Raw genomic sequence first — 57,671 nt, forward strand, 5'->3', positions numbered from 1 at the left:
CCCCGATGCCTCATCGGGCCGAGATATGACTGTACAGCACATCCCGGCCCGATCTCAAATCGAGGCATTTCCCCGGATGTTTTCCGCCGATTTCGGCGTATTTCCGGGGATTTTTGTTAGTCGTCGGTCAGGGTGACGCCAACGCCACCAACCAACGTTGCGGAAATGTTATACAGCACGGCCGAAAGCATGGACAGTGCAGTCAACAGGACCACGTTCACCACGGCGATGATGGTGGCAAACGACGCCACCTGGCCAAGCGAAGCAATCTTCTTCAGTTCGAACCCGCTGCCTTCGGAGCCCGCCAAGGTGCCGAGAAGGCTATCCACCTGATTAAAGATGCCTGTGAGATCCAACACAGTCCAGAGAACAATTGCTGCCACGACGGTGACGATGCCCAATGCAACAGACAGCAGGAATGCCATTTTCAGCACTGACCAAGGGTCTACCTTGCTGACAAGGAGGCGCGCGCGGCGAACCTTTGCCTTGGGGGCCGGCTTCACAAGTCCGGGACCACCCTGGGCAGGGCGCTGGGTAGCCGTGCCTGCAGGACGCTGGCCGGGCTGCGCGGGACGCTGGCCTGGGGCACCGGCGGGACGCTGAGCCCCGGTGGCAGGACGCTGGCCGGGAGCGCCGGTAGGCCGCTGGGCGGAGTTGGTGCCACCTGCGGGACGTGCTCCGGCTGCGCCGGCGCCGGAAGAACCGGTTCCGGGACGCTGCTGGGGCCGTGCAGGCGTTCCTGCCTGTGCGCTGCCCGAGGGCTGCCGGAGTCCGCCGGGGACACCTGTGCTCGGCTTGGGATATGAGTCGGAATTACTCACTCGTTACCTCCGGTATTGTCTTCGTTCAGCTCCGCGCCCGTTTCGATATCCGGGTCTGCGTCGTTTTCCGTTTCGTCCGTCACGGTCGCCTCGGAGGCGCCGTCGTTTGCAGCCAACGTTACGTCATCGTCGAGTCCGTCCTCTGACTCTTCTACTTCCAAGCCGCGTTCGCTGTTGCGCGCGACTTCGATAATGCGGTCATTCTTGTCCGGCTTGGCGAAGATGACACCCATGGTGTCGCGGCCCTTGGCGGGGACGCCGGTTACGGCCGAGCGGACAACCTTGCCACCCTCCATGACCACCAGGACTTCGTCCTCTTCCTGCACGATCAGTGCGCCAACAAGGTCACCACGGTCTTCAGCAAGCTTGGCCACCTTGATGCCCAGGCCACCACGGCCCTGGAGCCGATACTCGTCCACGGCGGTCCGCTTGGCGTAGCCGCCCTCGGTCACGATGAAGACGAAGGAGCCGTCCTGGACAACGTCTGCGGCGAGCAGTTCGTCGTCTTCACGGAACTTCATACCGGTCACACCGGACGTGGCGCGGCCCATGGGACGCAAAGCATCATCGGTGGCCGTGAAGCGGATGGATTGGCCCTTGCGTGACACCAGGAGGAGGTCATCGGTTTCGCTGACCAGCTGGGCCGAGACAAGCTCGTCCTCATCGCGCAGGTTTATGGCGATGACACCGGCCGTACGGTTGGTGTCATAGTCCTCCAGCCGTGTCTTCTTGACCAATCCGTTCTTTGTGGCCAGGACCAGGTACGGAGCCTGCTGGTAGTCCCTCAGGTCAAGGACCTGGGCGATGTGCTCATCGGGCTGGAAAGCCAGCAAGTTGGCAACGTGCTGGCCCTTGGCATCGCGGCCGGCTTCTGCCAGTTCGTAAGCCTTTGCCCGGTACACGCGTCCAAGGTTGGTGAAGAACAACAACCAGTGGTGCGTGGTGGTGACGAAGAAGTGTTCCACCACGTCGTCGCCACGCAACTGCGCACCCTTGATGCCCTTACCGCCACGCTGCTGCGAACGGTAGTTGTCGCTGCGGGTGCGCTTTACGTAGCCACCACGGGTGATGGTGACAACCATTTCCTCTTCGGGGATCAGGTCCTCCATGGACATGTCGCCGTCGAAGCCCATCAGGATGTGCGTACGGCGGTCGTCGCCGTGCTTGGCAACGATCTCCGCGAGTTCCTCGCTGATGATCCGGCGCTGGCGTTCCTCGGAAGCCAGGATCGCGTTGTATTCCTGGATCATCGCTTCGAGCTCGGAGTGGCGGTCCTGAATCTTCTGGCGTTCCAGGGCAGCCAAACGGCGCAGCTGCATGTCCAGGATGGCGCGGGCCTGAAGTTCGTCGATCTCCAGGAGTTCCATGAGGCCCTCGCGGGCCGCTTCCGTGGTGTTGGAGGCGCGGATCAGCGCAATGACCTCGTCCAGCATGTCCAGTGCCTTGAGGAGTGCCCGCAGAATGTGCGCTTCTTCCTCAGCCTTGCGCAAGCGGTAGCGGGTCCGTCGGGCAATGACATCCATCTGGTGTGCAACCCAGTGCCGGATGAAGGCATCCAGGCTCAGGGTGCGCGGGACGCCGTCGACGATTGCCAGCATGTTCGCAGAGAAGTTGTCCTGCAGCTGAGTGTGCTTGTACAGGTTGTTGAGGACCACCTTGGCTACGGCATCGCGCTTGAGCACGATCACCAGGCGCTGGCCGGTACGGCCGGAGGTTTCATCCCGGAGGTCCGCGATGCCCTGGATCTTGCCGTCCTTGACCAGTTCGGCAATCTTGATGGCCAGATTGTCCGGGTTGGCCTGGTACGGAAGCTCGGTCACCACCAGGCACGTGCGGCCCTGGAGTTCCTCCACATTGACCACGGCCCGCATGGTGATGGAACCGCGGCCGGTTCGGTAGGCGTCTTCGATGCCCTTGTGGCCAAGAATGGTGGCGCCCGTGGGGAAGTCGGGGCCCTTGATACGCAGCAGCAGTGCTTCGAGGAGCTCTTCGCGCGTGGCGGTGGGGTTATCAAGCGCCCACTGGACGCCTTCGGCAACCTCGCGAAGGTTGTGCGGCGGAATGTTGGTGGCCATACCGACGGCGATACCTGAGGAGCCGTTGACCAGCAGGTTGGGGAAACGCGCCGGCAGGATGGTGGGTTCCTGGTTCTTGCCGTCGTAGTTGTCCTGGAAGTCGACGGTTTCCTCGTCGATGTCGCGGACCATTTCCATGGCCAACTGGGCCATCTTCGTTTCGGTGTAACGCGGTGCAGCAGCGCCGTCGTTACCGGGCGAACCGAAGTTGCCCTGTCCGAGTGCCAGCGGGTAGCGCATGGTCCAGTCCTGGATCAGGCGGACCAGGGCATCGTAAATCGCCATGTCGCCATGCGGGTGGTACGTACCCATGACGTCGCCCACAACGCGGGCGCACTTGTTAAACGAGCGGTCGGGGCGGTATCCGCCGTCGAACATTGCGTACAAAACGCGGCGGTGCACCGGCTTGAGGCCATCGCGGACATCCGGGAGGGCTCGACCGACGATAACGGCCATGGCGTAGTCCAGGTAGGACCGCTGCATTTCCGTCTGCAGGTCCACCTGTTCCACGCGGTCAGTCAGCACATCGCCCTCAAGGATGACGTCATCGGCGTTGGATTCCGCCGGGACTTCGGGAGTTTCGTCACTCATAATCTAAGGTTTCCGTTTCAGGTATATGTCAGTTCTGGAATATTCAGTGGCCCCTGTGGGCCCCTAGATATCGAGGAACCTGACGTCCTTGGCGTTCTGCTGAATGAAGTTACGGCGCGATTCGACGTCCTCGCCCATCAGGACGGAGAAGGTTTGATCGGCGGCCAGTGCATCGTCCATGGTGACCTGCAGCAGCGTGCGACGATCCGGGTCCATGGTGGTATCCCACAGCTCCGTGTAGTCCATCTCGCCAAGGCCCTTGTAGCGCTGGATGCCGTTGTCCTTAGGCAGTCGCTTGTTCATCGCGGCGCCCTTGCGGATGGTTTCATCGCGTTCGCGGTCGCTGTAAACGTAGTCGTGGGCTGCGTTGGACCACTTGATCCTGTACAGCGGCGGCTGCGCCAGGTACACGTAACCGTTCTCGATGAGCGGACGCATGTAGCGGAACAGCAGCGTCATCAACAGGGTGGTGATGTGCTGCCCATCGACGTCAGCATCGGCCATCAGGACGATCTTGTGATAGCGCAGTTTGGCGATATCGAAGTCCTCGCCGATGCCCGTTCCGAAGGCAGTAATCATGGACTGGACTTCGGCGTTACCCAACGCCTTGTCCAGGCGGGCGCGCTCCACGTTCAGGATCTTGCCTCGCAGCGGCAGGATGGCTTGGGTCTCCGGGTTACGGCCACGCTTGGCGGAACCACCGGCCGAGTCACCCTCCACAAGGTAAACCTCGCAACGTGAGGGATCCTTTGAAGAGCAGTCAGAGAGTTTGCCGGGCATGCCGAAGGACTCCAGCGGGCTCTTCCGGCGGGCGTTATCGCGGGCCTTGCGAGCTGCCATGCGGGCTTGGGCAGCGGAAATGGCCTTGCGGATGACATCGCGGGCCGGGCCGGGATTCCGTTCCAGCCAGTCACCCAACTGATCCGTGACAACTCGCTGGACGAAGCCCTTGACCTCGGAATTGCCGAGCTTAGTCTTGGTCTGGCCTTCGAACTGCGGCTCGGAAAGCTTCACCGAGATAACGGCCGTCAAACCTTCGCGGATGTCATCGCCGGTGAGGTTGTCTTCCTTTTCCTTGATGATGCTCTTCTCCCGCGCATAGCGGTTGATGAGCGAGGTCATCGCGGCGCGGAAACCTTCTTCGTGCGTTCCACCCTCATGGGTGTTGATCGTGTTTGCATACGTGTGGACACTTTCTGAGTAAGCGGTGGTCCACTGCATGGCAACCTCGACGGCGATGTGCCGCTCAGTATCTTCGGTTTCGAAAGCGATGACGTCCTCGTGGACGATTTCAACCTTCTTGCTCGAGTTCAGGTGCTTGACGTAGTCCAACAGGCCGTCCGGGTATTCGTAGACGACGGTGCGGTGCTCGGCGGCTACTTCGCCTTCGGTTGCGACGGCGTCGAGATCGAGATCGTCATCCCCATCACGGTTGACCGGACGCTCATCAGTGAGCGTGATCCGCAGGCCCTTATTGAGGAAGGCCATTTGCTGGAAACGTGCACGCAGAGTCTCGAAGTCGAACTCGGTTGACTCGAAGATGGTGCCGTCCGGGTAGAACGTCTGGGACGTCCCCGTCACGTCGGTAGCCTCGCCCTTGACGAGTTCGCCCTGCGGCTTGCCGCCGTCGGCGAAGGTCATGCGCCAAACGTGACCCTGGCGGCGGACTTCAGTGTCAACCCGGCGCGACAGGGCGTTAACCACGGAAATGCCAACACCGTGAAGACCACCGGAAACGGCATAGCCGCCGCCTCCGAACTTGCCGCCGGCGTGCAGGATGGTCATGACCACTTCAACGGTGGGCTTGCCCTCGGTCGGGTGAATGTCCACGGGAATGCCGCGGCCATCGTCCACAACGCGGACTCCACCATCAGCACGGAGCGTGATTTCGATGTGGCTGCAGTAACCAGCCAAGGCCTCGTCAACAGAGTTGTCCACCACTTCATAGACCAAGTGGTGCAGGCCGCGGGGACCGGTTGAGCCGATGTACATGCCGGGGCGTTTGCGCACGGCTTCGAGACCCTCCAGCACGGTAATATCGCTGGCACCGTACTCCCTGGGCGCCTCCGCGGGCGTGTCAGGCTTGGGAACAGTCTCCTCTTCGGGCTCTACTGCCAAGGTCTCTGCATTGTCGTTAGCCACAGGCGCTTTCGACTCCTCTGTACTCGATGTCGGCCGTTCCCGGAGCTGCCCACGGCGAACCGCGGCCGCCAACGGGCACGTGACTGATTGCGCCGTTTACTCCGACGAAGGGGTCCCCGATGCCACAGGAGTGGATTCAAGACCCGACGACGTTTCACCGGCGCTCAGTGATCTACGCCAATTCTATCGTGGAAACGCGTGAATCCTTGCAAATACGGGGGCAGCCGAGAGCTGAATATAGCCGTAGGAGACCGCTGGCCCTATCTTCAATGGCCCTACGGTGGTCCCGACGGGGGCCTATACGACTCGGGGGCGTTGAAACGCCCTGCACGCCGTTTAGCCGTAAGTGTCCCTCGGTCCGCGACCGTTGACGCTGCGTCCGCCCTTTCGCCAACTTGGAGCTGAAGGTCCCAACACCTGAATGCTCGTGACCACTCCTTCGCCCAGTTCATTGCGGAACATCTCCAGGAGGCTGGTGCTCAAAAGCCGCAGCTGTGTGGCCCAAGCCGTGGAGTCGCAACGGACGTGAAGCGTGGTGTCAGTGAAGCTCTCCGGCGTGCAGTGGGCGGAGATGTCCGGCCCCACCAGAGTCTCCCACTCCGCCATGACCGAGCCGACGGCCACAGGAGATGTCCAACCGCGTTCGGCCACCAAACGGCCTACTACTTTGCCAAGTCCCAAGGGATCACGGCCGCTGCCGTGGAATTGGGTGAAGCCTCTGGTATCCCGCAGCCCTTTGCGTTTCGGAACAGATCCGGGCCTCGGCGCGCGTTGCCGTACTTCGCCGCGGGCAGCTGCGGCTTCGCGCATCCGGTTCAGTGCCGCTTGGGCAGCATCAATTTCATCCGGCTCACGGCCGGGTTGAAGTCCGTCGTGGCTATCCTTCGCCATCGATGCCTCCCGGAACAACGGTTACGCGCCGTCCGGCCAGCTCCTCGGGAATATCGGCATCGACGGCGGCAGTCACCAGCACTTGCTCGGCACCAGCGACTATTGCTGCCAGTTTACGCCGCCGATGGACATCCAGTTCGGCGAAAACGTCGTCCAGGATGAGGATTGGCGCAGTGCCACCGGTCCGGGCGTCATCCAGCATCACGTAGTAGGAAGCCAGGCGCATTGACAGGCACATGGACCACGTTTCACCATGCGACGCGTACCCCTTGGCCGGGGCCTGTCCCAGAACGAGTTCCAGTTCGTCGCGGTGCGGACCTACCAAGGAGATGCCGCGTTCCAGTTCCTTTTTTCTGGACGCTGCGAAGGCTTGGATGTAGCGCTCCGTAAGTTCGTCAACGGACAGCAGGCGGAGGTCATCAACCGACGCCGAAGGCTCCGTTCCCTGGTCGGCCGGCCCGCCGTCGTCGTCAAGTACGCCCTGAATGGTTGAGCGGTAGACGGCTCCAGCGTCCTTGGATCCATCAGTGAGCTGGGCGTAAGCGCTGTTCAGGTGGGGACGCAAGCGCTCCACAAGTTCCAGGCGTGCGTGCAGTAACTCCGCGCCGGCACGGGCCATGTGCTGATCCCAGACATCCAGGGTCGCCTCGTGCCCGGCGGTGAACTTGCCGGTGCGGGCCGATTTCAGCAGGGCATTGCGTTGCTTCAACACACGGTCGTAGTCGCTGCGGGTTGCAGCGTGCCGCGGAACCAGGCTCACCAGCAGCTCATCCAGAAAGCGCCTCCGATTCGAAGGATCGCCCTTGACCAGTGCTAAATCCTCGGGTGCGAACAACACCGTTTGGCAGATTCCCAAAATGTCCCGGGCCCGGACCGGGTTGCTGCGGTTGATGCGTCCCCGGTTCGCGCGCCCGGAATTGATTTCAAGTTCGATGACCGTTGACTGCTCACCGCGGACGAGCCTCGCCCGGATCATGGCGCGCTCCGTGCCGAAACGAAGAAGCGGAGCATCCGTGCTAACCCGGTGGGAACTCAACGTAGCCAGATATCCGATGGCTTCCATGAGATTGGTCTTGCCGATTCCGTTGGAACCCACCAAGACCGTCACGCCGGGGCCGAGTTTCAAGTCGACCTGTGCATAGCTTCGGAAATCCGTCAGCGAAAGATGTTCGAGGTACACGCCGTTTGCAGGACTCCTGCGGCCTAGTTGGCCGGACGGGTGGCGTGGCCGCCGAACTGGTGGCGCAAAGCGGAAACCATCTTCATGGCAGGCGAATTGTCTTCGCGGGAGGCAAAGCGAGCAAAGAGTGCGGCCGTAATGGCGGGCGCGGGCACTGCGTTGGCAATTGCTTCTTCTACGGTCCAGCGGCCTTCGCCGGAGTCCTCGACGTAATCATCGATCGAGGCCAGGCCCGGATCTTCGTCCAATGCCTTTACCATGAGGTCCAAGAGCCAGGAGCGGACAACCGTGCCCTTTTGCCACGCACGGAAAGTTCCCGGAAGGTCCTTCACGATGTCCTTCGCAGCCAGCAACTCGTAGCCCTCGGCATATGCCTGCATCAGGCCGTACTCAATGCCGTTGTGGACCATCTTGGCGTAATGGCCCGCACCAACTCCGCCAACGTGGACAAAGCTGTCTGCCCGTTCACCCTCAGGACGGAGTGCATCGAAAACGGGCATGGCAAGTTCAATGTCCTCATCGGCGCCGCCTGCCATAAGGCCGTAACCGTTCTGGAGGCCCCAAACACCGCCGGACACACCACAATCTGCGAAGCGGATGCTCTTTTCGGCGAGTGCAGCAGCGTGCTTCTGGTCTTCCGTGAAACGTGAGTTGCCGCCGTCGATGACCAAGTCGCCCGGACTGAGCTTGTCGCCGAGCTCCGTCACGACGGCATCAGTAATCTCACCCGACGGAACCATCACCCACACCAACCGTGGAGTGGGCAATGCAGCGATGAGTTCATCAACCGACGCGACGTCCGTGACATCAGGATTGCGATCAAAACCTGTGACCTCAATGCCACCGTTCCGCATGCGTTCCCGCATGTTGAAACCCATTTTTCCGAGGCCGATCAGTCCGATGTGCACAGTGTGAACTCTTTTCTGTGGAGGTGGCGGGAGACGGTGCCGGGCTGGGCCCAATTGGCTCGCAGTTAGTTGGGGAGGCGGACCGGCATCACAAGGTAACGGTAGTCGTCCTGATCTTCGCCATCCGCTTCAGCCTGGGCCGTAATCATGGCTGGCTTCGGGGCAGTGGTGAAGGAGAAACGAACGTACTTGGTTTCGATGACGCTTAGGCCTTCAACAAGGTAATGCGGGTTGAAGGCAACGGTGATGTCTTCACCGGAAAGCTGGGCTTCCAGCTCCTCGGAAGCCTGCGCGTCTTCACCAGTACCGGCGTCGAGATTCAGTAGGCCTTGGGTGAAGGCGAGACGGACGGGGGTGTTTCGCTCGGCCACGAGCGAAACACGCCGAACTGCTTCAACGAGTTCCTGGGTCTGGACTGTTGCATGGATCGGCGTGGAGTCCGGGAAGAGTGAGCGGATCTTGGGGTAGTCTCCGTCAACCAGAAGTGAAGTGGTGGTCCGTCCACCACTTTCGAAGCCAATGAGACGGCTGTCGTCGTCAGCAAGCGCGAGGTTGATGTCGCCGCTGCCACCGAGGGTTTTGGCCACTTCATTCAGGGTCTTGGATTTGACCAGGGCGCTGGTGGAAATGCCCGGAGTTACAGGCTTCCACGGGACCTCGCGCATGGCGAGGCGGTAGCGGTCCGTGGCAAGGAGCGTGATGAGGTCATCCTCGATCTCCATGCGAACGCCGGTGAGAATCGGCAGGGTGTCGTCTTTGCTTGCTGCAATGATCACCTGTGACACGGCCTGGGCGAACGCGTCGCCAGGCAAGGTGCCGCTGATCGCGGGAAGTGCCGGGAGTGCCGGGTACTCGGACTCGGGCATGGTGGCCAGGTGAAAGCTGCTTCGGCGGCAGGTAAGAGTGACTTTGCTGCCATCAGTCTCGACTTCGACAGGAGCCGATGGAAGGCTGCGGCAGATGTCCGCAAGCAAGCGCCCGGAAACCAAGATGGTGCCCTCAACAGCAATATCTGCGGGGATTTCCAAACGAGCTGAGGTCTCGTAGTCAAAGCTGGAGAGGCTAACGGTTCCCGCCTCGGCTTTGAGGAGGAGGCCGGAAAGCACGGGTACGGGCGGCCGCGGAGACAACGACCGCGCGGTCCATGTAACGGCTTCTGCCAGGACGTCGCGGTCGACTCTGAACTTCACGGAAGGGTGCCGCCTTTCATTGCTGCTGCCATGTAGTAGCTGCGGCTTCCTGCTTGGAAGCCGCTAAATCTTCGCAGTCCGGGACCGGAACCTGCATGGTCCGCACTTAGCGAACTACAAGCAGACCCGAGGATGGGAGCGCTGCTGACAGCTTAGCCGGAAGATCCGCGATTAACCCATCCCCGTCGGGCAGGAGCCCTCGTATGTGGACAGTGGAGACCGGTCACGGCCTGACTCCTGCTCTGTCGTTTGAGGGACGGGACGGGTGGCAGAACGAGATTGTTATTTGAGGGATTTCAATTTTTTGGGATTCGTAGTGTTAATAACTGCTGTGGAAACTGTGGATAACCCGATCTCACCGCGTCGTTTCGCGGTTAAGCCCTGTTCACGGATTGTGCGTTAACTGGGTTTTAAACAGGGTGTGGATGGGGACAACTCCCAGGCCGTTTTTAACGATCCACAGATGGCTTAAGGGTTTTAAGCCCATTAACCGAGCTTGTCCCCTTAAGTATCCACAGGCTTATCCACATGCACCTGTTAATAAGGTATGTAGTGCCGGGCGCGATGTGGATTTCAGGAGTCTCGTTGTTGCTGTTTGATCCGGTTGGTCAGCTCCGTGACCTGGTTGTAGATCACACGGCGCTCTGCCATCAGCTCGCGGATCTTGCGGTCTGCGTGGATAACCGTGGTGTGGTCACGACCACCGAGCTCCTGTCCGATCTTCGGCAAGGACATGTCCGTCAGCTCGCGGCACAGGTACATGGCGATCTGCCGTGCCGTCACCAGGGTGCGTGTACGGGACTTGCTGCAGAGCTCTTCCATGCTGAGCTTGAAGTAGTCAGCTGTCTGGTCCAAGATCTGTTTTGCCGTGATTTCCTGGGCACCGTCGTCGGTGATGAGGTCCTTCAGAACCATTTCAGCGAGGGCCACGTCCACCGGCTGGCGGTTGAGGCTTGCGAACGCCGTGACGCGGATTAGCGCGCCTTCAAGTTCCCGGATGTTGCTGGAGATCTTGGAAGCGATGTACTCCAAGGCATCGTCCGGCGCCGAGAGACCTTCGCTGAGGCCCTTCTTGCGAAGGATCGCGATACGGGTCTCGAGTTCAGGCGGCTGGATATCCGTCAGCAGGCCCCACTCGAAACGGGACGTCATGCGGTCTTCGAAGCCGGCGAGCATCTTGGGCGGCTGATCGGAGGTGATGACGACCTGCTTGTTGGCGTTGTGCAGGGCATTGAACGTGTGGAAGAACTCTTCCTGGGTCCGGTCCTTGCCCGCCAGGAACTGGATGTCGTCGATCAGGAGCACGTCCACGTTGCGGTAGGTGGTTTTGAAGCTGGTGCCTTCGTCATCGCGGATGGAGTTGATGAAGTCGTTGGTGAATTCTTCCGAGTTCACGTAGCGGACCCGGATGCCGCTGTAGAGCCGGCGGGCATAGTGTCCGATTGCGTGGAGCAGGTGGGTCTTGCCCAAACCTGAATCGCCATAGATGAACAAGGGGTTGTAAGCCTTCGCCGGAGCTTCAGCGACGGCTACTGCAGCCGCATGGGCAAAGCGGTTTGATGAACCGATCACGAAAGTATCGAAGATGTACTTCGGGTTCAGTCGGCCGAACTCGTGCGAGGTACTCGGCGGCGTGGGCTGCGGCTTCGGTTCGGCGAAGTCGGATACTGCGGAAAGCTCGACGGCGGGTTCGGGCTCGGCGTGGATGGGCACCAGATCGGTGTCAACGTCGATTGCACAGCGGATGTCGTCCGAGAAGACATTGCGTAGGGCATCGTCCAAGGCGTCCTTGACCTGCGTCTGAAGGACCTCGCGGGTGAGTTCATTGGGAACGGCCACCAGCAGGGTTGAACCGATGAGGCCCTGTGCCTGGGCGAGGATGACGAAACCGCGCTGACGGGGTGAGACCCGGTCGTCTTGTTCCATGAGGCTCAGCACCCTGCGCCAGGAACTTCCGACAGTGTTGGCGTGGTTGGCTTCGTCTACTGTCATCAATCAGTTCCTAAATACTTGCTTGCCGGCGTTGCTGGCAGCCGAAGTGTCTCCGGCGGCGCTGTTCTGGGCGATAATCCACAGAGTTATACACAGCGGGTGGACATTGGGCTACTGAGCCACTCTAGGGGATGAAATCGCTAGAAGATAGCTGGGAAGTTGCCTGTGGATAATTACACCGTTGTGGTTCTCAAAAGCGAGCTGTGAGCCACTTCATCCACAGGCTGGGAACTGCGGTTGGACACAGCTGTGGATACCTCCCCGGCAGGCTCCCGGTTTGACTGTGGGTGCCTTTTTGCCCTAACGTTGTGAAGTCCTTTGTGTCCGCTTTTGAGATCAGTTGTAACTCCGTACGTTCATCGTGCGGGAGGCAACGGCGGCAGGCACATACAAAACTTAGCGTCGGCCAGTTCTTCCCCTTTTTTGATCGGGTGGGCGCACCTTTGATCCACTGGAGTAACTAACGTGAGCAAGCGGACTTTTCAGCCGAATAACCGCCGTCGGGCCAAGAAGCACGGCTTCCGCCTTCGTATGCGCACCCGTGCCGGCCGCGCCATCCTGGCTGCCCGTCGCGGCAAGGGCCGCGTCGAACTGTCGGCGTAAATAACTGACTTGTCGGTCAGGGTCTTTTTGCGGGTTCGACGGTGCTAGCCACCCCTAACCGTCTGCGGACGTCTACCGACTTTTCAACAACTGTACGTTCCGGCGTCCGCAATGGACGCCGGAACTTAGTGTTATATACGGCCTCTATCGGGGCCGGGGAGCCGAGTCGAATCGGCTTCATTGTCTCCAAAGCCGTCGGGAACGCCGTGACCAGGAACCTCGTTAAGAGGAGACTGAGAGAAGCAGGCGCACTGTCCTTGCACACGCATGGAACGGGTCTGGCGGTAGTAGTCCGGGCACTGCCCGCAGCTGCAACAGCCAGCTGGGAGCAGTTGCTCTCGGACTACAACGCCGCACTGGCAGTGACGACGAAGCGATTGGGTGGCTCAGCTCCACGCAACGCTTCGACCGAACACAACGGCACCACAACGGAAGGGACACCGCGTGCATGACATAAGCACCGCCGTCGTTCCTTCCTCAAGCGACCCCTCCGGGAAGGTTCCACATCGGAGCCTTCCGGCGGCGGTAGGCACGTTCCTCTGGGAGCTGCCCCGCAACGTCCTCATTCTCTTGCTGAAGGCGTACCGTAAGGTCGTCTCGCCCCTCTACGGCCAGGTTTGCCGTTTCTTTCCCTCCTGCTCGGCCTACGCCTTGGAAGCAGTGACGGTGCATGGCGCCGTGAAGGGCAGTTGGCTCGCAGCCACAAGGCTCGCCAAATGTCACCCTTGGAACGCCGGTGGAGTGGACCATGTCCCCGCCGGCCATCGTCATTGGCCTGAAGGCCGGACGCCCACAATTGTTGTACTGAACAATCCGGACCAGTTCCTGGCTGCTCAGGCTGATGAAGAAGGCCGCTCGGCGGCCTAACGAATAGGGATATCGTATGGACTTCTTTGAAACAATCATGTTTCCGTTCAAGTGGCTGGTGTCAATCATCATGGTTGGCTTCCACGAGGGACTGAGCTTCATTGGCCTGCCCGCCGCGAACGGCTGGACGTGGACTTTGTCCATCATCGGCCTCGTGTTGGTGATCCGTGCCGCCCTGATTCCTGTATTCGTCAAGCAGATCAAAGCGCAGCGCGGCATGCAGCTGCTGCAGCCGGACCTGAAGAAACTTCAGACCAAGTACAAGGGCAAGACTGATCAGCTGTCCCGCCAGGCCATGGCGCAGGAGCAGATGGCGCTGTACAAGAAGCACGGGACCAACCCGTTCTCGGCTTGTTTGCCGATGCTGATCCAGATGCCGTTCTTCTTTGCACTGTTCCAGGTGTTGTCGGGCATCTCCACCAACGCCAAGCAGGGCCAGGGCGTTGGTGCCATGAGTCACGAGCAGGTAGTTCAGTTCGATTCGTCCAGCATCTTTGGTGCGCCGCTGTCCGCCTCGCTCCTTCACGGTGACCCCAGTGGTGGCAACAGCGCTGTGGCTGTTTGGGTTTTGAGCATCATCATGATCATTGCCATGACGGCCTCGCAGTTCATCACGCAGAAGCAGATCATGGCCAAGAACATGTCGGAAGAGGCCATGGCCAGCCCCTTCATGCGTCAGCAGAAGATGATGCTCTACATCCTGCCGCTCGTGTTCGGTATCGGTGGCATCAACTTCCCGATCGGTGTCCTTATCTACTGGACCACCACCAACCTCTGGACCATGGGCCAGCAGTTCTTCGTTATCCGCCGTATGCCGACGCCGGGATCCCCCGCAGCCAAGGCGCTTGAAGAGCGCCGCGCCGCAAAGGGCCTGCCCCCGCTGTTGGGCGGAAAGAAGAACGCCGCCGCGGACGCTGCCGCTGAAGCCGAAGCTGCCGCTGCGGCAGCCGCCGAAATCAGGGCCCAGCGCGTCCAGCCACAACGTAAGAACAGGAAGAAGAAGTAATGTCTGCCGAGAGCACCGAAGAAGCAATGACCGCTGTGACCGAAGACCAAGAGGACTCGCAGGAAGAGACGCAGTCCAAGACAGCCAGCCGTTTGGAAGAGGAAGGCGACATCGCCGCCGACTACCTCGAAGAACTCCTGGATATCGCCGACATCGACGGTGACATCGACATTGAGGTCCGCAACGGACGCACATACATCTCCATCGGTGCTGATGAAGAATCTGCAGCGCTGGACAGTCTCGTCGGGCGCGATGGCGAAGTTCTGGAAGCCCTGCAGGAGCTGGCCCGCCTTTCGGTCCTTTCCGCCACCGAAAGCCGTTCACGTCTTGTCCTGGACATCAACGGATACCGCAAGGAACGTGCCGGCGTGCTTCAGCAGATTGCCGAGGACGCCGTTGCCAAGGTCAAGACCGATGGCGGCACGGTTGCCCTTGAACCGATGAGTGCTTACGAGCGCAAGATCGTCCATGACGCCGTTGCTGACCTCGGATTCGTCTCCGAGTCCGAGGGCGAAGGCGCTGGCCGCCACATCGTCGTTTCGGCTGACTAGCAGCTCATGGTTGAAATCACGGCAGCTGAACTGGAAGCGGCAGAGAAAATTTTTGGGGAGCGCTTGGATCTTGCCAAGCGCTACGTGGAACACCTGGCTACGTCGGGGACGGAACGCGGGCTGATAGGCCCCCGTGAGATTCCGCGCCTCTGGAGCCGTCACGTCCTGAACTGTGCAGTAATAGAGTCCGCCATTGCCATGGACAGCCATGTTGCCGACGTCGGATCCGGCGCGGGCCTTCCGGGCCTTTGCTTGGCCATTGCCCGCCCGGATCTTGAGCTGACATTGATTGAGCCTTTGGAGCGTCGTGTCATCTGGCTCCAGGAGGTTGTTGATGACCTCGGCCTGGACAACGTCACCATCATGAGGACCCGGGCTGAGCTCGCAGTCGGAATGGTGGATGCTGACGTCGTTACAGCACGGGCCGTTTCTGCCCTCTCCAATCTGGCTGGTCTTACCATCCCTCTCCTGAATGGTCACGGAGAAGTGGTGGCCATCAAGGGACGCAGCGCCGCGGAAGAGATTGAGAAGGCAAAGAAGGTCATCCGCAAACTTGGAGGCGTGGAAACGTCAGTTGTGGTTTGTGGACAGGAGCTTTTGGAGGAACCCACCACCGTGGTGAGGATCATCGTCAACAAGCCCGGAAAGACGGCGTAGGTCCCGCTCGGTTTCCCGCGTGTCGGCGGTCGAGCGGTTAGGCTAGAGAACGGCAGCAAGCGCCGAATGAGAGTGAGAGTGTGACCAGTGGGTAGTAGTGAAACCTCCACGCAGCGAATTCCCCCGTTTATGTCTTTGGGGTCCGCGCGGGCCATGGCTACACCCTCTGCATCTCTCCAATCCGCAATTGTGCGTACTGATTCGGTTGATAATGCTGCCGTTTCACGTGAAACCGTCTCAGATGGAGTGCGTAACGTCATGGATTCCATCGATGATTCCAGTCCCATCGCCCGGCAGCTGGCCAACGAAACCCGACGCCGCGAACGGCTGATCGGCCGGGAACTGCCTAAGCCTGACAAAACCCGCATCTTCACGGTTTCCAATCAAAAGGGCGGTGTAGGTAAGACCACCACTACCGTGAACATCGCTGCGGCCTTGGCGTCTGCCGGTCTCAACGTGTTGGTGATCGACATCGACCCCCAAGGCAATGCCTCCACGGCTTTGGGCATTGAGCACCACGCTGACGTAGACAGCATCTACGATGTGCTCATCAACGATCTCCCCCTCAAAGACGTTGTAGCTCCATGCCCTGACATACCCAACCTGATTTGCGCGCCCGCCACCATTCACCTGGCTGGCGCCGAGATTGAGCTTGTTTCACTTGTTGCCCGCGAGCAGCGACTCCGCCGCGCCATTGACGTCTATGCCAAGGAGCGCGAGAGCAATGGCGAAGGCCGGCTGGACTTCATCTTCATCGACTGCCCGCCAAGTCTTGGGCTGCTGACAGTCAACGCGTTCTGCGCCGCCAGTGAGGTGCTGATTCCCATCCAGTGCGAGTACTACGCACTGGAAGGCCTGAGCCAATTGCTCAAGAACATCGAGATGATTCAGAAGCACTTGAATGCTGACCTCGTCGTCTCCACCATTCTCCTTACCATGTACGACGGCCGGACGAACCTGGCTGCCCAGGTTGCTTCTGAGGTTCGCCAGCATTTCCCCGAGCAGGTTCTGGGTGCCGTAGTTCCACGGTCGGTACGCATCTCGGAAGCTCCGAGCTACCAGCAGACAGTCATGACGTACGATCCTTCTTCGAGCGGCGCGCTTTCCTACATGGAAGCCGCCGCCGAAATAGCTGAACGCTAGAATTCTTGAAACACTGCAACAGCTTGGGCCGGTCCGTGCTCGGCTATTCCATCGGAGGGATGATTCAATGAGCGAAAAGCGAAGGGGCCTCGGCAGGGGTCTTGGGGCTCTCATTCCTAGCTCGGCCGCGGCCCAGGGGAACGGTGCTGCCCCGTCCCGTCCCGTGGATCTATTTTTTCCTGAGGCCCGCAAAACCGAGGAGCCTCCAACGGTAGCGCCCGTGCTTGAAGAATCGGGTGCTGGTGATGCCAAACCAGCTGCTGCGAAATCACCAGGTAAGGCTTCGGCGACGAAATCCTCCAGCACCAAGACATCGGCATCTGCAAGGTTGGGTTCGAAGCCCGCAGCTTCGCGCACTGCCGCTGCTGGCAAACCAGTTGATGATGAAGCAGGTTCGACGGGGGCCGCAGCGCCTTCCGCTGCAACCGAGAGCTCCGCACCGGACGTGGAGCTTGTGGAGGTCCCTGGCGCTCGGTTTGCTGAAATCCCCGTCGGCGACATCCACCCTAACCGCAAACAGCCTCGTTCGGTCTTCGATGAAGATGACATGGCCGAGCTGGTGCACTCTGTGCGCGAAATCGGAGTCCTCCAGCCAATTGTTGTACGTACTTCAACCGAAAAGGGTGGAGAGCCATATGAATTGGTCATGGGTGAACGTCGCTGGCGTGCAGTGCAGGCTGCCGGACTCGAAACGATCCCGGCGATTGTTCGCGATACCACCGACGACGACCTTCTCCGCGACGCTCTTCTGGAAAACCTGCACCGTAGTCAGCTGAATCCTTTGGAAGAAGCCGCGGCATACCAGCAGCTTTTGGAAGACTTCGGTACCACGCATGAACAGTTGGCCGACCGGATTGGTCGTTCCCGTCCGCAGGTGTCCAACACGCTGCGTCTTCTCAAGCTTCCGCCGTTGGTTCAGCGCCGAGTAGCCGCGGGCGTTTTGTCCGCCGGGCATGCACGGGCCTTGCTTGCACTCCCCGATGCTGCGGCCATGGAGCGTATGGCACAGAAGATTGTGGCCGAAGGCATGTCAGTACGAGCTACTGAGGAATCTGTGGCCCTGTACCAAGACCCCACTACGCCTGCAAAGAGTAGCATCCCGAAGCCCAATGCCCGACACGAACGCTTGGACTACCTGGCATCATCGCTGTCGGACCGTTTGGACACTAACGTGAAGATTACTTTGGGTGCACGCAAGGGACGCGTCAGTATTGAGTTCGCTAGCGTGGAGGATCTCAACCGGATTATGGATGTCTTGGGCCCTGGCGCCGAAGATTAGATCCTGTTGTCGGTTGAATGGGGCTCACATACTATGTGGGCCCCATTTTTTGTTCACTTCATGTGCGATTACTGCGGTGTCTCATTCTCCTGCTACTGACTTTTTAGTGTTTCACGTGAAACAAGCTGTTCCCGCTAGTTCAAAAAACGGTAGCCGAACTGAACCAGGGGCAATGTCTACAGCAGGGCCGACTCTTGAGGGGAATGGTAACCAGAGGACGCTGAGGCGTATACGTCTAAGTACTGCTGCACTAGCCCGTGTGCCCCTTCGCACAAATGGACGAGCCCACCACAGTGATCTACCAGGCGTTCCTGGTCACTTTGGCAGTGCAGGTGGGGTCACCACCAGCATGAGACGCGCACCGGAAATACCCATCCTATTGTCAGATTTGCCGCTGAAGCTCCTGCACCCTTATCCAAGGTCGTCGCTGTCACGAATGTGCCGTCTTCTTTGGAACGGGCCCCCGGCCCGCCAGACACGAGCAGTTATGCCAGGATCGGCCTTCTCCTTACGAACGATCCGGCCATTGGTAGGCGCTTGGGCCCGGTAGACGTAGGAGTTGGGTACGGAACTCGGGTATGCCGGCCTGTCTGATGGCCAGGACAGTGAGTTTCACGTGAAACATGTTAAGCCTGCGCTTTCGCTGTGAGCACTGTCTTTCAGTGGGAGTACCTGAGGCGTGACCCTTTTGTGCACCGGTGGGTCGAACCTGATCCCAGCAAATCAGGCCTGTATTCCATTTGTTGACCCTGCTGTGCGTTTGGAAGGCTATATGCGCTCAAGGGTTTCCGGTGTTTCACGTGAAACACTGGGTTGTTCGGGTGAAGTGGAGGGCAATGAGCAAGGCCTTGTTCCCGAACGCAAACATTCTTTCGAGACACCCGCGCATGTTCGATGGCTGAGGCTACTAACACTCTGAGTTGCTGCGGTACCTATCGAGTAGCGCCCGGGTCGCTGCAGCACCCCTCGAAACGGTCAGACGGCAACTGATTGGACCACCCGTTTCACGTGAAACAAGCGCCGCTTCGTGCGGCGCCGAAAACCCCTGTTGGTTTGATCAGTCATGCCAGGTATCCGTTCAGCTGGCCTCCCCCCATAAATCTTAACCAGCCGTATATGAACGTGCTGATCTTCGCACCGACTATTGCGAACTCCCTCAGCAAATCACCTTTGGTGGGTGTGTTGACTCTGTGGACCTAAGCGGCCGTCGCCGGCGCATTCCTATTGGTTCTGCTATCCCCACAATCTCTAGCGATCAAATTCCCAATTCCTAAGTCTCTGAGTAAGAGCACGAGCGGCTTGTGAGTGGGACCCGGGACTGGTCGCACAAGGGAAACCGGGTATCTCCTTGAGCTGGCTTGGTTCTGCGTGGCCATTCGTTTGCGTGACATCTTGCGTCGCGGGTGTGCAACCTGGGGATGGAGCGACACCCTCTAGCCCAACTAACTAGCCAAGAGCTGGGTACGAGCACGCGCAGCCGAGAATCCCGAGAAATGAGTGGAGAATGCAGAAACGGGAGGTTTAGGACTGGAGCTCGCCCTGGAACCCCGTCAAGGTCGTGTTCTAGGGTGCGCTATGGGCCTGCTCTATCGAGAAGGCCGGCATCCGCAGAGGCGATCATCTTCATACTCGACGTATGACGAGGGACTACTTCTATGGCGGACGGAGCCCAGCATGGCAGAGCCCGCACCGCTTTGGTGACAGCGACGACGTGTTGTGGACATTAAGTCCGCGCTCCCCCATTCCTGGTCCGGGGCGTCTGTATGTACATGAAGGGCACTGAGGTACTGGGACTGCAGATGGGGAGCTAGCAATCTGCTTGATGTCGGTAGGTACATTCCATCTGACGTGGTCGGTTGTTCCACTAACGGAACGTGATGTGCGCTTTGCAGAGTCTGCGGGGGTTCGTGTCTCATTTTTCAGGCTCGCTTGGATCCGGAGGTTCAATTCGAGAGGGCCACTCCACCACCCTGGAAGTGTGCGACATAGCGGGACAAACGGCGGAGTCTCGCCCGCTAATAGTGAGCCACGCTGTCGATCGGCTTCCGGCGCTGGGCATGTGTGCCGTGAATGAAGGGGCCGGTGTCGGACACGCAGTAGCTGAGACCGCTCCAGCAACTCGAGACACGACTGCGGAACTCAGTGATCTTGACCACGATTGGTCTGATGTTGGCGAATAGACTTGCGACCCTTATGGATGTCGCAGTCGTTGACTCACTGACTGGTCATCGCAGGGACATGGTAGACCTACCATCAGAGGCCGTTGTTGGACGGCTGAAGCTGTGCCGACTGCCCGAGGAAGAGCGATTTGTTTCACGTGAAACAGAGCGCCGCCGGTTCTGTTCGGGGCGGTAAGGTCATTACAGCCAAGGGAAGCGCGGTGGATAAGCCGGTGGATATCACTGTGGAAAACTTTGGGGATAACTATGTGCGTTTGTGCTGGTTATCGTCGGGCGTAGCCCGCTTGGTGACGGACCGACTTGCAGTTCGGATAGATCGTTGTTGGGCGGAATACGAAGAGCTCTAAGTTGGAGTGCCGGATGAGATACCCCCGTTGTTGGATGGCGAAGATAGCCCATTTTTCGTTGATTTCACCTGTACTGTTGCTGGTCCGGCGCTCCGGAACCGACCGCTTAGCGGTATCGCTAGACCAAGCACTTCTGCGTGGAGCGATCCGTCGAATTGGCGAACAGGGAAGCCTCTCGGTGGTCACGTGTTGGCAACGTCATGAGCGGTGGATAACCCTGTGGATAACGATGTGCATAAGTCAGTGGATAAGATCGACTGAATCTGGCGACCTCCGAGCCAAGCCGCACAAAGGTCGCGGCTAGGCGATGCTCTGGATTACCCGCCTTCAACATGCAGCCGCGAGGCCTACGTCTCCCACAGATATAGGCTCGCCTCGGGACCTATTCGCTATACGGGGAAGACAGCCCCTGGCGTGGATTCTTCTGCGACGGTCAGCAGGAAGCCAACGCCTGCGCCCTTGATTCATCCGATGTCTTGTCTTGACGAGTAGTCTGACGAGACAGTTTGTCCACTCAGGTCAGGTCCGCGCTGAGTTCCGCCCACAGGTGTTCGCGGCCTTACATGCCACTGCTACGCGGTGGCTGCGCTCCCCTAGTAAGGGCCAGGGCCTGGCCACGTAGTGAAGTCTCAGTTAGCGGCCGTCGAGCTTTCGCTGTTCCCGCCCACCTCCGTACGCTCCGATTTGTTTCAGAGCTCGCTGGCTCATATCAGATAATACGCGCGATAGGGCAAATCAATGGGGACGCGATGTTTCACGTGAAACACTCAGCAGTCCTTGCAGCAGCGTTTCACGTGAAACAGTGCTGCTTCTAGTGAACCGTCAGTGACGGTTCCATATGAGCTGTGATCATTGGATGGACTCTATACTTTCCTAGTCCGATGCCCGCGGATGAGTCAGCGGATGCGTCGGGCAGCGATTGTCGTTGTCCAAGGTACGAATATCTGAGGCAGTGGTACTTGCCGGCTTCCGCCAAGACCACTGCCAGGAGCTGGTCCGCGGGGTAAGTCGAGTGGCTACATGTGGCCGCCGATTCTAATCTGGAGGCTGCATTGGTGACGATTGGATGTTGTTGTTTCTTTCTCCGACTTACTCGCGCTCAGTGCCCCAAGCGACGATTGACTAGCAGTCAGGACCTGTGGCCCCGCCGCGCGGCTCGAGCTCGCCACTGCGTCAAGGCCAGATGCTAGCTGGGTTTCGGGCTGTTGCAACGACGATATGATCGACTCCGCGCCCCCTGAGCCGGCTTAGTGCTCCTCCGTTCCATAGTCGATACTGGATGCGACCGGAGCTCTGGGAGCCGTTTGGTTCTTTTGGTCGTTGACTCCTATGGAGTCTGAGAAGTGGTGATAGGTGCAATGTGGGATCAAGGTCGCTGGCAACTGATCCGATACTAGATGAAAGTAGGCGCTGAACTGCCGGGCTAGGTGACGAATGCCAATATCTTGTTTCATGTGAAACGCTGCCAGCCTATACAAATGCCGACTGTCTGCCCCAAGGGGTACAACCACGAAGCTAGGTCGTTTGGTGGCACGCTAGGATGCGGTGAGTTTGGGAATCTTTGTAGAGTTTGCCGAGATTGGGGGGGGTGTCTTTGAAAACCATGGGCCCCAACTCGCTTCCGACACTATTGACTCGCACTGGCAACCGACGTGGCATGTTGGGTTGAACCGAGGTTCTGCATTAGGGGCGATGCTGCCCTACGACGTGGCCCGACCAGTGGTTGTGTGGCTAGGGAGGGCGCCTGGGATTCAATGCCAAGACCAAGTGCGGTCCCTAGCTCCTCTTACGTCGGACGACCCTGATAGAACGGCGGCTCTTGCAGTGTCTCTCGACGAGCCTTCAAAGTCGATGTCCGCCAGTCTCAGACGTCCGCTAGCCAAGTATGGCCGCCGTAGACCACTGGAGTGCGGGTCGCCGGCCTGCTCTGCGGCGGCTCGGCTGCCCAACGCGTTGGACCACGCTTGGGGCCGCCCTGCTGCCCTACCAGGGCCCTTTCAGGCTCCTCCGTGCCCTTGACGGGCTCACTCAATTGCACCAGAAGGACCAAAGGAAGCGGGTCTACGGGGACACGACCCTGGGATCTTGTCCAAAGAATCGCCAAATGGCGATCTGGTGCAGCCTCGCGCGCCTCGTGCACAGATTCTGCATCCGCCATACTTCACATCGCGTCTGATAAGCGTAGAGATCACCTCAGTCTGGTTTGCCATCGCTGCGTTGTCTCTTTCAGGTTCTCTATGGCCTACCATCAACCGCTGAATGCATATCCGGGGCTAAGACCCCGGTGTGGCAGGCAGAGTAGCGGTCGCAGGGAGAGGCCGCTGGACCGAATCTCAGGCAGTTAATTGCTGCATTGTTCTTGATTTCTATCCAAGTTTCTCGGCGTCCCAACACTTTCCAGGACAAAGTTCTGCGGTGTGTGCGCGGGTATGTTTCACGTGAAACAAGCTCACGACCGACGTTCGCTCGGGACACAAAAATCCGAATAGTTCGTCGGCGCCCTCGTTTCACGTGAAACGAGCTGCCGGGAGGTGTCAGTTGCTGGTCAATCAGAAGTAGATGAACCAAGTCACCACGGAACTTCCCGGCTTCGACTAGCCACAGAATGACGTTGGAGCGGCGACGGCATGGAACTTATATTGGGTTCAGTCAGCAGCGGTGGTCTCAGAAAGCAACCGGAGACTAGTCAATCGCACCGCGGTTGTTGCGATTCCTTTGAGAGAGTGTAGTCGCGCAGAGTCCTGGATGAGAGTCGGAGTCATTCGGCCGTCACTCCGACAACTCCTTTAAGTCCTTTAGCCGATTCTTTTAGGTCCATTAGCCGATACGCTGATGATCCTCGTTGGTAAGCCACTGGTCTAGCCGACCCGAAGCGGTCTACCCGAGTTGCGGACGGACGCAACTTTGGTCTGACGGGTGGCGATTCTAAAGTGCGGGATGTGAGAGAGGGCCGGGCGGAAGGGCGCGGGGTGTGAGAGAGGGCCGGGCGGAAGGGCGCGGGGTGTGAGAGAGGGCCGGGCGGAAGGGCGCGGGGTGTGAGAGAGGGCCGGGCGGAAGGGCGCGGGGTGTGAGAGAGGGCCGGGCGGAAGGGCGCGGGATGTGAGAGTGGCCCCAACTTCTGCCTACCCCTGGTAGGGACAAGTGAATTTGCCGATTCCGAGATCGTGCGAGCCTTTGGGAGCAGTTAGCTCGTTAAAGAGACTGATTCAGGTTGACTTGGTTCTAGTCAGCAAAAAACCGACGGTTCCCGCCCCCTCAGGAGCAGCAACCGCCGGCCTTCGACGAATCAGATCAGAAGCGAAGCCTAGGACAGGACGTCCGCAAATTCCTTCTCGAAGAACTGCTTCGGCTTGGCGCCGATGACAGTGCTCTTTACTTCTCCCCCACTGAACAGGTACACGGCCGGGATGGAGGTGATGCCATATTCGGCTGCGATGGCGGGGTTGTCGTCGACGTTGAGCTTCACAACGTCAACCTTTTCGCTGTACTCAACGGAGATCTCGTCGAGGATGGGACCGAGCTTGCGGCAGGGACCGCACCACTCTGCCCAGAAGTCCACGATGACCGGCTTCTCGGAAGCCAAGACATCCGTGCTGAAGCTTGCGTCAGTTACATCTTTTGCGTTGCTCATAACTTTTCCCTTCGTATGGTTGCTTGGATGCAGCTTAGGAGTGCAGGTCTGCGAGGTAGTGCTCTACGTCAAGGGCAGCCACACAACCGGAGCCCGAAGCCGTGATGGCCTGGCGGTACGTGGGGTCGATGACATCGCCCGCGGCGAAGACACCCTTGATGTTGGTCCGGGAGCTACGGCCTTCTACGGCGATGGTTCCCTCGGGGGTCAAATCAACCTTGCCCTTGATGAGATCCGTGCGGGGGTCGTTGCCGATGGCCACGAACACGCCGGTGACTGCGAGTTCGGATTCGGTGCCGTCCACCAGGTTCTTCAGCTTCAAGCCGGTGACCTTGTCTTCACCGAGTACATCCTCGACGGCGGTGTTCCAGACAAAGTTGATCTTCTCGTGAGCCTGGGCGCGGTCACCCATGATCTTTGAAGCCTTGAGGGTATCGCGGCGGTGGACAACGGTAACGGACTTAGCGAACTTGGTGAGGAACAGTGCCTCCTCCATGGCGGAGTCGCCACCACCGATTACGGCGATGTCCTGATCCTTGAAAAAGAAACCGTCGCAGGTTGCACACCAGCTAACGCCGTGGCCGGACAGGCGCTTTTCGTTGGCCAGTCCGAGCTCGCGGTATGCCGAACCTGTGGACAGGATGATGGCCTTCGCCTGGAAGGTCTCCCCCGTTCCGATGGTCACAGTCTTGATGTCGCCGTCGAGGTCCAGCTCGGTGACGTCCTCAAACTGGATTTCGGTGCCGAAACGCGCGGCCTGCTTTTCGAAGTTCTCCATCAGGTCCGGGCCCATGATGCCATCCGGGAAACCCGGGTAGTTTTCCACGTCCGTGGTGTTCATCAGTTCGCCACCAGCAGTGACGGAACCGGCAATGAGCAGAGGCTTCATGTTGGCGCGGGCGGTGTAAACGGCGGCTGTATAGCCGGCAGGGCCTGAACCTACAATGATGACGTCACGCACCTGCGATGCGCTGTTTTCTGCAATGCTCACGTGGCGTGAACCTCTTCCTTAGTCGATGCTGCGGCTTTCGGGGCAGCCACCTGACTCAACCCCTGTTGCTTTCCAAATATTCCGTTGGAGTTGGGGACCCTAAAAGCCACCATCATTCAGGGTACCGTCTGCGGGCATCCCGAATCTAAGCGGTGACGCCAATGTAGGTAGCAGTAGAGGCCGTTCTGACGAGTCAAAACGGCCTCTACTGCTACCTAGTTGGGTTTGGCTACTGAACCGTGACCTCAGCCAGGCGCAGTCCGAATCCGAACCGCGTCTTCGGCGCAGCCAGCTTCGGGAGTGCGCTGATGACTACGATGACGTACTGGGTCTGGGTCGGTGCTGCAAGTGGCATGGTCAGTTCCGGGGACGTGAAGCTGTTGGTGCCCACCAGTTTCGCGCCGTCCATTGCAGGACGATCGTTGGTGTAGACGCTGATGCTGCCGCCAGAGCCACCCAACTGGTTCAGTACTACGGATTTGACCTCGGTGGGTTCCTTGAGCTTAACAACAAGGGGCATGTCTTCGAAGAGCCCACCCCAGTTTGCCGAGGCGAATTCCATGTCCGACCAGTAGCTGGCAGCGTTACCGTCAAAGGCCCTGGCAAGGTCCTTGTCATAGGTGGCGGCGAAGGGGAAGTCGCCGAGACGCGTGATGCCTTCAATTTCCGGTGGTGTGGCCGGGGCCGGAGCTTCAGTAGGCGCAGGCTCCTCGGTTTCCGCGGCGGAAGATTGAGGTGCAGGCGTGCTTTGCGTCGCGGCAGGTGCGCCACTGGGCAGGAGGCTGCCGAGATTGGTCACCGCAAGGACGAGCCCGACCACCAAGACGGCGGCGAGAAGGCCGCCTACCAGCCACCGCAGGGAACGCGGTTCCTTCTCAGGAGCTTCGTCTTCGTAAACGTCCTCGTCCGCGTAATCGTCCGTAACAGCCGACGACGCCGGGAAGCTGCTTGCCGCGCGCTCGTACCCGGAGTCGGTGCCACGGTTCGCTACACCGGAAGCACCAGCAGCTACACCGGTACCACCAGCAGCTGCACCGGCGCCTGAACCGCTAAAGCCGTAATCCTCTTCGGACCACAGGGAAACCTTCGGCTCCGCAGCAGGCTCGCGGCTAGCAGACTCACGGCTGGCTGGCTGCGACGAGACGGGCGAAGTCGAAACGGGCTGCGATGAAACGGCCTGAGTGGGCGGCTGTGATGCAACAGCAGGAGATGCTCCGCCCCTGGAACCAGCGCCGTTAGCACCAGCGCCAGCGTCGGCAGAACCAGTAGCGCCAGCACCGGCGTCGTTATTCTTGGAACCCGCGTGTTTCAGCGCTGCAGCGGCAGCAACACCCGCTGCTCCGGCACCGGCAGCAGCCGCAGCCAGCTTCCCCGCGATCCCGCTTTTTGGCGAAGAGGGGCTGGACGAGGGCATGGGCGGTACATGAGGCGCGGTGCGTGCGGGAGCAACAGGTTCAGGCTCACCGTCGGACTCGGAAGGAATGGGGTAGCCGTTTTCGTCGTACTGGATGTACTCAGCGTCGTGCTCATCATCCTCGTACAGACCGTCGTACGTCTCAGGTTCATAGGTGCGCGGCTGGCCGAAGATCTCGCTTCCGAGCGTCTCGGTGAAGAAAGGCTCGATGTACGGCGGGTTCGTGGCGACCACAAGGTCCAGCAGATCCGGGGCGGTGCTGTGGTTGGTGATCAGGTACGTGGTGTTTTCACTGATGCCCAAGTCCAGGATCTGAACGTGGCCCGGCCTCTCCCCAGTGGCTACTTCCCGGGCGCTCTGGGCCACCTGTTCGGCATTTCCGGGACCGGCGACAAGGATGCTCACGGGACGGTTGAGGACCTGGTCCACGCCGTCGAGCACCTGATCTTGGTCATGCGAGGTCAATACATTGGCCGTGACCTTGTAGCGGCCGCCAAGTACTGATCCGACGTCGATCGGGTGGGACACGTGTTCCTCCTAGGCTGTCCGGGAGCTGCGGTCCTGCACGTGGCTCCCCCGGTGAGCCGGTTGAGCCGCTTTTGCAACTACCTATATTCGTTTCTAGCCTAGCGGATTCAGGCCCGCCGCCATGTTGGCGCCACCGGCTTACTTCCTGTGGCTGCCCTTTGCGGGGAAGTACGGATTCTGCCCGGCGTCACCTTGGTAGGTGCGCCGACCCGGCAGTGGGACCTGCGGACGGAACTTGCCGCCGCGTGCCGTGCTGGGCGTGTCTTCCTCCGGTAGGTAGGTCTTGGGTGCATCAGGTGATTCTTCTGTGGCAGGTTCCTGAGTCCGCTGAGGAGCCAGTGCCGGCCCTGCCCGGAAGGAGGTGGCGTCGAACTCGCCGGAGATGCGCGGAATCAGACCGGTATCGTCCGAAACCGTGGCGCGTGCCGGCGTCGTATGTTCCGGTGCTGAGCCGGTAACCGGTGCCGGTGCGCCCCTACCCAGGCGACCCATCAGCGGACGCAGGAGGTCGCGCAGTTCGGTGACATGGAAGACGCGAAGAAGGACCAGGTACGCGAGGAGCATGACCGGCCCGACGACGACCACAGTCACCAGGGCGGCCGGGCGGCTGCTCCATGCGAAACCGTCGGCACGGTAGCTGCCCAAAAGCCACAAGGCCCCAGCCCCGGCAAGCGCAGATCCCAGGCCCGCGTAGCCCATGCGGATGTACGAATTGGCGATGCGGGGACCGTCGAGGTGGCCCAGCAAGCGGCGCAGGAACACGACGCTGATCACCACGGAGAGGATATTGCCCAGCGTGTAAAGGATAGCGATCGCGTAGATGATCTGGCCGACGGGCAGGAACTGGATGAAGAACGCGCCCACCACATAGATAACGGCCAGCCACAACTGGACATACAGGGGCGTACGGGCGTCTTCGTTGGCGTAGAACACACGGGACATCATGAAGTTCGCGCTCAGGAACGGTGTGCTCAGGGCAAGGATGGTGAGCGTTTGGGCCAGCATGACGCCGTCCTGAGGCTGGCCGCCGGAGAAGAACATGCCCAGCGGACCAGCCAAGGCGAACAGCGCCAGGGCACCGAAAACCGTAGCAACGGCCATGGTGCGGAGGCCGTGGGAAAGGGCGTCGCGCAGTTCATCTTTGTTGCCATCCTGCGACGCGCGTGTCATGCGGTTGAAGAGGACGGTAGCCAAGGACAGGGCGATGATCGAGTGTGGCAGCAAGTACAGCTGGCTCGCGACTTCCAGGACGGCGTTACCGGGAAGAACAGCCGCGGCCGCTTTGTCTCCTGCATTGTCCAACCGGAGGCGCTCGGCACCGGGAATGGTGGCGATCCTCATGACGTACAAGAACGCCAATTGCCCGACGGCGGCAGTCGCCAACGTCCAGACGCTCAACTTGGCTGCCTGGCCCAGTCCAACGCCGCGCCAGCCGAACCGAGGCCGGAGCCCTAGGCGCAAACGGAAGACAGGAATCAGCAGGATGGCAGTCTGGGCGACCACACCAAAAGTGGAGAAGCCGGCAAGCAGCAGCGTCTGGGTGGGTCCCCAATTGTCCAAAGTGTGCGGGTTATGGATGTTCTCGCCCAGAATCCAAATGAACATCCCCAGGCCGGCGATGGCCACCAGGTTGTTGAGGATGGGGGCCCACATGGCGGGGCCGAACGCTCCGTGGGCGTTCAGCACCTGCGTGAGGAGGGCGTAGAGCCCGTAGAAGAAGATCTGAGGCAGACACCAGAAAGCGAAGGTGACTGCCAAGGCTTTTTGCTGCTCGGAGTAGCCCTGCGTGGTGAGGTCGATGACCAAGGGCGCCGCTAGTGTCACCAGCGCTGTCAGCGCCAGAAGCACCAGGACTGCCAACGTCAGCAGGCGGCTGATGTAGTCCGCACCCCGGTCCGGGGCCTTGCTGGCCTTGATGATCTGAGGGACGAGGACTGCATTGAACACGCCGCCGGCCACTAGCAGGAAGATCAGGTTCGGCAGGTTGTTCGCGTTAATGAACGTGTCGTTGATGGTGGAGCCCAGGCCGAGGGCGGCACCGAGCATCCACGTTTTGGCGAAGCCAAGGAACCGCGAAACTAGCGTTCCTGCTGCCATGATGGCGCTGGAACGTGCTTCTCCGGATTGAACGGACTGGGTTGTTTTGGCTTCAGACATCGCCTTTATCGTCCCATGTACCCGGGTCAGAGGTGTTCGGGCAGCACTTCCCGTGCCAAATCAGCGATGCGGCGTTCATTCGGGAAGGACAATTTTCGGGCCAGTTCCTGGATGGGAACCCAGGCGGCGTCAACGGCTTCCTGGTCCGGATCATTCTCGATGGTTAGCTCTCCGCCCGTTGCCCGGAGAAGAAAATGGTGCACGGTCTTGTGGACACGGTGGCCGCTCACAGTGAACCAGTAGTCGATGCTGCCGAGGGGTGCCAGGATGCTGCCTTCGATGCCGGTTTCCTCGGCGATCTCACGGACAGCGGCTTCCTCGTTGTTCTCGCGACCCTCCGGATGGCCCTTCGGGAGGCACCACTCAAGCCGGCCACCCCTATTTAGGCGGGCGATAATCGCAACCCGGAGTTCGCCGTCGGACGTGTCCACTACAACGCCACCGGCGGACACTTCCTCCACAGTGGGAAGCGAGGCCTGCACCGGGTGCTGCTGGGCAGGCGCGACGTGCGCGCCGATTGCCGACGGCAACGGTGCGTTTGTCCTCCTGCCAGGAGCGCTCGGGATCGGGTTGGCCATGAGGTCCACTCTAACGACTCTTGCCCTCGAGTGATGACCGGGACATGGCCACAAGATGGACTGCAGGAGATGGTCCGCGGACGCATGCCTGATTTCGCATGGAACAGTGGCCCAATGCTGAGTAAAAATCTGCCAAGCTTAAGGGACTATGGCGCACGTATTGGACAGCTCTTCAGTTAACTTCACCATCGATCCGGTGGTGCTCGACCTCGGGCAGCGCTTTGTCGATGCCGGCTTTGAGCTGTCCCTGGTGGGTGGACCTGTGCGCGACCTCTTCTTGGGGAGGACATCCCCGGACCTCGACTTCACCACCGACGCCACGCCGGACCAGACGATCTCCGTCATCAAGAAGTGGGCGGACAACTTCTGGGAAATCGGGCGCGCCTTCGGCACCATCGGTATGAAGAAGAATGGCTTCCAGATCGAAGTCACCACGTACCGCGCCGAGGCTTACGACCCCGATTCGCGAAAGCCGGTGGTAGCGTTCGGCAACTCCCTGACCGACGATCTGCTGCGCCGCGACTTCACCATCAACGCCATGGCGCTGCGGCTGCCAAGCCTGGAACTCGTCGATCCCTTCGGTGGCGTCCGCGATCTCCACGCGTCCGAGCTCGCCACGCCAGGCGCCCCGGAGGCCTCTTTCTCCGACGATCCCCTGCGCATGATGCGCGCGGCCAGGTTCGCTTCCCAGCTGGGCGTGTCGGTTCACGACGACGTTCGGCTCGCCATGTCGCAGATGGCTGACCGCATCAAGATCATTTCCGCTGAGCGGGTCCGGGAAGAGCTGGTCAAGCTCATTAACGGAGCGCACCCGCGGGTAGGCATCGACCTCCTGGTGGACACAGGGCTCGCTGAGTTCGTGCTCCCTGAGGTTTCCGCCCTGCGTCTCGAAGCCGACGAACACCACCGGCACAAGGACGTGTACCAGCACTCGCTGCAGGTCCTTGAGCAGGCTGCCGCATTGGAAACGGGTCCTGACGGCCCCGTGCCCGGCCCCGATTTTGTGCTGCGGTTCGCTGCGTTGATGCACGACGTCGGCAAGCCGGCTACGCGCCGCTTTGAACCGGGCGGCGCGGTGAGCTTCCGCCACCACGACGTTGTGGGTTCCAAGCTGACAGCCAAGCGGATGAAGGCGTTGCGTTTCGACAATGAGTCCATCAAAGCCGTTTCCCGCCTGGTCGAATTGCACATGCGCTTCTACGGCTACGGCGATGCCGGCTGGAGCGACTCCGCAGTCCGCCGCTACGTGACCGACGCCGGACCCCTGCTGGAACGCCTGCACCGGCTCACCCGATCCGACGTCACCACGCGTAACCAGCGCAAGGCTGACCGTTTATCCTTCGCCTACGATGACCTTGAGCATCGCATTGCGGCGCTCATGGAGCAGGAATCGCTGGCAGCCGTTCGGCCGGACCTTGATGGAGCGCGGATCATGGCGCTCCTAGGACTCAAGCCCGGCCCCGTGGTGGGGCGGGCTTACAAGTTCCTTCTGGAGGAGCGCATGGAACATGGACCACTGTCCCCCGAGGAAGCTGAGCGGAAACTCTTGGCATGGTGGGAAGCGCAACCCGAGTCCGCCGTCGTCGAGCCTTTGACCGAAACTGAGGAGTCCTAATTGAACGGTGCCATTTCCCCGCGTCCGCAACTCTGGATCCTTCGACACGGCGAGACCGAATGGTCCAAGAGCGGTCAGTACACCGGCCTGACAGACCTTCCCCTCACTGTTGAGGGTGAGCAGCAGGCTGTTGAAGCCCGCAAGGTGCTGGAAAGCATCGACTTCGACCTCGTCCTGACCTCGCCACTGCGTCGCGCCCGCCGCACGGCGGAACTCGCGGGCTACCCGGAGGCCGTCCATGAGCCGCTGGCCGTCGAATGGAACTACGGCGACTACGAAGGCATCAGCTCTGACCTGATCCGCAAGGACAACCCGGACTACCTCATTTGGACTGATGGCGTACCCAACGGGGAAACCCTGGATGAAGTGGCTGCCCGGGCGGACAAAATCATTGGACGCGTCCTGGAATCCGGAATGGACAACGTCTTGATAGTGGCCCACGGTCATTTCTCCAGGATCCTCACCGCCCGCTGGCTCGAAATGGATGCCCGCGAAGGCCGGCACTTCATTCTTGGAACGGCGAAGGTCTGCACCCTTGGTTGGGATAAGCGGACGCCTGCAATTGTGCGTTGGGGACTCTAAAACACGAATTTAGAAAAACTTTTGGTGAAATAGCTAATTTCGCTGGTCAAACTCCTTCTTCATGAGGTAGCTTATATCTTGTTCCCAGAGCGACCCGCCGGGAACGAGGCGCGCATTCTCCGGTTCAGTCAGCTGGAACAATGCCACAGCAGGCTGCTTATCAGCCAGAAAAGGAGGTTGGGAAAAATGATTACTTTGACTAGCGGACGGAAGTTGACCGTCACCGCTACCCCGGCCTCTGCTGATGATCGACGCCATTTTTGCTCTCTGACCCACTCCTGAACTACCGGACCGGCTTGTCGCCGGCGGTGTTCTTGGCGGCCTTCCTTTCTTTGGATGGCTGAGTAGTCAGTTGTAGGCGCGGACCCACGCAGCATGCCGCGGGTGCGCAGTTTCCCCATAGTTCGGAACCAGCTTCTTGTTGGGTCGACTGCCGGAAGCACGCGCTATTGCACGATGAACCATTTTTGGTTCTGTCCGCAATCCCCTTATTACCATCGGCTATTTATGCCTATTTAGGCCTTGATTTCATTTGAATTCATATGGCTCTAATTGCTGTGCCTAAGTTCCGATTGTTTCTTTTGCGAAAGGAGGTGAACCATGCGAAAACGCCCCGAAGACATGCGCTTCTACAAGAGCACCGATGCTCCCAAGGACCGCACCCTGTTCAACGGCCAGCTGCTGGACCAGCGCCGTGAAGACGTCTACGTTGTCCTGCACCAGATGGGACTCATCCGCTGATTCCCTTCAGCCAGATCGAAGGAGTTCAGGTGCCACACATTCATGCTGAACCTCAAGGAGCCCACGCGGCTACGCGTGGGCTCCTCCCCTTTAACGCGGTGGACCGCCAACCCTCGAACCTCGCAGGACTGTAAGCTCGATCCCATGCAGGAGACGAAGCCTCACCGGCTACAAAAACGTGCCCGCTTTGTGGTTCCAAGCCGCAGCGACGCCCTGCTTCGGAACTTCACGGAACTGGTGGGCGGCCCCTTGGGCAAGCATTCCTCACCCGGCAAGATTTCGCCTGGACCGTTCACTGTGGAACGGGTCCTGATCGTCCTCACCGTTGTGGCTGCACTGCTCGCGGTACTCGCAAAGGATTACTGCCGCGTTCGTGGATGGGAGACTCCCGGCCAGTTCTATGCAACCTGCTATTCGGACTTCCCTGAGCTCTTCCGGAACCGCGGTCTCGGCGAGGGCATATTTCCTTTCTTCACCCAGGGCAGCCTGTTCGAGTATCCGGTGCTCATGGGCATCATCGCCGGTGTGACAGCTTCATTGGTGCCCGGCCAGGGGATGGGGAACGAACGACTCCTGGGCTACTTCGACGTCAACGCGACACTCATCGTTGCGGTTTGGATCGTTACGGTCCTCCTGACTGCAAGAGTCAATAGGCGCCGCCCTTGGGACGCCGCCATGGTGGCCGTAGCCCCCGGGATCATTTTGGCCGGATTCATCAACTGGGACATGTGGGCTGTGGGGCTGCTGGCCTTGGGGATGTACTTTTTCTCCAGGGACAAGCTGATTCTGGCCGGTGTGTGCATCGGGCTGGGCACAGCCACCAAGCTGTACCCGGTCCTCATCCTCGGTGCCGTGCTGGTACTGAGTCTGCGAACCGGCAAGCTACGAGCCTTCTTCATCACCGCTGGTGCGGCCGTAGCATCCTGGCTGGCGGTGAATTTGCCCATCGCGGCGATGAACCCGTCGGGCTGGCGATACTTTTTCGACTACAGCCAGGACCGACCGGCCGGCTACAGCTCGCCTTGGTTCGCTTACAACCTGGTGGCGGACAGGGTTCGGTGGGCCCAGGTGGACAGCGCAACCATTAACACGCTGGCCCTGTACCTGTTCGTCCTTGCATGCGTACTTATTGGTGCTCTGGCCTTGTATGCCCCACGGCGACCCCGTCTGGCCCAACTGGTGTTCCTGATAGTTGCCGCGTTCATCCTGACTAACAAGGTCTACTCTCCCCAATTCGTCATCTGGCTCATACCGCTCCTGGCTCTGGCCCGGCCCCGCTGGCGCGACTTCCTCATCTGGCAAGCTGTCGAGGGGCTGCACTGGGCGGCCGTCTGGATGTATCTGGGCCAAACGACCAGTGGCGGTTCCGTCCAGCACAACATTGATATGTCCTACTACGTTCTGGCGGTGGGCTTGCATATGGTCGCAACGGCATATCTCATGACGCGGGTGGTCATGGATCTTTGGGACCCTGCCCAGGATCCATTACGCGCGCAGGGCCAGGACGATCCCCATGGTGGACCATTCGACGGCGCCCGGGACTGGTTACGGCTCGACGTCTTACGCCCCTCCCGGTCGGTGCTGCCGTGGCGTCCACGGGCTGCGGTGGAGAATACCGATCCCAAAGCACCCCAGCATATGGAGGTAAACAGCGATGGTTGATGTCGCCGTCGTCGGCGCCGGGCCCAACGGCCTGGCCGCCGCAGTGGTTATGGCCCGCGCGGGCTTGAGTGTCCATCTCTACGAGGCAGCTGATGCGATCGGTGGGGGGTCGCGGACCAGTGAATTGATCGAACCCGGCTACCTTTACGACGTCTGTTCGGCAGTGCATCCCATGGCTGTGGCTTCGCCCTTCTTCCGCGCCTTTGAGTTGTCGCAGCGCGTGGACCTGAGGGTGCCGGAGGTGCAGCACGGCACGCCATTGGACATCGGAGGTGCGGCCCTTGCCTACCAGTCGCTGGATCGCACAGTGCAGGAGTTGGGTGTCGATGGACCCGCCTACCGTCGGCTACTTGAACCCTTGCTGGAGCGGGTGGACGGGGTGGTGGACTTTACGTCAAACCAACTCCTGCGCATTCCGAACGATCCGTTGGCGGCAGTCAGGTTTGGATTGGCGACGCTGGATCAGGGGACCCCGATTTGGATGCGCCGGTTCCGGGAAGAAGCCGCTCCTGCGCTACTGACTGGTGTGATGTCGCATGCCCTCGGCTCGCAGCCGTCCCTTAGCTCAACGGGTGCCGGGCTGTTGCTCAGCATCCTGGCCCACGCTGGCGGTTGGGTGATACCTGTTGGTGGCTCCATGTCCATTGCACGGGCCATGGCCGACGATCTCGCAGCGCACGGCGGCAGCATCCATGTGGGTGAACGCGTGAATTCGCTGGATCAGGTCCGACCCGCGAAGGCCATTCTGTTGGATGTTGCCCCGCCAACTCTGGCGCGGTTGGGTGGCTCGGAAGTTCCCGACCGCTACCGTCGTGCACTTGAGGCATTCCGCTTCGGGAATGCAGCATGCAAGGTGGACTTCATCCTGTCCGGACCTGTGCCCTGGCGTGATTCCGGATTGGCACGCGCCGGAACCGTCCACGTTGGTGGCTCACGGCGGGCAATGGCAGAGTCCGAGAACCTGGTGGACATGGGCAAACATCCAACGGAACCTTATGTCCTGGTGTCCCAGCCATCCGTGGTGGATTCGACGCGCGCGCCTGAAGGCCGACACGTTTTGTGGTCGTATTGCCACGTGCCTGCCAATTCGACGGTGGACATGGCCGAAGCTGTCACGGCACGAATTGACCGTTACGCGCCAGGCTTCCGGGACGTGGTGGTGGCATCAAAGACCACGACGGCGGCGGAATTGTCCGCCTACAACGAGAACTATGTTGGTGGAGACTTCAGTGCAGGCCTGTTGGACTTGCGTGGTCTGGTGCAACGGCCGGTTGTGTCCAACGTGCCATGGCGAACTCCTATGGAGGGCGTGTACCTGTGTTCCTCGTCAACGCCGCCTGGTCCCGGGGTTACGGGAATGCCCGGGTACCACGCGGCAAGATATGCCCTCAAAGACATATTCAAGATGCGAGTACCCGGGCTGGGCGTTGGGCTTTAGGACGTTTAGTTAGCGGCGGTGAAGCGGGCGCGGCGGTGAGCCGGGCTCTCGATCTCGTCCAGCATTGCTACTGCGTAGTCCTGCGTGGAGATGCTGTTGCCGGCCGGTGAATCCTTGGCAACCGTGTATTCACCCGTGCGCTCACCCGGCTGGATGACGGGAGCGGGAGCCAAGACGGTCCAGTCGATGGTCTCCGGGGTCTGCTTCACGGCTTCGAAGGCCTTGGCGGCAGTAGTGGCCTCAGCCTTGTAGGCCTCGGGGAAGTCGGGGGAATCGAGCAGGCGGACGCCATCAATCTCCAAGGTGCCGGCGCCGCCGACGATCATGAGCCGCGTTCCTTCGGCATTGCTGTAGGCGGAAGCCATCGCGTCGAGCCACTCTCCATGGTCGCCGCCGGTGCGGCTGGGGCCCGTAGCCAGCACAACGACGTCGTGATCCTGGGCGATGGAGGCGAATGCTTGGGCGTCGGCCAGATCGGCTGCCTGGGCAGCGGCTCCAGGAACCTCAGCGCCCTTGCGGGAGATGGCTGTTACCTCATGGCCGCGGGTGATGGATTCGTTGACGATCTGGCTGCCGACCATACCGGTTGCGCCGTAGACTGCGATTTTCATAGCTCTCCTTGAGGTTGGTATCCTTACAACAACGCCAACGGTATCCAGCGGATACTGATAGCTTCAAAGGAACCTAGTTACCTTAGGGATACTGACCTCGTGGACAATACTGAACTCCCCGGAAACATCCTGGACCCCAACTGTCCCTCGCGGGTGGTCTTCCAGCGCATCGGCGACAAATGGGCTTCGTTGGTGATTCAAGTGCTCGGTGACGGGCCGGTCCGCTTTTCGGAACTGCGCAAAATGGTGAACGTAGTTACTCCCAAGGTCTTGACGCAAACACTGCGTGCCTTGGAGCGCGACGGCCTGATTACGCGGACCGTCTACGCACAGGTACCGCCGCGGGTGGAGTATCAGCTGACAGCTTTGGGCGAGTCCCTGCTGAGGCCGCTCACCATGTTGCGCCACTGGGCCGAGAGTCATGTGCCCACCATTCTCGAAGCGCGTGACGCCTACGACGAAGCACAGGACGAAGCTCTCCTCGGCTCCCCCAAGTAGGTCGCAGTTCAGGTCGTTCTGAACGCTGGGAACGACCTGAACTGCGACCTAGTTGGGCTGAGCGGACGGGACCAGCGCGCGGCTGACTTGTCCGTCGCGCATTGTGGCGACGGCATCGGTGAGAGGTAGGAACTCGGTGTCGTGAGTGACCATGATGGTGGCCGTCTGGAATTCATCCGTGACCTGCCGGAGTAGGCGGACGATCGACTCGCTGCGCCCGTGGTCGAGTGCAGCCGTTGGTTCATCGACGAGAAGGACAGTTGGGTTTCCCATGAGGGCCCTCGCAATATTCACCCTTTGGCGTTGGCCCCCGGACAGCTGGTGTGGCCTCTTGTGCGCCGCCCCGGACAGGCCGACGACGTTCAGTAGTTCCGCCGCGTTCTCCCGTTCGTCGCGCACGGGCTTTCCCCGCAGATGTTCGCGGATCAGCAGCTGCTCGACGGCGGTCAGTGCCGGCAGGAGGTTGGGTTGCTGGAAGATGATGCCCACCTTGTCCCGTCGGAGGGCTGTGCGTTCGGCCTCCGAAAGGGCGGACACATCCTGTCCGTCGATCATGACCTGTCCCGCCGTAGGTTCGACCAGAGTTGCGGCGACGGCCAGGAGTGAGGACTTGCCGGATCCGGAAGGACCCACAAGGGAGAGGAATTCACCCTTGCGGACATTGAGGTTGACGGCGTCCAGTGCCTTGAGGGTGGAGCCACCGTCAGGGTATTCGAGGGAGATGTTGTTGAGGTTCAGTGCCCTATTCACGATGTATGCCTTTCAGGGAATTCTTAGTTGCCGCCGAGGGCAAGCAGTGGATCGACCTTGGTGACGTTTCTGACCGCCAGCACAGCCCCTGCTAAGCCGAGGAGGACGATCCCTGCTATGGGAATCAGCGTGGTCATAGGTGTGATCAGAAAGGGTGCCGCTTGAGCCGCGAAGAATCCGCCCGCCACGCCAATCAGTCCGCCCACCCCGGCACCGATCAGGAGAACCAGGGCTGCCTGGGCAAGAGCATCCCGCAGAACATAGCCCGACGAAGCTCCCAGGGCTCTGAGGACTGCGATGTCACGCGTGCGCTGCACGGTCCACACAGTCAGGAACGCGACGATCACCAAGGCTGAGATGCCGTAAAGAAATGCCTGCATGAGCATAAGTGACCCGTTCTCACTCTTATACGAGGCCAAGGCTTGGAAGGAACCCACGGGGTCCATGCTGACCGTGCCAGCCGCCGCGTTGGCGCCGTCGACGTCCACCGAAGATCCGCCGTCGAAAGTCACGGCGACAACAGTTGCAGTGCCAGGGGCCGCGTGCGCGATTTTCCGCCACGTGTCGAGCGTCGTCCAGACCACTACGGTGTGGGAGTACCACTGGTCCTCCACAACCTCGGCCACGGTGAGGTCCTTCCCACCCACCCGGACCAGGCTGCCGGCCTCCAGCGACAGCTCCTTGGCCAGGGTTTCGCCAATCACCACCGTCCCGCCCTCCACAGCTGCCGGAGCCGTTGCCCCGCCAAAGACGGCGATGTTCGCCGTACCGCTCGGTCCGCCACCGGCACCTAGCGACTGGACACGCGTTTGGCTGATTCCGAGTGCCTGCGCCGAAGTAACGCCTGGCTGTTTCCGCCAAGCTTCAAGCTGCGCGGAGGAAACCTCCGACTCCGTGTAGGACGCTTTCGGCTCCCCGCCGGCAGGTGCGCCGAAGACGATCCGCTGAACGGGCAGGGCCCCAATGGCCGACGTCGACTGGTTGCCCAAGCCCGCCGTCAGCCCGGAAAGCATGACGAGCAACAAGGTGATCAGGGCGACGACGCTAGCCATGAGGGCAAAACGGCCCTTGGCGAAACGGATGTCGCGGATGGCAAGAAACATCGGATTCCTTCGACTCAATGCGGGCTTGATCCCGTCCATATCAACTCTTCCGGCGATGCGTCGAAGGGACATCGGGAGCCGGATGGATTGGCTGGCATCGTGGGGTTGAGCTGACGATCAACCGAATGGTTGATTCAGGCTTCAGGCGGCGGAAACGCGGGTTCAGAGAGGAACGTCGGGGATACGCTGGGAGGCATGCAGTCTCCTGTTGGCGCCGCCACAATCCTCCGCGTGCTGCGCGTGAGCCTGCATGTCGGTTTCGCGGTTCTGCTACTGGTTGCCGTTGTCCGTTTGCTGACGGGAATGGGAACCAGCGGGGCACCGTCGGCTCTGGCCGTGGCCGCGGGACTGGGGCTTTCGGCCTTACTGGCGCTGGTGTATCTCAGTGGCACGCTCCTGGAAACGCGTCATGCAAGTGACGCGACGCGCTTCAATCCCACACCCTACGCACGTTGGTGGCTGGGCGCGGTGATGCTCGTATGGCTGCTGCTCCTCCTGGTCAGCAGCGACTTCGCATGGGTGGCCTTCCCCCTGTTTTTCCTGCAGCTGCACGTGCTCCCCCGGCGTTTGGCACTCCCCGCGATTGCGGTGAGCACGGCCCTTCTGGTGGCTACCCTGTGGTTCCACAGCCGGGGAGCGTCCGGCGGCGGCCTGCAGCTGGCGATGATCCTGGGACCGGTGTTCGGGGCCGTCTTCGCGGTGGTTACAGGGCTGGCGTACCGTGCCTTGTTCCTCGAAGCTGAAAACCAGCGCACTGTTGCTGACGAGCTTCGCAGAACACGGGCAGAACTTGCCCGAACCCAGCACGACGCCGGCATGCTGGCTGAACGTGAACGGCTTGCCCGGGAAATCCACGACACCCTGGCCCAGGGCTTCTCAAGCATCGTCCTGATGGGCAGGTCCGCGGAGAAAGCTTTGGATGACGGTGACGCGACTGCGGCGAAAGAGCGGTTGCGGACGGTACAGGACACGGCGTCGGCCAATTTGGCTGAAGCGCGCAGCTTCGTTCGCGGACTGCGTTCGCCTGATCTTGCGGAGTCGGGACTCGTGGACACCCTCCGCCGACTCTGTGGGAAAACGGAAACCGAGGCTGCTGCACGGGGATCTGCGTTGCGCTGCCGCTTCGAGCTGGTGGGTACGCCTATGGAACTGCCGAACACGTATCAGACCACCCTGCTGCGGGCCGCCCAGGCTTCCCTCGCGAACGTGTGGGCGCACGCCCAGGCACGCGCCGCCGTCGTGACCCTGTCCTTCCTCGGCGAGGAGGTGACCTTGGACGTTTTCGACGACGGTGTTGGTTTCGAACCGTCGACGGCGGTGGGTCCAGCGCGTGGCGACGGGACCGGCGTCGGACTTCAGGGCTTGCGGGAACGGCTGGCCGCGCTGGACGGCCGCTTGGAGATCGAGTCCGCACCCGGTGAAGGGACAGTGGTTGCGATTCGCGTGCCGCTGCCGTCGGATGAAGGTGCTGCGTGAGTGATATCCGTGTGTTGCTGGTGGACGACCACCCGGTAGTTCGTGCGGGGCTGCGGGCAATGCTCGCCGACTTTCCGGGTGTCACGGTGGTGGCTGAAGCGGCGAATGGTGACGCTGCCCTGGTGGAACTCAGCAGGCTGCACACCCTCGGCGAGCCCGTGGACCTGGTGCTCATGGATCTGCAGATGGGCAGCGGCATGGACGGCGTGACAGCTACGGAAAAGATCAAGGCAGGCGAGGCCGGTACTCCCCCGCCACCGGTGCTGATTCTGACGACTTACGACACCGACGCCGACATCCTCGCTGCGGTGGAGGCGGGTGCCAGCGGCTACATGCTCAAAGACGCCCCGCCGGAACAGATTCGACAAGCAGTATTGTCCGCGGCGGCGGGTCAAACCGCACTGGCACCTGAGGTTGCGGCGCGGCTCATGGGCCGCATTCGGAATCCTTCGCCGGCTTTGAGCGCCCGGGAAGTCCAGCTGTTGGAGCTCTTGGCGACCGGGATGAGCAATCGTGCCATTGCCAAGCAACTCTTCATTTCCGAGGCCACGGTGAAGACGCACTTGGTGCACATCTACTCGAAGCTTGGTGTCGACAACCGAACCGCTGCCATTGCCGTAGCGACGCAGCGCAGGATCATCCGGGGTCGCTAACTTGCGCCCAACTGGGTCGCAGTTCAGGTCGTTATCAGGGCTCAAAGCGACCTGAACTGCGACTTAGTTGGGTAAGGAAGTTTGGTGAAACGGTTGACCTTTCGCCCATTTGCAGTGACGATTAGTGCACGTTTCGCTATGAGTTAGATCACAAACAGTCACTCGTCGAAAGTTGGCCCCACATGTCCATACCCTCCTTGGGCTTGTCCGGTGCTGTCCCCAACAGCTCCGGACACACCAGAAAAGGTTCGCTAGCCCGGAAGGCCGCCTCCCTCGGCCTCGCCTCGCTGCTCCTCGCCGGAACCATCCCCGCACTCACCTTTGCCTCAGCTGCCAATGCCGCTCCCGGTGACCCCGCCGCCATCAAGGCCGTCACCCCCGAGGTCCCTGTGGACGCCGCTGGAGTACCACTCGGAGCGGTGAACGGATTCACCCAGACCAGCAACGTCGTCGACCTTTCCGCAGAAAAAGGCGCCATCCGCGTCACATTCCTGGACGACGGCAATTTCCGGTTGGAAGCCGACCCCAGCGGGAAGTTCACCGACCCCGCCAATACTGACCAAGGCGATCCGGCCAGGACCGCCAACATCGTGGTGGGCAAGGACAAGTTCCCCGGTATCACCCCGACAGTTACCGACGGCGACTGGCTGGTCCTGAAGACCGCGAAGATCAGCGTCGAGATCAACAAAGCCACTACCCAACTCCGTGTTCTCAGGGCTGACGGCTCGCTGGTCCTGGAGGAGTCCGCACCCATCACCTTCGGCGCCAACTCGGCCACGCAGCACCTCGCCCAGCAGGACGGTGAGCAGTTCATCGGTGGTGGCATGCAGAATGGCCGCTCGGTCCACACCGGGGCCCTGATCAACATTGCCAGGAACTTCGACTGGGACGACGACGGCTACCCCAACGCCGTGCCGTACTACATGTCGTCCAAGGGCTACGGCGTCCTCCGTGACACGTTTGCGCGCGGCTCTTACAACTTCAGCGCCCAGCCAACCACCACGCACGAAGAAAAGCGCTTTGACGCCTACTACTTCGTGGGCGACTACAAGCAGTCGCTGGGCGCCTACACCACGTTGACCGGTAAGCCGATGATGCCCCCGGTCTACGCCCTGGAGTATGGCGATGCTGACTGCTACAACCGCTCCAACCCGGGCTATTCTTCCTCCGGTTTCGGCGATCCGGACGGCGCCAAGCAGCGCACACCGGACGCCATTAAGACTGCCCGGAAGTTCGTCGAGAATGACATGCCCGCCGGCTGGATGCTGGTCAACGACGGCTATGGCTGTGAATACCAGCAACTTCCGGAAACCGTGAGCAACATCGAGGAAGAAACCGACCTCAAAGTGGGACTCTGGACGCAGCGCTCTTTGACCAACCAGGAATACGAAGTGGGCGAGGCCGGAGTCAGGCTTCGCAAACTCGATGTCGCCTGGGTGGGGCAGGGTTATCGCCAGGCACTCACGGGTTGCGAAGCTGCCCACGGCGGCATTGAACAGTACTCCGACGCCCGCGGCACGTCGCTGATGGTGGAAGGTTGGGCTGGCTCGCAGCGCTGCGGCATGCAGTGGACGGGTGACCATTCAGGAAATCTCGACGCCGTCCGCTGGCAAATCTCCGCCCTCACCGGCGCCGGTAACTCAGGTTTGGCATTCACCACCGGTGACGTTGATGGCATCTTCGGTGGCTCCGCTGAGTCCTACGTCCGGGACCTCCAGTGGAAGGCCTTCGCCCCGGCGCTGTACTCCATGTCCGGCTGGGCTGCCACTGACAAGCGTCCTTGGCTCTACGGTGATGAGGCGACGGCCATCAACCGTCAGTACCTCCAGCTCCGCCAGCAGCTCATGCCCTTCATCTATACCCTGGCCCAGGAATCGTCGGCTACAGGCGTTTCCATGATGCGTTCCATGGCACTGGAGTTCCCTGACCAGGAATGGTCCTACGGCGCCGAGGCGAACAACCAGTTCATGCTCGGTTCCGACTTCCTGGTTGCACCGGTCTTCACCCAGACGGATGTCCGCAATGGCATTTTCCTCCCGGCAGGTCAGCAATGGGTTGATTACTGGACCGGCAAGCTCTACCAGGGCGGCCAGATCCTCAATGGTTACAGCGCACCGCTGGACAGGCTGCCGGTGTTCGTTCGTGCAGGTGCAGTGATCCCACAAGGCATTGTGGCCCGTAACGCGTCTCTGGTTCCGGAAGATTCCATGATCACGTTGGACGTCTATGCGAAGGGCCAGGACACCTTCACTCTCTACGAGGATGACAAGGTCACCCGGGAATTCAAGGATGGCAAGTCCTCCAGCCAGCTCTTCGCTGTGGACGCCCCGGGCACTGGTAACAGCAGCGTGAAGATCTCCATCGGTGAGCGGAAGGGCGACTACACCGGCAAGGCAGCGGCACGTCCCTACGAATTGAAAGTCCATGCGGGTGCAGCGCCCAAGGACGTGAAGATCGGCGGCACCAAGCTGGCGCAACACTCCACAGAGGCCGCCTACGCCGCAGCAACCACGGGTTGGTATTTCGATGAGGCCAACAACGGCACCATCTGGGTCAAGACAGGTTCCATTGCTTCAAACCAGTCAGCCACGGTTCAGCTCCAGCAGGCCGGTCCACTGGGCGGCAAGAGCCAGGAGGACAGCGCAGCGGAAGTTCGCGTGACCACGGGACAGCAGGTCTTCCAGGACCAGGAAACCACGGTCACAGGTGCATTCGTGAACACCGGAACCAAGGCAAAGAGCAATGTGGTCCTGACCCCGGTTCTTCCCGAGGGCTGGACAGTGGTTTCTTCCTCCGGAGCAACCGCGGCCAAGGTTGAAGGCGGCGCGACGGCCACCGCCACGTTCGTCATCAAACCGGGGACCAGCGCCAAGGCTGGCCAACAGACTGTGCGGGTTTCGGCGTCGTACGCTGCTTCTGACTCCAGCACGCAAACAGTGACCGGCGGCAACCAGATCTACGTCGCCTACGGTTCCTTGGCTGCCGCTTACAACACCGTTTCGGTGACTACAGTGGCGGGCAAGGCGCTCGGAAACTTCGACGGCGGAGGGGCTACCTTCGCTGCCGAGCAGCTGGCTGCCGCTACGGTCCCTGCCGGTGGTGTCCGGCCGGGGAGCACGGTAACAGTGGACGCCGGAAAACCATCGCAGGTTGACTACATGTGGCCTGCGGTTGGACCGGACGTGCCCAATTCAGTAGCACTCTCTGCCCAGACCATCGCCGTCCAGGGCAAGGGCACCCACTTGGCGGTCCTTGGATCTGCCGCAGTGGGTAACGGAACGAGCCCGACTTTGACCCTGACCTATGCGGATGGGACCACTGAGCAGCAGTCCATCTTCTTCCCTAACTGGTTGCAGCCGTCCGTCCTCAACGGGGCAGTGGTGGCCGTGTCCGAGCAAGGCCGCAATAACGCCAACGGACCGTCGCCAGAGTACACGCAGTACAAGTACCAGGCCTTTTCCAACACGGTTCGGCTCAACCCCACCAAAGAGTTGGCATCCGTCATCCTGCCTACCGACACCCGGGTGAAGTTCTTCGATTGGAAGGTGACATCGCAGCCCCTGCCGGACGTTCCGGTTGGTTCTGTATACGCCTCTGAAACGCCGTGGGTCCAAGCTTTGAACGGTTACGGCGTGATCGGTAAGAACGTGGCGAACAAGGACTCGGCGTCGTCCCCGGACAAACCGTTGGCCATCAATTACACGGACCCTGCCACCGGTCAGCAACCTGTGTTCAGCAAAGGCCTGGGCGTCCACGCTTCGTCCAAGATCACCTATTACCTGGGTGGCAAGTGCACCTCGTTCACCTCCCAGGTTGGACTTGAAAGTGGCTTCGGCGGCAACATCATCTTCAAGGTCAATGCCGACGGCGTGAACAAGTACCAGTCGCGCACGTACACACCGGGATTCGCCCCTGAATCGGTGTCCGTGGATCTTACGGGTGCTGCGTATGTGGAATTGGTGGTGGACCCCTCCGGATCCATCAACGGAGCGCATGGTGTCTGGGGTGATGCCAAGTTCACGTGCGCTCCTTAGCCTGACTTTGCGGACCGCCGTCGCTCGCCACCTCCGTCCGGGCGTGGTGGGCGGCGGCGTCCGTTTAGCGGGCACCACAAGAAACTGTCAGGGGAACCGGGCATAATGTCGCAAATGGGGAAATTGAAAATACATAGCCTTGTACTAGGTCTCGTATCGCTGGTGATGGCTGGTTCATTGACCGCCTGCGATGACGGCCGCGCGGGTGCGGAAGGAGCAGCCAAGCAGCTGGCGTCCTCGCTGGCGGCGCTCGACGTCGGCCAACTGGCCGTTGAGGGCAAGGACGCTGCCGCGGCCAACGATCAACTCAAAGCCGTGTTCGAGGGACTCGACGCCAAGCCGGCGGTCGCATCCGGCGACGTAAAACTCGACGGCGACACCGCAACTTTTCCCCTTAACTACACCTGGAACATCGGCTCGGCCAAGTGGGAGTACAGTTCCGAGGCCACGCTGAAGAAGTCCGGCGACAAGTGGGCTGTCCAATGGACCCCTGCACTTCTGGCTCCGGAACTCTCTGAGGGTGAAACCCTGTCGGTCAAAACCGTTCCCGCCCAACGTGGTCAGATCCTCGGCGCCGGGGATGCTCCGATCGTTGAGGACCGTCCGGTCTTCCGTGTGGGCATCGACAAAACCAAGGTTCCGGCAGATCAGGCCGACGCCTCTGCCCGTGCCATTGCGACGCTGCTCGGGCTCGACGCAGAAGAATACGCTAAGCAGGTTGCCGGCTCAGGTCCGGAGGCTTTCGTCGAGGGCATCGTGCTGCGTGCTTACACGGCCGAGATCACTGAGGCGAAAATCGAGGCCATTCCGGGCGGTTCGAGCATCCTGGACTCAATGGCTTTGGCTCCCACCCGGACTTTTGCCCGCGCCTTGTTGGGCAGCGTTGGCCAGGCCAGTGCCGAACAGATTGAAAACTCCAACGGTGCGCTGCGTGCCGGGGACACCACGGGTACCGGCGGCCTGCAGCAGAAGTACGACTCATTACTGCGAGGCAAAGACGGCGTGGAAGTCCTCGCCACGCCCGCGGAGAAGTCTGAAGGCGAGACGCTGGGCACCAAGGTGTTCTTCTCGTCTCTCCCGTCCCCCGGCACTACGCTCAAAACCACCCTTGACCTGAAGCTCCAGCAGCTGGCGGAAGAGACGCTGGCCGGTGTTGGACCGGCATCCGCGATTGTTGCCCTCAAGCCGTCCACCGGAGCTGTCCTTGCTGCTGCATCGGGACCCGGCAGTAACGGGTACAACACGGCTTTGCTCGGTCAGTATGCGCCAGGTTCCACGTTCAAGATCGTCGATTCCCTGGCGATGTTCCGCAATGGCACCACACCGGACTCGAAGGTTGAGTGCCCCTCAACGCTGACTGTGGACGGCCGCACGTTCAAAAATGCCGAAGGCTATCCGGAAAGCTCCCTTGGCTCGGTGACCCTGCGGGACGCGTTCGCGCACTCCTGCAACACGGCCTTCATCAACGCCCGTGATGCCGTGAGCCAGGATCAGCTCGAATCTGCAGCCCAGGCCCTTGGCGTAGCGGTTGAAGCCCCCAAGCTCGGGGCTGATGCGTTCCTGGGTTCGGTTCCTGGCGCTGCCGAAGGTACCGAGCATGCTGCTTCCATGATTGGACAGGGCAAGGTGCTGTTTTCCCCGCTCTCGGCCGCCGTCATGGCTGCGTCCGTCGCCAACGGCGCGCCCGTTTCTCCGCAGCTTGTGTTGAACGCCGACGCCGCCCAGAATCCCGGCGCCGCCCAGAACCCCAGCGCCAGTGCTACGCCCACCGAAAGTGGCACCGCATCGCCGTCGTCCGCTTCAGTCAGCGCCGTTCCCGTATCACCGGCGTCCACCAAGCCGATCACGAAGGAAGAAGCCGCTGCGCTCTCAGACATGATGCGGGCCGTGGTGACCTCCGGACACGCTGGATTCCTCGCAGAAGTCCCCGGGACGCCAGTAGGGGCAAAGACCGGTACCGCGGAGTTTGGCAATGACAACCCGCCCAAGACGCACGCGTGGATCGTAGCGACGCACGGAGACCTGGCAGTTGCCGTGTTCGTGGAAGAAGGCGGCCTGGGTGCCACCACCAGCGGACCCTTACTGAAGTCCTTCCTTACTGCGGCGGGCTGACGCCATTTGGGTGCGGAGTCGTCCGCACCTTCCAGAGCAACAGGGCAGTTCGTGGGATAGGCCCGAGAAGGGCTAAAGCCAGGACCGGCACCAGGAAAAGTCCGACGTCGGGAAACTGGCGGACGATGACGTTCAGGTTCGTGTCAAACCTGGCGGGTGCATAAGCGAAGCACAACCATAGTGCGAACGCATCCAAGACAAGCGCGCTAAAAGCCAAGGTGAGTGGCTTCCACTTTCGGGATGATGCGCGGTTCCTGAGCAGGATGGAAAGTGCCAGCCCCAAACTGAACAACTCCGCGAGCAGCAACGCCAGTGCGACGGCCCAGCTATAGCGCTGCAGCCAGTCCTCTTGCACAACTGTGGGAGCAAGCGGCTGCCCGTGGAGGATCCGCAGGACATTGGTATCCACGGCCTTCAGTCGTGAGGGTGCAGAGGTGTCATTGGCGTTCATAACCAACGCGACACCAATTCCGGAAGCAGGAATCATTGCAAGGTACGTGTGGGAGTTGCCCCACTCGCCCTGGTGTTCCAGCAGCAGCGGCAATTCTCCCTCCGGTGGTTGCCTTGAAGGATCTGCGGACTCCACAAGTGGACGGCTGAACCACCCCATGCCGTACTTCTTGGAGCCGTCCACCTGCACGCGGGGCTCAAACATCGCGTTCACGCTTTGTGGCTGGAGGATGCGGGCGTCGGCGTACCGCCCCTGCCCCAGTAACGCCCTTAGCTCGTGACCCAGGTCCTCGGCGGAGGAGTACATGGTGGTGGACGGCATGCCAGTGGCCGGTGCAGGCGCATCCGTCTGACGCCAAAACGAGCCGAACCACAGCGAATAGCCGGCAGCCACATTGTCTGTGCGGGCAGCCGCTTGTGTCGGGTGGCTGTGGATCATGTTTAAGGGTTCGAAGACGTGCTGCCTCACATAGTCGCCGAAAGGCTGGCCCGAGACCGTTTGAACCAAGAGGCCCAGAATGTTGTAGTTTGCGTTGGCATACCCGAAGGTTTCGCCAGATGACCTGGCCAGAGGGGCCCCTGACAGTGCACGGACACCTTCTTCCAACGCTTCGGGACCTTGGGTGTCGCTGCCTTCAAACGCGGTACCTGCTGAAGCCATTCCGCTGGTTTGGTGCAGCAGATGGCGGACTGTGATCGCGGACGCGCGGCTGTCCTTCAACGCAAACCACGGCAAGTACGTCTGGACACGCTCATCCAATTCCAGCCTGCCCGCCTCAACCTGCTGCATCACGGCAATCGCCGTGAGTGACTTGGTGGTGGACGCCAGTAGCACGGGCGTTTGAGCGGTCATCCGCCTTCCCGAGTCGTCGGCGCGGCCAAACGCAGCCGAATGCACCTGGACGCCATGCTGGACAACCACGACGGCGGCACCAGGAACCCCCAGCGTCTCAAGCTGATCTCGGAGGAAGGCGTCCAACACCCCATAGGCCGATCCTGGGATCTCCGCAGTCTCTGCCGGGATTGTGGCGTTGCCGGCTGCCGTCGGGCCAAGGCCGCCCAGAATGGTGGCGGCCAGCAAGCAAGCGTGAAGGCTTCGCGATGACCGGGAATCAATGTGCATGCCATCACCTGCCCTGGGCTGACTGTCTCTTCACGGTAGCTCTTCACGGCAGCGGGGGACAGAAGGAAAACCGTGCATCGCCAGCCGGACGTAAGTCCCCTGCGTACCAAAGCCGGGTATCGCCGTCGAGCGCTATTACGCCGTCGTGGGAGGATTGAAACGTGGCCCATATTGACGTTTCCGGCATCGACTACTTCCTCTCCGACGGCACGCAGCTGCTCAATGGGGTGACTTTCAAGGTCCCCGATGGCACCAAGACGGCGCTCATCGGACCCAACGGAACGGGCAAAACTACCCTGTTCAAGATCATTTCCGGCGATCTCACTTCCGACGAAGGTGTGGTGGGCCGTTCCGGAAACATGGGCATCATGCGGCAGTTCGTTGGTCAGGTCCGTGACGAATCGACCGTCCGCGACCTCCTGGTTTCCACCGCACAAGCCGGCCTCGCCGCCGCTGCGAAGGCCGTGGAGGACGCCGAGCTCGCCATGATGGAGCACGACGACGAGCCAACGCAGATGAAGTACGCCCAGGCGATCGTGGACTGGGGAGATGCCGGCGGGTACGACGTCGAGACCGTCTGGGACGAAGTTTGCATGGCAGCCCTTGGAATCTCCTTCGACAAGGCGCAGTTCCGCCGCGCCTCAACATTGTCCGGTGGTGAGCAGAAGCGCTTGGTGCTCGAAGCCCTGTTTGCCGGTCCGGATGAGCTCCTGCTCCTCGACGAGCCGGACAACTACCTGGACGTCCCCGGCAAGCGTTGGCTGGAGGGGAAGCTCAACGAGTCCAAGAAGACTGTGCTGTTCATCAGCCACGACCGTGAGCTGCTTAACAACGCCGCTGGGCGCATCGTCACGCTTGAACCGGGCATCAACGGTGCCGGGGCGTGGATTCATGGCGGTGGCTTCGGATCCTACGTTGAGGCACGTGCGGACCGTAACGCCCGCTTCGAGGAGCTCCGCAAGCGCTGGGACGAGGAGCACGTGAAGCTCAAGGAACTCGTCAACATGTACAAGAACAAGGCCGCGTTCCGCTCGGACATGGCTAACCGGTACCAAGCAGCCCAAACCCGCCTTGCCAAGTTTTTGGAAGCCGGCCCGCCCGAGGCCTTGCCGATTGAGCAGAACGTCAAGATGCGCCTTAAGGGTGGGCGGACGGCCAAGCGTGCTGTCGTTGCCGAAAAGCTTGAGCTGACGGGGCTCATGAAGCCGTTCTCCACCGAGATCTGGTTCGGTGACCGCGTCGGCGTGCTCGGTTCCAACGGTTCAGGCAAGAGCCACTTCCTGCGCCTCCTTGCCACCGGCGGCACAGACCCCGAGCGCGAGCACCTGCCGGTGTCCGACGTCGTGATTGCCGAAGTGCCGCATGAGGGCACCGTGAAGCTTGGTGCTCGTATTCGGCCCGGCTTCTTTGCCCAGACGCATGTCCGCCCGGATCTGTTGGGCCGCACTTTGCTGGAAATACTGCACCGTGGAGACGAACACCGCTCGGGCCTCCCCCGTGAAGCTGCCGCTGGTGCCTTGGATTCGTACGGTTTGGCTGGCCAATCCGAACAGAAGTACGAGTCTTTGTCCGGCGGTCAGCAGGCACGGTTCCAGATCCTCCTGCTGCAACTCTCCGGCGCCACCCTGCTGCTGCTCGACGAGCCCACAGACAACTTGGACCTGCACTCGGGTGAGGCCCTGGAACGGGCAATCGATGCTTTCGAAGGCACCGTCCTTGCCGTCACACACGACCGGTGGTTCGCAAAGTCCTTTGACCGGTTCCTGATTTTCGGCTCCGATGGCAAGGTCTACGAGTCCGAGGAACCTGTTTGGGACGAAAAGCGGGTGGAGCGCGCCCGCTAACCCTGGACGCTCTCTCACATTCCAGCGGTATTCCGCGGACGCTCTTGCACCTGCTGCGAGAGCGTTTCGCTTTAGGCCATGGGATGTGAGAGAACGTTGGTGAGCAAATGATCATGTCGGATGATTAAGTGAGCAAACCTTGCTACGGTTGAAGTATGGGAACTGCTGATCGCCACCGACTCATTGGCGAGTTGTTGCGCACCCGCGAAGAAGCCACGGTTGATGAACTCGTCCAAGCCACGGGAGCTTCAGGAGCTACCGTCCGCCGAGACCTCGAAATTCTCGCAGCCAACGGAGTGCTGAAGCGTGTCCACGGTGGCGCCCGCAGCTTGCTGGCACGCGGAGACAACCCCGGCTACGGGCAGCGCGAATTGGAAGACCGGGGAGCCAAGGTCCGAATCGCCTCGGCAGTAGACCGGCTGATTAAGGACCGCGAGCACGTGTGGCTGGACAGTGGATCAACGGCGACGGAGATTGCACGGCGCCTGAGCACCAGGGCGCTCACGGTCATGCCCATGTCCCTGCATGGCGTCGAGGCGCTGACAGGCAACAAGGATGGCCACGCTCCGGAACTCATCCTGCCTGGTGGCCGCCTCACCCCTGGGGAACAGTCGTTCAGGGGACCCATGACTGAAGCCAATGTTCGCTCACTGAGGTTCGACACCGCCGTCGTAACTCCCTGCGCCCTCAACCTGAAAGACGGCCTGCTGGCCCACGACCTCGAGGACGCCGCAGTCAAGCGCGCCGGTCTGGAATCGGCAACCAGGGTGATAGTGGCGGCCTCAGGAAGCAAATGGAATGCCAACGCGCTAGCACTCGTTGCAGCCATGGACACCGTGGCCGTCATCGTGACAGACCAGGAACCATCCCCCGAAGATCTTGCCCGGCTCAACAAACTCTCCGTGGAAGTTGTGATTGCATGACCACCAACACCAGAAGCACCACCAACGTCAACGCAGCTGCGGTGGCGACGTTCCTGATCTTCGGCATGAACGGTTTGGTCTTCGCCAGCTGGGCTGCCCGCATCCCCGCCGTGACCGAGGCCCTCAGCCTGACGTCCGGCCAGATGGGCAATCTGTTGCTTTGCACCGCCGTCGGGTCTCTGCTGGCGCTTCCATCAGCCGGATGGGTGGTGGGCAGGATCGGTACAGCCAATACAGTGCGGGTGGCCGGGATCGTGGCGGGCGCCGCGGGCGCTGCCATTGCCTTCTCCCTGATGGCCGCCTCCGTGCCCGGTACGGCGGTTGCCCTCTTCTTCTTCGGCATAGGTATCGGCCTGTGGGACGTGGCCCAAAACATTGAGGGCGCAGACGTGGAGCACCGGCTTAAGCGCACCATCATGCCGCAGTTCCATGCTGCCTTCAGCGGGGGCGCGTTCCTGGGCGCGCTAATCGGCGCCGGCCTCTCCCAACTGGGTGTCGGCTTGCCCGAGCACTTGTTGGTCATCGCGGGCATCGCCGTCGCCTTGGCGCTGACGGTCCCCAAATACTTCCTGCCGCACGAGGTAGAAGAAATTCACGACGGCGGCGTAGCGGCTGAGAAGGGTCCCACTGCTTGGCGGGACGGCAGGACGCTGCTCATCGGCGTCGTGGTCCTCGGTGCCACGCTGACCGAAGGCGCCGGCAACGACTGGATCGCGAAGGCTGCAGTGGACGGGCTTGGCGCCTCGGAATCCACTGGCGCACTGCTATTCGCACTCTTCGTCCTGGCCATGACCGTGATGCGCTTCCTGGGCGGCAAGGCGATCGACAAGTTTGGACGAGTGAACGTCCTCCGCGCCAGCATGGCCGCTGCTGCCGTGGGCCTGGCCTTGTTTGTGTTCGCCGGCAACGTGATCCTGGCCGGCGTTGGTGCAGCCCTCTGGGGCATCGGCGCGGCGTTGGCTTTCCCTATGGGAATGTCGGCCGCAGCGGACGATCCGAAGCACGCAGCTGCACGCGTGTCAGTGGTTTCCACTATCGGCTACGTAGCGTTCCTGGCTGGCCCGCCGCTGCTGGGATACTTGGGTGACCACACCGGAATCCACATGGCCTTGCTGGCCATCGGAGCGCCTATTTTGCTTGCCCTGTTGCTTGCCGGCGTCGCGAAGCCCTTGCCGCCCAAATAGTCTGTCCGTCCGCTTGAGCATTCTCCTTGATGCATATGTCGCGAAAACGCCACCACATCAGCAGGACAATGCCAGCGGCGAGGCTGGCACCGCCCAGCACGTCGCTTAGCCAATGGGCCGACAGGTAGGTGCGGCTGATCATCATGGCGACTACACCAATGACTGCTATCAGTGCCATCCACCAACGTCCCATCAGTATGGAAAGCACCAGCAGGAAAGCAGTCGTCGCAGAGACATGCCCCGAGGGGTATGAACCTGTATCAGATAAAACCCTGGCGCCCTCCGGCCTATCTCTACCCACTACGGCTTTAGCAAGCTGCGTCAGCGCCAGCACGGTGATACCGCTCAAGGCGGCGAAGACCGCCGCCATGGGTCGCTGCCAAATGACGAGTGAAATCGCGAGCACCACATGGAAGGCCAGCATCCCTGCGTAGCCAGCCCAGTTGAGGACCACATTTACGCCATCCCAGAAGGGTGAGTGCAGGCTAAAAGCGTAGGCCTGCCAGGTGGTGTCGACGCCGTTGAAAGCCGGCTCGCCTTGTCCGGCCATCATCAGCACCCCGGGAACTGCGAACGCACAGAGCAGGAGGACTCCGGGCGTGACCAGCTGCCAGCTGGGAGGTTGACGCGGATGGAGTACACGAATCATTCATTCATCGTAGCCACGGCAGCTTGGCGGCACCGGCAGGCGTTAGTGTGATGGGATGCGAGGCTTCTTGGGCAAAGGCCCCAAACGGGTTGCGAGATTCGATCATTTCCTGGTCAGGGCTGTGTCGCGGCAGCCCCAGGGTGACCACGATATGTTCTTCCGAGAACTCTCTGCCGCAGCCACCAAAGGCAAACTTTGGTTCGGTATCGCAGGAATCATGGCCACGTTCCCCGGAAAGCCCCGCAGGGCAGCCCTGCACGGCCTTCTCGCCTTGGGCGTTGCTTCAGGGGTTACCAATCTGGTTTTCAAAACGGCGCTGCCCCGGTCCCGTCCGCTGCCCGAGCATTTGCCCATTTTTCGTTTCGTGCACCCCCAGCCGATCAGTTCTTCCATGCCGTCCGGTCATTCCGCGTCCGCGGTGGCTTTTGCGGTAGGCGCCGGTATTGTCTCCCCGACTCTGGGCGCCTTGCTGGCTCCTATCGCTGCGGGCGTTGCTTACTCCCGCGTGCACACGGGTGCCCATTGGCCCTCCGATGTGGTGTTCGGTTCCGCCCTGGGTGCGGGAGCTGCCTTACTGACCCGCAAGTGGTGGCCAGCTCGACCGTCCGAACCAACTCCCCGGCGGACCCCTGCGGAGGCACCGGCAATTTCCGACGGCGAAGGGCTGGGTATTGCGGTCAACGTCCTGGGCGGTTCTTATTCACCCGAGACCGCTGAGCTCTTGAAAGTTATATTCCCTAAGGCTTATATACGTGAAATAGCAGAAGGCGAAGATGTAGCTGCTGAGATCGAAGCAGTCGCAACCCGCCCAGACACCGTTGCGCTCGGTGTCTGGGGCGGTGACGGAACGGTTGGCACTGCTGCGGCGGCCGCCGTCGAGCATTCACTGCCGCTCCTGGTGCTTCCGGGCGGAACCCTCAACCACTTTGCCCGCGACCTCCGCACCAGCTCGATCGATGACGCGATCGACGCTGTGACCAAAGGACATGCAGCGTCCGTGGACCTAGGACACGTGGTGGTGCAGCGGGGCCTTCCTGAGACGCCGGAGACCACGGAGTTGGCCATGCTGAACACCGCCAGCGTGGGTGTGTATCCCAACTTGGTGAGGCGGCGGGAGCGGCTCCAGCCTGCCATGGGTAAACCGCTGGCTGGCTTGGTGGCATCACTGCGTACGTTCGGCGTGAACTCCCCCACCACACTCCTCGTGGATGGGGTGAAGCACAAGCTATGGATCCTCTACATGGGCAGGGGCCGGTTCTATCCCAGCGACCATGCACCGCTTCGCAGGCCTGTGCTGGACGACGGTGTTTTCGATCTGCGCATGATCACTGCGGACGAGCCGTTCGCTAGGGCGCGGCTGCTGTGGGCGGTAGTGACCGGCACCGTTGCCGCCTCCAAAGTCACCCATCTGACCGAGGCCACCACCATCACGGTGGAGGCTATCGGGCAACCATTGGTCCTGGCGGTTGACGGGGAACCGAAGCCCGGAGTCCGCCTCGCCACGTTCACTGTAAAGCCGCGCGAGCTCACCGTGTACTCGCCGCTGCCTGTGGGCTGAGTTGGCCTCCGACGGAATTGGCCAGGCTGACCGCAGACCGGGTCATCCGCGAGGACTACCCTGACTGAACCCTGAATCATCCCTGAGACAGGCGATTTACGTTCCCTCCGTGAGTAGCGTTGTAGGTACATTCAAAACTCACTTGCACACACATGTGCTCCGAGGAGGGAACGCTTCCATGATCGAAGCAAAAGGCCTGACGAAGGTCTACGGCGAGAAGACCGCCGTTGGCGGCGTCAGTTTCACTGTCCAAGCCGGACGGGTGACGGGCTTCCTGGGCCCGAACGGTGCCGGCAAGTCAACCACAATGCGCATGATCATGGGACTGGACGCTCCTACTTCGGGCTCCGTAACCGTGAACGGTGAGCCCTTCGCCCAGCACAAGGCGCCGCTGCGCGAGATTGGTGCCCTCCTGGACGCCAAGGCTGTCCACACGAGCCGTACTGCTTACAACCACCTTCTTGCTATGGCGGCGACGCACAGCATCCCCAAGAGCCGGGTCCGTGAAGTCATCGAGATGACCGGCCTGGGTGACGTCGCCAAGAAGAAGGTCAAGGGATTCTCGCTCGGAATGGGTCAGCGCCTCGGCATTGCCGCCGCGTTGTTGGGCGATCCGCAGACCATCATTCTGGACGAGCCGGTTAACGGCCTTGATCCTGAAGGCGTGGTCTGGGTTCGCAACCTCGTCAAGTACCTGGCCTCCGAAGGCCGCACGGTCTTCCTGTCCAGCCACCTCATGAGTGAGATGGCACTAACGGCGGATCACCTGATTGTGATCGGTCGCGGCAGGATCATCGCCGACGCACCCATCGCCGAGATCATCACCGGCAAGGGCCACGCACGCACCCGTGTCCGCACCGATCAGCCGGAACGCCTCATGCAGCTGCTTGCCGGAACCGGTATTTCCGTGGAGGTCCACGAACGCGAGCTGCTGGAAGTTTCAGGGCTGGATCCCCGCGGCATCGCCCGCACCGCTTTGGACAACCAGGTCATGGTCTACGAGCTGACGCCGCTCCAGGCAAGCCTGGAAGAGGCTTACATGGAACTGACCAAGGACGAGGTCGAATACCACTCGCACATCACCACCGGGGCCTCGGTTCCCGCTCAGGCCGGAGGGAAATAGACATGAGCACCACTACGTTGGACCGCAAGTCCATCCGTAACTCCGTCGGTCCCGGACCGGCGTTCCACCGCGTACTCAACTCGGAATTCATCAAGTTCCGCACCTTGATGTCCACGCTGATCCTCCTGGCCTCCACGGCACTGGTCATGGTGGGCTTCGCAGCTCTCTCAGCCTGGGGAACAGGACAGTTTGCGGAGCAGGCCGCCGCAGATCCCGAAGTAGCGGCCGCCATGGCTGCCCAAGGCGGGGACCTGGCAGTCAGCATCCCTACGTCGGGTATCTCGTTCGCCCAGCTCATCCTCGGTTCCTTGGGCGTCCTGCTCATGAGCTCCGAGTTCACCACCGGCATGGCGCGCTCAACGTTTGCCGCAGTTCCCAAGAGGCTCTCGCCGTTCCTGGCCAAACTCATTGTGGTCATGGTCAGCGCCTTCCTGCTGACAGCAGTGTCCATCTACATCGCTGGCCTGGTGTCGCTACCAATCGTTGATACCTACGACCTCAAACTGGATCTCGGAAGCTCACAGTCCATCAAGCTCCTCCTGGTCAACAGCCTCTACGTTGCAGCCGTTGCAGCCATTGGCATGGCCCTGGGAACAATCGTCCGCAACTCGGCCGGCGGGATCATGAGCCTGGTGGGACTCCTGTTCGTTGCACCCATTGCTTTCCAGCTCATTCCGGGCGACTTCTTCAAGGAAGCCAACAAATACCTTCCCACCAGCACCATCACTCCGATGACCGCCGTCGAGCACGTCCCGGACACGCTGGAAGCGTGGCAGGCTGCGCTGGTCTTGGGCGCCTGGGTGGTTGTCCCGGTGGCCCTGGCCATGGTCCTGCTCAAGAAGCGGGACGTCTAGGACGGGTTGCCGTCTAGGCTCAATCCATGACTGAAGTTTCGCAGCTGAAGGACGCGTCGACCACCACGGCCGACGCGTCCTTCGCTGAAATCACCCAGCGTCGCAGGGGCAGGATCCGGCGCTACTTCTACAAGCGCCCTCGGGCCATGGATGCCGCGGTGATCCTTTGCTACATTCTGTTGGCGCTGCCCACGATCATTACCTCGATCATCGATGGCAAGTGGCTCGTGGTGGCTATCCTGCTGTTGATCGCCATCGCGTTGATCTTCAGGCGGCAGTTCCCGCTTCAGGTGGTGCTCGCCGTCGCGCTTCTGGAAATAGCGGCCACCATCCTGAACCCCTGGGGCTCGAACGTTTCTGCGGGTCTTTGGTTTGCGCTGTATGCCGTGGCGTCCCTCCGAAAACGTGCGCTGACGCTGGTGGTTTTCGCCGCAGCCAGCCTGCCACTGAGCCTTCTCTATTTGTTTATGTGGACGAGTCCCAGCCAGATGGACAACTTGCAGGACGTCCCGGAGAACTTCCACCTCATCAATAACATCGCCACTGCGGCATCCATCATGCTGTCCAACCTCCTGGCTACGGGCATCGGCATCTCGGTACGCCAGCGGAGGGAGCATGAAGCGGAGATCGCGGCGTGGGCCGCGCGGACAACGCAGCTCGGCAAGGTCACCGAGCGAAACAGGATCGCCCGCGAAATGCACGACGTCGTGGCACACTCGCTAACAGTCATGATCAGCCTCTCGGACGGGGCCGCCGTGGTGGTCAAGAAGGATCCGGAGCGAGCCGGCGACGTTCTCGGCGAACTGTCCCGCACGGGAAGGGCCGCACTGGCCGATATGCGCAGGGTCCTCGGGGTTCTTCGGGATGATTCCGGGCGACCGGCACCGCTGACGCCCCTTGAATCCGGGCAGAACCTGGCGAAACTACTGGAAGGTTTCCGAACCGCCGGACTGCCCTTGCACTACG

At 60.9% G+C, this 57,671-nt stretch carries 44 protein-coding genes (1 of these 44 running past the window's edge); 25 read left to right on the top strand and 19 right to left on the bottom strand.

Annotation, left to right across the window (positions count from 1 at the left end; translation table 11 throughout):
- Positions 1–116: 116 nt before the first annotated feature.
- The 8 genes from M1D89_RS02020 to dnaA form a co-directional block, all read right to left on the bottom strand.
- Positions 117–821 carry a DUF3566 domain-containing protein gene (locus tag M1D89_RS02020; RefSeq protein WP_402938789.1) on the bottom strand — a complete coding sequence of 235 codons (705 nt, stop codon included), beginning with the start codon at positions 819–821 and terminating at the stop codon, positions 117–119.
- Positions 818–3,487 (bottom strand): DNA gyrase subunit A, encoded by a 2,670-nt coding sequence (gene gyrA, locus M1D89_RS02025; protein WP_498647572.1) that lies wholly within the window; start codon positions 3,485–3,487, stop codon positions 818–820. The genes M1D89_RS02020 and gyrA overlap by 4 nt, the downstream gene beginning before the upstream one ends.
- A gap of 63 nt (positions 3,488–3,550) precedes the next feature.
- Entirely contained in the window at positions 3,551–5,629 is a 2,079-nt protein-coding gene (gene gyrB / locus M1D89_RS02030; protein ID WP_017199753.1) for a DNA topoisomerase (ATP-hydrolyzing) subunit B, read from the bottom strand.
- 336 nt (positions 5,630–5,965) lie between these two features.
- Positions 5,966–6,520 (bottom strand): DciA family protein, encoded by a 555-nt coding sequence (locus M1D89_RS02035; RefSeq protein WP_454808952.1) that lies wholly within the window; start codon positions 6,518–6,520, stop codon positions 5,966–5,968.
- Positions 6,507–7,700 carry a DNA replication/repair protein RecF gene (gene recF, locus M1D89_RS02040; protein ID WP_498647575.1) on the bottom strand — a complete coding sequence of 398 codons (1,194 nt, stop codon included), beginning with the start codon at positions 7,698–7,700 and terminating at the stop codon, positions 6,507–6,509. The genes M1D89_RS02035 and recF overlap by 14 nt, the downstream gene beginning before the upstream one ends.
- Before the next feature lie 23 nt (positions 7,701–7,723).
- A complete protein-coding gene (gene gnd, locus M1D89_RS02045; protein ID WP_498647576.1) occupies positions 7,724–8,608 on the bottom strand; it encodes a phosphogluconate dehydrogenase (NAD(+)-dependent, decarboxylating) in 885 nt (294 codons plus the stop codon).
- Between the two features lie 65 nt (positions 8,609–8,673).
- Positions 8,674–9,798 carry a DNA polymerase III subunit beta gene (gene dnaN, locus M1D89_RS02050; protein ID WP_011772783.1) on the bottom strand — a complete coding sequence of 375 codons (1,125 nt, stop codon included), beginning with the start codon at positions 9,796–9,798 and terminating at the stop codon, positions 8,674–8,676.
- 573 nt (positions 9,799–10,371) lie between these two features.
- Positions 10,372–11,790, bottom strand: coding sequence for a chromosomal replication initiator protein DnaA (dnaA, locus tag M1D89_RS02055; RefSeq protein ID WP_498647578.1), 1,419 nt, complete (start codon positions 11,788–11,790; stop codon positions 10,372–10,374).
- Positions 11,791–12,255: 465 nt separating this feature from the next.
- On the opposite strand from dnaA, the gene rpmH reads away from it, so the two are divergent.
- The 8 genes from rpmH (at position 12,256) to M1D89_RS02095 (ending at position 17,896) form a co-directional block, all read left to right on the top strand.
- Positions 12,256–12,393 carry a 50S ribosomal protein L34 gene (gene rpmH / locus M1D89_RS02060; RefSeq protein ID WP_011776797.1) on the top strand — a complete coding sequence of 46 codons (138 nt, stop codon included), beginning with the start codon at positions 12,256–12,258 and terminating at the stop codon, positions 12,391–12,393.
- A gap of 41 nt (positions 12,394–12,434) precedes the next feature.
- Positions 12,435–12,845, top strand: a complete 411-nt coding sequence (gene rnpA / locus M1D89_RS02065) for a ribonuclease P protein component (protein WP_043470913.1) — start codon at positions 12,435–12,437, stop codon at positions 12,843–12,845.
- Complete coding sequence (yidD, locus tag M1D89_RS02070) at positions 12,775–13,260, top strand: membrane protein insertion efficiency factor YidD (RefSeq protein WP_498647581.1); 486 nt, start codon at positions 12,775–12,777, stop codon at positions 13,258–13,260. Before rnpA ends, yidD begins: the two co-directional genes overlap by 71 nt.
- Before the next feature lie 16 nt (positions 13,261–13,276).
- Positions 13,277–14,266 carry a membrane protein insertase YidC gene (gene yidC / locus M1D89_RS02075; protein ID WP_091464261.1) on the top strand — a complete coding sequence of 330 codons (990 nt, stop codon included), beginning with the start codon at positions 13,277–13,279 and terminating at the stop codon, positions 14,264–14,266.
- Positions 14,266–14,817 (top strand): Jag family protein, encoded by a 552-nt coding sequence (locus tag M1D89_RS02080; protein WP_498647583.1) that lies wholly within the window; start codon positions 14,266–14,268, stop codon positions 14,815–14,817. The genes yidC and M1D89_RS02080 overlap by 1 nt, the downstream gene beginning before the upstream one ends.
- A gap of 6 nt (positions 14,818–14,823) precedes the next feature.
- Positions 14,824–15,474: a 16S rRNA (guanine(527)-N(7))-methyltransferase RsmG gene (rsmG, locus tag M1D89_RS02085; protein WP_011776793.1), complete on the top strand. Its 651-nt coding sequence runs from the start codon at positions 14,824–14,826 to the stop codon at positions 15,472–15,474.
- 87 nt (positions 15,475–15,561) lie between these two features.
- Entirely contained in the window at positions 15,562–16,617 is a 1,056-nt protein-coding gene (locus M1D89_RS02090) for a ParA family protein (RefSeq protein WP_157367099.1), read from the top strand.
- A 67-nt stretch (positions 16,618–16,684) separates the two neighbouring features.
- On the top strand, positions 16,685–17,896 hold the full coding sequence (locus M1D89_RS02095; RefSeq protein WP_498647586.1) for a ParB/RepB/Spo0J family partition protein: 1,212 nt from the start codon (positions 16,685–16,687) through the stop codon (positions 17,894–17,896).
- Between the two features lie 5,831 nt (positions 17,897–23,727).
- On the opposite strand, the gene trxA is transcribed toward M1D89_RS02095, so the two are convergent.
- From trxA to M1D89_RS02120, 5 genes are all read right to left on the bottom strand, one after another.
- Positions 23,728–24,054, bottom strand: coding sequence for a thioredoxin (trxA, locus tag M1D89_RS02100; RefSeq protein WP_014923339.1), 327 nt, complete (start codon positions 24,052–24,054; stop codon positions 23,728–23,730).
- Positions 24,055–24,088: 34 nt separating this feature from the next.
- Entirely contained in the window at positions 24,089–25,045 is a 957-nt protein-coding gene (gene trxB, locus M1D89_RS02105; RefSeq protein ID WP_207595578.1) for a thioredoxin-disulfide reductase, read from the bottom strand.
- Between the two features lie 229 nt (positions 25,046–25,274).
- Positions 25,275–26,987, bottom strand: a complete 1,713-nt coding sequence (locus tag M1D89_RS02110) for an ABC transporter substrate-binding protein (protein ID WP_498647589.1) — start codon at positions 26,985–26,987, stop codon at positions 25,275–25,277.
- A 138-nt stretch (positions 26,988–27,125) separates the two neighbouring features.
- On the bottom strand, positions 27,126–29,144 hold the full coding sequence (gene murJ, locus M1D89_RS02115) for a murein biosynthesis integral membrane protein MurJ (RefSeq protein ID WP_498647590.1): 2,019 nt from the start codon (positions 29,142–29,144) through the stop codon (positions 27,126–27,128).
- A gap of 26 nt (positions 29,145–29,170) precedes the next feature.
- On the bottom strand, positions 29,171–29,674 hold the full coding sequence (locus M1D89_RS02120) for an NUDIX hydrolase (RefSeq protein ID WP_026005276.1): 504 nt from the start codon (positions 29,672–29,674) through the stop codon (positions 29,171–29,173).
- Between the two features lie 196 nt (positions 29,675–29,870).
- Between M1D89_RS02120 and M1D89_RS02125 the strand changes: the two genes are divergently transcribed.
- Both M1D89_RS02125 and M1D89_RS02130 read left to right on the top strand, forming a co-directional pair.
- Positions 29,871–31,337, top strand: a complete 1,467-nt coding sequence (locus M1D89_RS02125) for a CCA tRNA nucleotidyltransferase (RefSeq protein ID WP_498647592.1) — start codon at positions 29,871–29,873, stop codon at positions 31,335–31,337.
- Entirely contained in the window at positions 31,338–31,919 is a 582-nt protein-coding gene (locus M1D89_RS02130; protein ID WP_498647594.1) for a histidine phosphatase family protein, read from the top strand.
- Positions 31,920–31,952: 33 nt separating this feature from the next.
- Here the strand turns inward: M1D89_RS02130 and M1D89_RS02135 are convergent, their stop codons facing one another.
- A complete protein-coding gene (locus tag M1D89_RS02135; RefSeq protein WP_498647596.1) occupies positions 31,953–32,177 on the bottom strand; it encodes a hypothetical protein in 225 nt (74 codons plus the stop codon).
- Positions 32,178–32,519: 342 nt separating this feature from the next.
- Here M1D89_RS02135 and M1D89_RS02140 point away from each other — a divergent pair, with 342 nt between their 5' ends.
- The 3 genes from M1D89_RS02140 (at position 32,520) to M1D89_RS02150 (ending at position 35,760) form a co-directional block, all read left to right on the top strand.
- Positions 32,520–32,660 carry a hypothetical protein gene (locus tag M1D89_RS02140; protein ID WP_017197242.1) on the top strand — a complete coding sequence of 47 codons (141 nt, stop codon included), beginning with the start codon at positions 32,520–32,522 and terminating at the stop codon, positions 32,658–32,660.
- 144 nt (positions 32,661–32,804) lie between these two features.
- Entirely contained in the window at positions 32,805–34,322 is a 1,518-nt protein-coding gene (locus tag M1D89_RS02145) for a glycosyltransferase family 87 protein (RefSeq protein WP_498647598.1), read from the top strand.
- A complete protein-coding gene (locus M1D89_RS02150) occupies positions 34,315–35,760 on the top strand; it encodes a phytoene desaturase family protein (RefSeq protein ID WP_498647600.1) in 1,446 nt (481 codons plus the stop codon). The genes M1D89_RS02145 and M1D89_RS02150 overlap by 8 nt, the downstream gene beginning before the upstream one ends.
- Before the next feature lie 5 nt (positions 35,761–35,765).
- Here the strand turns inward: M1D89_RS02150 and M1D89_RS02155 are convergent, their stop codons facing one another.
- Positions 35,766–36,371 carry an NAD(P)-dependent oxidoreductase gene (locus tag M1D89_RS02155; protein ID WP_498647602.1) on the bottom strand — a complete coding sequence of 202 codons (606 nt, stop codon included), beginning with the start codon at positions 36,369–36,371 and terminating at the stop codon, positions 35,766–35,768.
- A gap of 99 nt (positions 36,372–36,470) precedes the next feature.
- On the opposite strand from M1D89_RS02155, the gene M1D89_RS02160 reads away from it, so the two are divergent.
- A complete protein-coding gene (locus M1D89_RS02160) occupies positions 36,471–36,869 on the top strand; it encodes a winged helix-turn-helix transcriptional regulator (RefSeq protein WP_498647604.1) in 399 nt (132 codons plus the stop codon).
- A gap of 48 nt (positions 36,870–36,917) precedes the next feature.
- On the opposite strand, the gene M1D89_RS02165 is transcribed toward M1D89_RS02160, so the two are convergent.
- Both M1D89_RS02165 and M1D89_RS02170 read right to left on the bottom strand, forming a co-directional pair.
- A complete protein-coding gene (locus M1D89_RS02165; RefSeq protein WP_498647606.1) occupies positions 36,918–37,619 on the bottom strand; it encodes an ABC transporter ATP-binding protein in 702 nt (233 codons plus the stop codon).
- A 23-nt stretch (positions 37,620–37,642) separates the two neighbouring features.
- Positions 37,643–38,722, bottom strand: coding sequence for an ABC transporter permease (locus tag M1D89_RS02170; protein WP_498647608.1), 1,080 nt, complete (start codon positions 38,720–38,722; stop codon positions 37,643–37,645).
- Positions 38,723–38,917: 195 nt separating this feature from the next.
- Between M1D89_RS02170 and M1D89_RS02175 the strand changes: the two genes are divergently transcribed.
- From M1D89_RS02175 to M1D89_RS02190, 4 genes are all read left to right on the top strand, one after another.
- Positions 38,918–40,198, top strand: coding sequence for a sensor histidine kinase (locus M1D89_RS02175; protein ID WP_498647610.1), 1,281 nt, complete (start codon positions 38,918–38,920; stop codon positions 40,196–40,198).
- A complete protein-coding gene (locus tag M1D89_RS02180) occupies positions 40,195–40,851 on the top strand; it encodes a response regulator (protein WP_498647612.1) in 657 nt (218 codons plus the stop codon). The genes M1D89_RS02175 and M1D89_RS02180 overlap by 4 nt, the downstream gene beginning before the upstream one ends.
- Before the next feature lie 182 nt (positions 40,852–41,033).
- On the top strand, positions 41,034–44,885 hold the full coding sequence (locus M1D89_RS02185; RefSeq protein WP_498647614.1) for an NPCBM/NEW2 domain-containing protein: 3,852 nt from the start codon (positions 41,034–41,036) through the stop codon (positions 44,883–44,885).
- A 105-nt stretch (positions 44,886–44,990) separates the two neighbouring features.
- Complete coding sequence (locus M1D89_RS02190; RefSeq protein WP_498647616.1) at positions 44,991–46,997, top strand: penicillin-binding transpeptidase domain-containing protein; 2,007 nt, start codon at positions 44,991–44,993, stop codon at positions 46,995–46,997.
- On the opposite strand, the gene M1D89_RS02195 is transcribed toward M1D89_RS02190, so the two are convergent.
- The gene (locus tag M1D89_RS02195) at positions 46,981–48,570 is read right to left on the bottom strand and encodes a serine hydrolase domain-containing protein (protein ID WP_498647618.1); all 1,590 of its coding nucleotides are present in this window, start codon (positions 48,568–48,570) and stop codon (positions 46,981–46,983) included. The genes M1D89_RS02190 and M1D89_RS02195 overlap by 17 nt on opposite strands.
- 161 nt (positions 48,571–48,731) lie before the next feature.
- Here M1D89_RS02195 and M1D89_RS02200 point away from each other — a divergent pair, with 161 nt between their 5' ends.
- From M1D89_RS02200 to M1D89_RS02210, 3 genes are all read left to right on the top strand, one after another.
- Positions 48,732–50,414, top strand: coding sequence for an ABC-F family ATP-binding cassette domain-containing protein (locus M1D89_RS02200; RefSeq protein ID WP_498647620.1), 1,683 nt, complete (start codon positions 48,732–48,734; stop codon positions 50,412–50,414).
- 155 nt (positions 50,415–50,569) lie between these two features.
- Positions 50,570–51,337 (top strand): DeoR/GlpR family DNA-binding transcription regulator, encoded by a 768-nt coding sequence (locus tag M1D89_RS02205; protein ID WP_498647622.1) that lies wholly within the window; start codon positions 50,570–50,572, stop codon positions 51,335–51,337.
- Complete coding sequence (locus M1D89_RS02210) at positions 51,334–52,521, top strand: MFS transporter (RefSeq protein WP_498647624.1); 1,188 nt, start codon at positions 51,334–51,336, stop codon at positions 52,519–52,521. The genes M1D89_RS02205 and M1D89_RS02210 overlap by 4 nt, the downstream gene beginning before the upstream one ends.
- Here M1D89_RS02210 and M1D89_RS02215 read toward each other — a convergent pair.
- Entirely contained in the window at positions 52,466–53,170 is a 705-nt protein-coding gene (locus M1D89_RS02215) for a phosphatase PAP2 family protein (RefSeq protein ID WP_498647626.1), read from the bottom strand. The two genes, M1D89_RS02210 and M1D89_RS02215, sit on opposite strands and share 56 nt — an antisense overlap.
- Before the next feature lie 55 nt (positions 53,171–53,225).
- Between M1D89_RS02215 and M1D89_RS02220 the strand changes: the two genes are divergently transcribed.
- The 4 genes from M1D89_RS02220 to M1D89_RS02235 form a co-directional block, all read left to right on the top strand.
- Positions 53,226–54,728 carry a bifunctional phosphatase PAP2/diacylglycerol kinase family protein gene (locus tag M1D89_RS02220; protein WP_498647628.1) on the top strand — a complete coding sequence of 501 codons (1,503 nt, stop codon included), beginning with the start codon at positions 53,226–53,228 and terminating at the stop codon, positions 54,726–54,728.
- A 178-nt stretch (positions 54,729–54,906) separates the two neighbouring features.
- A complete protein-coding gene (locus tag M1D89_RS02225) occupies positions 54,907–55,851 on the top strand; it encodes an ABC transporter ATP-binding protein (RefSeq protein ID WP_498647630.1) in 945 nt (314 codons plus the stop codon).
- Positions 55,852–55,853: 2 nt separating this feature from the next.
- Positions 55,854–56,705 (top strand): ABC transporter permease, encoded by an 852-nt coding sequence (locus M1D89_RS02230; RefSeq protein ID WP_498647632.1) that lies wholly within the window; start codon positions 55,854–55,856, stop codon positions 56,703–56,705.
- 26 nt (positions 56,706–56,731) lie between these two features.
- Positions 56,732–57,671: the 5' portion of a sensor histidine kinase gene (locus M1D89_RS02235; RefSeq protein WP_498647634.1), read on the top strand. Its footprint extends 350 nt past the window's final position; only the first 940 of its 1,290 coding nucleotides appear in the window; its start codon is at positions 56,732–56,734; the stop codon falls past the right edge of the window.

It is taken from the genome of Arthrobacter sp. D3-18, assembly GCF_054408525.1.

Coding starts and splice junctions, on each gene's coding strand:
- gyrA (WP_498647572.1), bottom strand. CDS start 3,487: ATGAGTGACGAAACTCCCGAAGTCCCGGCGGAATCCAACGCCGATGAC.
- M1D89_RS02035 (WP_454808952.1), bottom strand. CDS start 6,520: ATGGCGAAGGATAGCCACGACGGACTTCAACCCGGCCGTGAGCCGGAT.
- dnaA (WP_498647578.1), bottom strand. CDS start 11,790: ATGACAGTAGACGAAGCCAACCACGCCAACACTGTCGGAAGTTCCTGG.
- yidC (WP_091464261.1), top strand. CDS start 13,277: ATGGACTTCTTTGAAACAATCATGTTTCCGTTCAAGTGGCTGGTGTCA.
- M1D89_RS02080 (WP_498647583.1), top strand. CDS start 14,266: ATGTCTGCCGAGAGCACCGAAGAAGCAATGACCGCTGTGACCGAAGAC.
- rsmG (WP_011776793.1), top strand. CDS start 14,824: ATGGTTGAAATCACGGCAGCTGAACTGGAAGCGGCAGAGAAAATTTTT.
- M1D89_RS02095 (WP_498647586.1), top strand. CDS start 16,685: ATGAGCGAAAAGCGAAGGGGCCTCGGCAGGGGTCTTGGGGCTCTCATT.
- trxA (WP_014923339.1), bottom strand. CDS start 24,054: ATGAGCAACGCAAAAGATGTAACTGACGCAAGCTTCAGCACGGATGTC.
- murJ (WP_498647590.1), bottom strand. CDS start 29,144: ATGTCTGAAGCCAAAACAACCCAGTCCGTTCAATCCGGAGAAGCACGT.
- M1D89_RS02125 (WP_498647592.1), top strand. CDS start 29,871: ATGGCGCACGTATTGGACAGCTCTTCAGTTAACTTCACCATCGATCCG.
- M1D89_RS02135 (WP_498647596.1), bottom strand. CDS start 32,177: ATGGCGTCGATCATCAGCAGAGGCCGGGGTAGCGGTGACGGTCAACTT.
- M1D89_RS02140 (WP_017197242.1), top strand. CDS start 32,520: ATGCGAAAACGCCCCGAAGACATGCGCTTCTACAAGAGCACCGATGCT.
- M1D89_RS02145 (WP_498647598.1), top strand. CDS start 32,805: ATGCAGGAGACGAAGCCTCACCGGCTACAAAAACGTGCCCGCTTTGTG.
- M1D89_RS02150 (WP_498647600.1), top strand. CDS start 34,315: ATGGTTGATGTCGCCGTCGTCGGCGCCGGGCCCAACGGCCTGGCCGCC.
- M1D89_RS02155 (WP_498647602.1), bottom strand. CDS start 36,371: ATGAAAATCGCAGTCTACGGCGCAACCGGTATGGTCGGCAGCCAGATC.
- M1D89_RS02170 (WP_498647608.1), bottom strand. CDS start 38,722: ATGTTTCTTGCCATCCGCGACATCCGTTTCGCCAAGGGCCGTTTTGCC.
- M1D89_RS02175 (WP_498647610.1), top strand. CDS start 38,918: ATGCAGTCTCCTGTTGGCGCCGCCACAATCCTCCGCGTGCTGCGCGTG.
- M1D89_RS02185 (WP_498647614.1), top strand. CDS start 41,034: ATGTCCATACCCTCCTTGGGCTTGTCCGGTGCTGTCCCCAACAGCTCC.
- M1D89_RS02190 (WP_498647616.1), top strand. CDS start 44,991: ATGTCGCAAATGGGGAAATTGAAAATACATAGCCTTGTACTAGGTCTC.
- M1D89_RS02195 (WP_498647618.1), bottom strand. CDS start 48,570: ATGCACATTGATTCCCGGTCATCGCGAAGCCTTCACGCTTGCTTGCTG.
- M1D89_RS02205 (WP_498647622.1), top strand. CDS start 50,570: ATGGGAACTGCTGATCGCCACCGACTCATTGGCGAGTTGTTGCGCACC.
- M1D89_RS02210 (WP_498647624.1), top strand. CDS start 51,334: ATGACCACCAACACCAGAAGCACCACCAACGTCAACGCAGCTGCGGTG.
- M1D89_RS02215 (WP_498647626.1), bottom strand. CDS start 53,170: ATGATTCGTGTACTCCATCCGCGTCAACCTCCCAGCTGGCAGCTGGTC.
- M1D89_RS02220 (WP_498647628.1), top strand. CDS start 53,226: ATGCGAGGCTTCTTGGGCAAAGGCCCCAAACGGGTTGCGAGATTCGAT.
- M1D89_RS02225 (WP_498647630.1), top strand. CDS start 54,907: ATGATCGAAGCAAAAGGCCTGACGAAGGTCTACGGCGAGAAGACCGCC.
- M1D89_RS02230 (WP_498647632.1), top strand. CDS start 55,854: ATGAGCACCACTACGTTGGACCGCAAGTCCATCCGTAACTCCGTCGGT.